This window comes from Saccharothrix sp. NRRL B-16348 (assembly GCF_001280085.1).
GTDB lineage: Bacteria > Actinomycetota > Actinomycetes > Mycobacteriales > Pseudonocardiaceae > Actinosynnema.
Map to the genome: position 1 here is coordinate 113,885 of NZ_LGED01000200.1, position 57,671 is coordinate 171,555.

Here is a 57,671-nt window from a genome sequence, read left to right on the forward strand (position 1 = left end):
CGCATTAGTCATCCTCGACCCGCCGAGATCGGTGTTCCGGCGCAAGCGCTTCCTGCTGCCGTTCGGCATATCGGCGGGCATCGCGCTCGTCGGCGCCTTCGTGCTGTTCGCCAACGGCGTCGCGGCGCTGCCGTTCCAGGGCATCACGATCGTCCGGGCCATGATGGCCTCCAAGGTCGAGTTCTTCTCCGACAACGAGGTCCGTCGCATCCTGATGGCCAACGGCATCCAGGTGCACCTGACCGACTCCGGCGGCTCGCAGGAGATACCCAGGACCGAAGAGGCCGCGGCCTACGACTTCGTCATGCCCTCGGGCCAGGTGACGGCCCGGCAGATCCACGACAAGGTGGGCGGCACGCCGTTCTACCCCTTCACCACGCCGCTGGTCATCGCCGCGTTCCGCGACTACGCGGAAGCGCTGGACGGCCAGGACGTGGCGGACCCGCAGCCGGGGAAGGACAAGCTCTACTACACGCTGAAGATGCCCGAGTTCGTCGGCCTCACCCTGGACGGCGCGACCTGGAACGAGCTCCCGGGCGGTGACCTGACGAACGCCAACCGGATCATCGCCCAGTCGCCGGACCCGTGCCGGGCGTACTCGGGCGCCGCCTACCTCGCGCTGGTCGCGTTCGCCGCCAACAACCGGAACGTGCCGACCGCGGCCGACGCCAAGGCGGTCGGCGCGCGGATCAAGCCGCTGTTCGAGGTCGAGGGCCAGTTCGGCGCGGGCATCGGCCGCACGTTCTTCGGGCCGGACGGGCGCACGTTCGCCCCCGTGGGCGTCATCTACGAACACCAGTACCTGGCGTACCAGATTCGCACCAAGGAGCGGACCGGGGCGGTCGACCCCGACCGGGTGCTGCTCTACCCCGACGCCCACCACCACGCGGAGCCGTGGCTGATCGCGTTCAGCGAGGCGGGGGAGAAGGTCGGCCGGCTGTTGCAGGAGAACACCGACCTGCAGCGGCGCGCGTTGGAGCTCGGCTTCCGCCTCGGCCGGGCGGGCAGCGCCTCGGTGGGCACCGTGCTGACCGAACGCGGTATCGACGTGCCGGACCCGGGCGCGGGCGACACGGAGGCGTTCCTGCCCAAGTCCGAGGACCTGACGACGATGATCGCGGAGGTCAGCCGCTGCCCGGGTGGGGTGCCGCTGTGAAGGCCGCCCTGGCCGCGTCGCTGGTGGTCTCGGCGGTCCTGTCCGGGTGCACGCCCGGCACGCCCGAACCGGTCGCGTTGACCGTGCTGGCCAGTTCGGAGCTGGCGGACCTCGCGCCCGTGCTGGACGACCTGCGCCGTGACACCGGGGTGGAGCTGAAGCTCGACCGGCGAGGCACGGTGCGGGCGAGCGACGACCTGGTCGCGGGCGTGGACCACGACCTGGCCTGGCTGTCCACGAACCGGTACCTGAGGCTGAAGGCCGCGGACCTGCCGCTGTCCACCAGCACGATGCTCTCGCCGCTGGTGCTCGGCGTGCAGGCGGGCAAGGCGGACGCGCTGCGGGACGCGTCGTGGGCCGACGTGGCGAGCCGTGCGGCGGCGGGTGAGTTGCGGTTCGGGATGGCCGACCCGAGGGTGTCCGGCAGCGGGATGGCGGCGTTGATCGGGGTGGCGACGGCCGCCGCCGGCACCGGTGCGGCGCTGCGGGCCGAGGACGTCACCTGCGACAAGCTCCAGGGTTTCCTCACCGGACGGGTGTTCGGCGCGCCCGGCGCGGCGGAGGTCGGTGACGAGTACGTGAAGCGGCAGGACGAGGTGGACGCCGTCGTCGCGTACGAGTCGACGGTGCTGTCGCTGAACGCGTCCGGGCAGCTGCGGGAGCCGTTGGAGGTCGTGTACCCGAGGGACGGCATCGTGCTGTCCGACTACCCGTTGATGCTGCTCAAGCCGGACAAGCGGGCCGCGTACGACCGGGTGGTGGCGTGGCTGCGCTCGCCGTCGGCTCAGCGGGTGATCATGGAACGCACGTTCCGCCGACCGTTCGACCCGCAGGTGGAGCGCACGGAGAAGCTGCGTGAGCCGATCGGCACCGCGCTGTACTTCCCGGGCACGCAGGAGGTTGTGGACACCCTGCTCGCCGCCTACGACCGGGCCGGTCAAGCGGGCCGGGTGGTGTTCGTGCTCGACCACTCCACGTCCATGGCGGGCGCGCGGATCGCCGGGCTGCGCGAGGCGTTCGCGACGTTGAGCCGGGCGGGCGGGTTCGACCGGTTCCGGGTGGGGGAGACGGTCGTGCTGGTGCGGTTCGCGGGCACGGTGCTGGAGGAGCGCTCCGTCGTCATCGGGAGTGCCGCGGACCTGGAAGGGCTGGCGACCGCCTTGACGACGGCGGAGCTGTCGGACAGCGGAACCGCGATCTGGTCGGCGCTGGACCACGCCTACCGGGTCGTCGGCGACGGCACGGTGGTGCTGATGACCGACGGCGAGAACAACGCGGGGATGAGCGCGGACGAGTTCCTGACCGCGTGGCCGGACCCGCCGGCGCGCACGTACGCGATCCGGTTCGGCGAGGCCGACCCGGTGGAACTGGACCGGGTGGCGCGGGCGACGGGCGGGCGCGTGGTGGACGCCGGCTCGGGATCGCTGCTGGAGGCGGTGAAGGAGATCCGTGGCTGTCGATAGAACGCTGTGGTGGTCGGTGTGGTGGCCGTGGGCGGTGCTGTGGATCGTGACCGCGCTGGCGATCGTCGTGGCCGTCGGCGTCGGTCTGTGGGCGTGGCGGGCGCGGCACCGGTTCACGCCGTCGCGCGAGGTGCCCGGGTTGACGATCTACCTGCACGAGAAGTCCGTGATGGACCTCTACCAGGTCGGCCGGTACGGCGACGCGATGACCAAGGAGGTCGTGGACCGGGTCGGCGTCACCAAGGACGGCAAGATCGCGTTGAAGGGCCTCGACCTGGGGGTGGAGGGCGTGCGGACGTCCGGCCGCGAGGTGGTGAAGACCTACATCGAGCAGTACGAGCCGATCGCGGTCGTCGGCGTGCTGCTGGACGCGCTGGAGGCGGCGGCCGGTGTCGTGCACGTCGACCTGCGCGACCTGTCCGTGCTGCGGAACACGGCGTTGGAGCAGCACCTGGAGCAGCACTCGGGGACGCCCGACGTCGTGCGGCTGCGGCGGATCGACTCGTACGTGTCGGTGAAGGGCGTGTTCCGGGTGGCGTCCGACGGCGACGGCACGACGGTGTTCCTGGCGCCGTTCGGCGACCCGGACGACCCCGAGGCCGGGCCGCAGGTGCGGGTCGAGTGCTACAACGCGGGGCTGCGCGACGACGTGGTGCCCGAAGGCGGCTTCCAGGCGCGGTGCCTCGGCAAGGTGCAGGCGTGGAAGGCGGACGACCGGCAGCTGGTCATCCGGCCGATCGCGATGTTCCAGTGAGGGGGCGTGCGATGCTTGCCCCATGGCATCGGTACCGGAGCGGCTGATCGACGCCGCGACGCGGTTGTTCGCCGCCAAGGGCTTCGACCGGGTCGCGGTGCAGGACATCGTGGACCTGGCGGGGGTCACCAAGGGCGCGATGTACCACTACTTCGGGTCCAAGGACGATCTGCTGCACGAGATCTACGGCAGCCTGCTGCGGATGCAGACGGAGCGGCTGGAGCACTTCGCCGCCGGGTCCGCGCCGGTGGCCGAGCGGCTGCACGCGGCGGCGGTCGACGTCGTGGTCACGTCGGTGGACAACTTCGACCAGGCGCGCGTGTACTTCCGGTCGGCCGACCACCTGGCCGAGGACAAGCGGCGGGAGATGCGGGCGGAACGGCGGCGCTACCACGAGCGGTTCCGGTCGCTGGTGGAGGAAGGGCAGGCCACCGGCGTGTTCCGCACGGACGTGCCCGCGGACCTGACCGTGCACTACTTCTTCGGCACCGTGCACCACCTCGGCCAGTGGTACAGCGCGGACGGGCCGTTGTCGGCGAAGCAGGTCGGTCGGCACTTCGCGGACCTGCTGCTCGCGTCGTTGCGTCCCGTTCCGGAGGGTTCTTCGTGAAGTCGCACCTGCACCGCTACCTCCGGACGGCGCGCGAGGCGCTGCTGTGGAAGCTGGACGGCCTGTCGCCCTACGACGTGCGCCGCCCGCTCACGCCGACCGGCACGAACCTGCTGGGCCTGGTCAAGCACCTGGCCGCGATGGAGGTCGCCTACTTCGCCGACACGTTCGGCCGCCCGTTCGGCGAGCAGTTGGAGTGGATGGCCGAGGACGCCGAGCCCAACGCGGACATGTGGGCCACGGCCGACGAGTCCACCGAGGACATCGTCGGGCTCTACCGGCGGGCCTGCGACCACGCGGACGCGACGATCGACGCGCTGGACCTGGAGTCGGCCGGCGAGGTGCCGTGGTGGTCGCCGGAGCGGCGGAAGGTCACCCTGCACCTGATCCTGATCCACATGATCGCGGAGACCAACCGGCACGCGGGCCACGCCGACATCGTCCGCGAGCTGGTCGACGGCGCGGCCGGCCTGCGCGCGGACAACGACAACCTGCCCTCGGTGGACTGGCAGACCTACCACGCGAAGCTGGAGCGCACCGCCCGCGAGGCGCGGGACTGATCGTTCGCGCCACATCTCGGCGAAAGCGCACGTGGCGGCCGTCAGCGGCGGCTAGAGAGTCCCCATGCAGATGTTCTTGCGCGCGGTCACGGCCCTGTCGGCCGTGGTGACCGCGGCCTGTGCCGTGATCGTGGCGGTCGTCGTGGTGTCGGGGAACGCGACCGTGCAGGTGGACAACCTGCGGACGTTCGACCGCATGGAGCTGTCCTCCGAGGTGTTCGACCTGGGGCGCGCCCGCCACCCCGGCTGGCGGGTCAGCGGCTGGAGCGGCGGCCCGGACAACGCGCCCTGCCCGGGGTACGTGGCCATCAGGGAAGGCACGACGTTCACCTGCACGTTCGAGGACGAGGGCAAGAAGTGGACCGTGCGGGGGCACGTCAAGGACAGCTACGGCGGTGAGCTGGAGGTCGACGAGCCCCAACTCGTCACGTCCTGACCCGGACGAAGACGACGGGCACGGCACTCGTCGGGGGAGTGCCGTGCCCGTCGGGTCTGTCGGTTCGTCGCAGGTCAGGCGGCCGGGACGAGCAGGACCACAGTCTCCGCCACGCACCCGGGCTTCGGGTTGCCCTCGATCTCGACGGTCACCTTCACCACCGCCTGCTTGCCCTGCGCCACGTCGGTGATCTCCGCCAGCTCGGCGCCCGCGCGCACCCGCGAGCCGACGGTCACCGGGCTCGGGAAGCGCACCTTGTTCAACCCGTAGTTCACGCCCATGGCCAGCCCCTGGACCGTGTAGATGTCCCGCACCAGCAACGGGATCAGGGACAGCGTCAGGTAGCCGTGCGCGACCGGCGCGCCGAACGGGCCCGCGGCGGCCTTCTCCAGGTCCACGTGGATCCACTGGTGGTCGCCGGTGGCGTCGGCGAACAGGTTGATCTCGGCCTGGGTGATCTCGTGCCACTCGCCGTGGCCGAGGTGCTCGCCCTTGGCGGCCGCCAGTTCCTCCAGATCAGCGAATACCCGCATCGTCAGTCCTTCGGTCCGCCGGCGACGTAGATGACCTGACCGGACACGAACCCGGCGCCCTCGCTGACCAGGAACGACGCCGTGTGCGCGATGTCCTCGGGCGTGCCGACGCGCTGCACGGGGATCGCCGCCGCCGCGCCCTTCTTGAAGTCCTCGAAGTCGATGCCGACCCGGGCCGCCGTCGCGGCGGTCATGTCGGTCGCGATGAACCCCGGCGCGATCGCGTTCACCGTCACGTTGAACTTGCCGAGCTCGATCGCCAACGTCTTGGTGAACCCCTGCAGGCCCGCCTTGGCCGCCGCGTAGTTCGCCTGGCCCCGGTTGCCCAGGGCCGACGTGCTCGACAGGTTGACGATCCGGCCCCACTTGGCCGCCGTCTGGAACTTCTGCACCGCCCGGCTCATCAGGAACGAGCCGCGCAGGTGGACGTTGATCACCGCGTCCCAGTCGTCGTCGGTCATCTTGAACAGCAGGTTGTCCCGCAGGATGCCCGCGTTGTTGACCAGGACGGTCGGCGCGCCCAGCTCGTCGGCGACCCGCTGCACGGCCGCTTCCACCGCCGCGCTGTCGCTGACGTCGACACCCACCGCGATCGCGGTGCCGCCGGAGGCCTTGATCTTCTCCACGGCCTCGGCGCAGCTCTCCTCGTTGAGGTCGAGCAGCGCGACGGCCATGCCGTCCTGCGCGAGCCGCGTGGCTACGGCGGCGCCGATGCCGCGTGCGGCACCGGTGACGATGGCCACCCGTGCGTCCGTCTCGGCCACGGTCAGTCCTCCTTGATCTGCGGGCCTAAGCAACCGCTTAGTAACCTACCGGCGACGTCGCCTTGACGCCAGGGCGTGTCAGGAGAACCATACCGACTGGTCGGAATGTCAGCCAGAGGAGGCGCGGTGGAGTTCTCGGGCAAGGTCGCACTGGTCACCGGAGCCGCGAACGGCATCGGGGCGGGGGTGGCACGCCGACTGGCCGCCGCCGGCGCGTCCGTCGTCGTCGCCGACGTGGACGACGCGCGGGGCGAAGCCGTGGCCGACGAGGTGGGCGGCGTGTACGTCCACTGCGACGTGCGCGACCCCGCGCACAACGAGGCCGCGGTCGCGACCGCCGTGACGCGGTTCGGCGGGCTCGACATCGCCGTGCTCAACGCGGGCATCGCCACCGGCTTCGGGCTGGGCGACGACTTCGACGTCGAGCGGTACCGCACCGTTATGGGCATCAACCTCGACGGTGTCGTGTTCGGCGTGCACGCGGCGCTTCCCGAGCTCAAGAAGCGCGGCGGGCACGTCGTCGCCACCGCGAGCATGGCGGGCCTGATGGCCATGCCCATGGACCCCCTGTACGGCGCCAACAAGGCCGCCGTCGTCGGCCTGGTGCGCGGCCTGGCCCCCGGCGCCGCCGCCGACGGCGTCACCGTCAACGCGGTGTGCCCGTCGTTCGCCGACACCGCGATCATCACCGGCTTCAAGTCCGCCCTCGAATCGGCGGGGATGCCGGTGCTGAGCGTGGACGACGTGGTCGACGCGTTCGTCTCCGTGTTGCGCGACGGCAAACCGGGTGAATGCTGGTTCGTGCAGGCCGGCCGTCCCAGCGCGCCGTTCACGTTCCCCAACCCGCCCGGCCCGCGCACCGCCACCGGCGAACGCGTGCGGCTCGACCACGACCCGATCGCCAAGGAGAACTGACCACCGTGCGCGCCATCCAGATCACCGAGTTCGGCGGACCCGAGGTCCTCAACGAGGTCGAGCTGCCCGACCCCGTCCCGGGCGACGGCGAACTGCTCGTCGACGTCAGCCGCGCGGGCCTCAACTACGCCGACACCCACCAGTCCGAGAACTCCTACCTGTCGAAGATGGAGCTGCCGCTGGTGCCCGGCGGCGAGGTCGTCGGCACGGCGGGCGACCGGCGCGTGGTCGGCCTCACCAACTTCGGCGGGTACGCGCAGAAGGCCGTGGTGCCCGAGGCGACCGCGTTCGACGTGCCAGACGGGGTGGACGACCTGACCGCGTTGAGCCTGGTCGTGCAGGGTGCGACGGCCTGGCTGCTGCTGCGCCGCAGCGCCCACCTGGAGCCGGGGGAGAGCGTCGTCGTCCACGCCGCCGCCGGCGGGGTCGGGTCGCTGGCCGTGCAGCTGGCGAAGAAGTGGGGCGCGGGACGCGTCATCGCCACCGCGAGCACCGAGGACAAGCGCCAGGTCGCGCTCGACCTGGGCGCCGACGTCGCCGTGGACTCGACCGCCGAGAACATGACCGAGGTGCTGCGCGAGGCCAACGGCGGACGTCGAGTCGACATCGTGCTCGACATGACCGGTGGCGCCGTGACCGACCAGAGCATCGCCGCACTGGCCCCGTTCGGCCGGCTGGCGTTCTACGGCATGGCGAGCCGCGAACAACCGACCCCCGTCGCGCCGGGCAAGCTGCTGGTCAAGTCGGCCGCGATCGCCGGCATGTGGCTGCCGCACGCGTTCAAGCTGCCCGGGCGGGTCGTGCACCGGGCCATGGGCGAGCTGTTCGACCTGGTCCTGGCGGGCGACCTGCGTGCCGTGCCGGGCGGCGAGTACGGGCTATCCGAGGTGCGCCGGGCGCACGAGGACCTGCGTGCCCGCCGCACCACCGGAAAACTGGTGCTGGACCCGTCACGCTGACACTTTCGCGGAGCCCTCACCGTTCCTCCGGTGAGGGCTCCGTCGCGTGAGTCGATCAGTTGAGGGTGAACGCTTCGGCCAGCCGGCGCAGCTCCGGAATCCTGGTGCCGAGCATCCAGAAGAACTTCTCCGCCGCGTCGGGCGTCAGTGCGACAGTCGCCGCCGTGCCGAAGCTGACTTCGTAGTCGCCGTCGGCGGTGATGGATTCCTTGAATTCCGCCTCACTGGTGATCCTGAGGTACGACGTCTGCTCGATCGCGTCTGCGGGTTGTGCCATCTGCGGACAACTCTCTTTCTGTCACGTGGTATCGCTACTGCGGCTCGCACGGCGGAGCCACAGGAATCGGCTTCGGCAGTCGTGGCAGTTGCAGCGGACGCATCGGTGAAAGCGCACGAGCACCACTGCGAGCGCCGTTCCACCGATCGATATCAGTGTTGCCCACCACATCGTCCCTCTCCAACCGTGCGATCGCGATGTTCGCCTGGCCCGCGGCCCATCCGATTCCCGCGAGCGACTCCGTTCCTATCGGCTTCGCTGGGCGGACGCCGTGATCGACGCGTCTGGCGGTGTCTGGTCGGGGGTCTGATGGTGTCTGGTCTCGCACAGCTGCGAACGGGTCTGGTATGAGGTGCGCTACCGTCTGGTATCGCTCGAAGTAAGGGGCAGGCTGTGGCACAAGGTCTCGACGTGGTGGGCACACGGCTGAGGGCCGCCAGGGAGTACGCCGGGTTCTCCCTCACCCGCATGGCGCAAGCCACCAACTACTCGAAGTCGTACTTGGGGCTGGTCGAGACCGGTGTCAATCCGGTTACGCTGGAAGTGGTAGCGGCGTACGAACGAGCATTAGGGGTCGGCGTGTATCGAGCGGACATCAACCACCCGAGACTGCGGAAGATCGAAAGCCCCGAACACCTGCAGCACATTCAGCAGGCCGTGGAGAGCGGCGATCCGGACATCTTCGCCCAGGGGCCGACGTCCAGTTCCATCGACGCGGCCGTGGCTCCCGTGCTGGGGTCGAATGCGATCGGGCACTTCCGGCGGTGGGCCGTCAGCGGAGAGACGTCGACGCTGCGGGCCAACGCGGTCAGCATTCTGGGTTTCCTGCCGGGCAGGGAGAACGCCGACATCGTGGTCAGCGTGCTGGAGAACGACGATGTCGTGCGGCGGCTGTGCCTGGCGTCGGAGGTGTCCCGGCTGACCCAGTGCGCCTGGGATGTCGCCCTCGCGGTCGCGGACGACCCTGCCGGCGCGCCGGAACCCCGGCGGCTCGCGACCAAGTTGGCCAAGGAAGCTGTCGACCCGAAGGACACCGAGGCGCGCTGGTGCGCGGGTTACCTTCTCCAGCGCATGGCGGTCGTTCTCGGCCCGGAAAGCTGAGGGGTCGCGCCTACCCGCCCGCCGTCGTCGTGTGATGTCGGCGTCCGCGCGCGATCGCAGCCGGACCCGTCACGCTGAGGAATGGGTGCCGTCGCTCGCGCTCGGGCGGCGGCACCCGTCCCGGTGGTTCAGTCGCTCAGCTCGGCCAACGCGGCCTTGACCTTCGCGAGCTCGGCCTCCAGCTCCTCCATCCGCGTGCGGTGCTGGGCGCGGGCCGTCTCGATGACCTCGTCGATGCCGCCGGCGATGTCGTCGTGCAGCTCCTTGGCCGCCCGCGACACCGCCGCGGCCGAGATGGCCAGGCCCTGCACGACCCGCTTGGTGCCGTGCACCAGGTCGGCCTGCCACTCGCCGTCGGCGGTCCCGGTGACGGTCAGCGTCAGCTCGACCGTGCGGGTCTTCTTGGCCGTCGACTTGGGCCGCTTCACGGGCTTGGCCTCGGCCTCCACGGGCTGTTCTGCCTGCGCCACGGGTGCGACCTCCTGCTGCACGGGTGCGGCGGGCGCCTCGGCGTCCACCGTCTCTTCCTGCTCCACGAGCGTGTCCGCCTGCACGTTCTCGTTTCCTCTCTGCGCATCCGGCTCGACCCAGCGTGATCATAGAACATGTGTTCGATGGTGGGTCGATTGCCCCGCACAGCGTAGGGTGTCGGCCTTGTGAGCGGTTGGACGGACTTCCCCGCTCGCCGGTTCTTGGACCGGTTGAGCGACGAACTCGGTGTTGCGGCGGTGCTGGCGCCTGGCGTCCTGGCGCCCGGGGTGCTGGCGGCGATCGACCAGCACGGTGCGGCGGTGCGCGACATCCTCGCGTTCGGCGTGCCGGCGGCGGCGGTGGCGGGCGCCGTGCTGCTCGCCGGGTACGCCAAGGGCGTGCTGGACGAGGCGAAGGCGCAGGGCTGGGCACCGCGCGCGATCGTGGACTGGGCGAACGCCGACTGGCTGACGCTGAGACTGGTCGCCGTCTGCCACCTCGCCCGGCGCGACGAGCCTGCGCTCGAGGCTTAGCCCGCTCCGCTGACGGGCTCGGGGCAAAAGTAGAGCAGGGGCCCCCTTGACGAGGACCCCTGCCCAGCGTTCCGCCGTGGCGGAAGTCAGCGCTGCTCGCCCGGCGGGAACTGGCCGGGGTGCGGCTGGACCGGCCGCGTCGGCTGCGCCGGGCCCGGTCCCGGCGCCATCGCCCCGCCGGTCGGCGGCGTCGGCATGCTCGCCGCGTGCGCCGGGGTCTCGGTCATCCGCGTGGTCTGCTCGGCCGGCGACACGCCCTGAGCCGTCCGCTGCACGTCCTCACGGCCGCGCTGGTAGGCCTCCGCCTGCGCCTTGGCCTGCGGGGCCTCGGCCTCGGCCTTCGTCAGCCACCCCTCCCAGCGCTGCTGCATGGGCCGGATCAGGCCACCGCCGACGCCGACGACCGCGATACCGCCGATCGTGGCCAGGATGGTGATCAGGATCGGGGTGGTGACGGTGGTGGCGACGCCGATCTGGTTCAGCGCCGCGATCACGCCGAGCGCGATGATGAACCACGAGGCGATCTTGCCGAGCGTCGGCCCGTAGGACAGCCCGCCGAGCGCGCGCGAGGTGATGTCCTGGACGGCACGCGCGATGGCGGCGGCCACGACGATGATCACGATCGCGACGATCGCCCTCGGCAGCCAGGCCACGATCTCGTTCAGCAGGTTGCTCACCGGGTTCGACCCGAAGATCCCGAACGCGATCTGCAGCGCGATCAGCAGCACCGCGTAGTACACGATCTGCGCGACCAGCCCCGAGGCGTCGAACTTGGACCGCGCCATCGCGTCGCTGAGCCCGCCACGCTGCACGGCGCGGTCGAAGTGCAGGCGGCCCAGCAGCTTCTTCACCGCCGCGCGCAGCACCCGGGCGACGATCCACCCGATGAGCAGCACGACGAGGAAACCGACGAGTTTGGGCAGGAAGGTCACCACGTTGCGCAGGGCGTCACCGGTTGCGTCACCGATGCCTTGAGCCTGCACCGTCTGCGCGGCGAGCAGGGCTTTCATCGTCTCGACCTCCTCGGACGACCGGTTCGTCTCAAGCAACCGGTTACCCGAGGTGGCCAGGTCAAACCTCGCGTCCTCCGACCGGGTGAGGTCGGCGCGACGTCCGGTGATCGGCGCAGCCCGGAACGCCCTGATCAGACCTCGGGCGGCAGCCGGACCGCCCGGTCCACCTCCACGTGCGAGACGCCGGGCACGGCACCGAGCAGGTCGCCCACTCCAGGGGCGACCGACCCGGTGACCATGCCCAAGCCCTCCAGCACCTGCTCGACCACCATCCCGGCGTCACGCAGCGCCGACACGACGGTGGGCAGGTTCGCCACGCTGTCGTCGGCGACCGAGACCACGACCTTGTCCACGGGCGCCTCCGTCGGTGCTCCGGCTCCTCCGGCGTGCTAGGGAGCTTGCACCAATCCTGCACCCACGTCCGTGGAAGGCAAGCCCAGCCGACGACCGGACTGCGCCAGCCTCGCCCACAGCTCCCACCCACGCGCGTTGTGCTTCTCCGCGATGAGCGCGGCGACGCCCGCGACGTGCGGCGTGGCCATGCTCGTGCCCTGGATGCGCTTGTGCATGCCCAGACCGCCGTCCTCCTTGTTCCAGCTGGAGTAGATGTCGACACCGGGGCCGACGATGTCGACCTGGCCGATGGTGTCGACCGTCCCGCAGGAGAAGAACGCGATCGCGCGCTTCACGTCCACCGCGCCGACGGCGAGGATCGACGGGCAGTTGGCCGGGTGCCCGACCGGCGCGATCGTGCCCGGCCGGTTGCTCTCGTTGCCCGCCGCCGCGATGATCAACGTGCCCTTCCCCAACGCGCGCGTGGCGGCCTGCTCGAAGATCTGCGAGTGCGGCGTGCCCGGTCGCACCCTCGCGCCCAGCGACATCGACACGACCGCGCAGCCGTTGGCGATGGCCCACTCGATGCCCGCCAGGATGCCGCTGTCGGTGCCGCTGCCCTGGTTCGACAGCACCTTGCCCGCGTAGATCTCGGCCTCGTGCGCGACCCCGTACCCGGGAACGCCGCCGTTGGCGGTGCGCGGACCCGTGGCGGAACCGATGCAGTGCGTGCCGTGGCCGTGCGCGTCGTCCACCGTCTCACCGGTGATGAACGACTGCGTGATCACGGTGCGGCCCGCGAAGTCCGGGTGCGCGACCGTGAAGCCGGTGTCGAGCACGGCGACCCGCACGCCCTTGCCGGTGGCCGAGCTGATGTTCGCGCCCACGGCCTGCAGGCCCCAGGTGAACACGGACTCGTCCACGGCGGGGGCCGCGGCCTCGTCGGTGCCCGTGTCGGGCGGCGCGGTGTAGGCGTGCACGACCCGTTCGGCCTCGACGACGGAGATCGGGCCCGGCGCCTCGGCGGCCCGGGTCAGCTGCTGTACCTGGTCCGGCGTCGCGTTGACCACGGCGATGCCGAGGTCTTGGAAGATGACGCCATCGGCCGCGGCGACCTCCGCCCTGGTGGCGGAGTCCGCGGTGCTCGCGGCGCTGATCCCGGCGACCCGGTTCATCTCCCGCGCGCCGGCCGCGACCGACCGCTCGTCGAGGAGCACGAGGTAGCGGCCAGTGGTCTCAGCGTCCGTTGGTTGTGACATGACGACCCCCTTCGGGGTTGGACGGCAGTCAGGTGTAACCCCGGATCACGCTAGGGCTCAATCGGCCGGAAGAGTTGGCCGCGAGCACGAACGTGTTCGTATGCCGTAGTGGAGCCGTCGGGACGCGCAGAGATACAGGTCAGGCCGTTGCCGGAGCAGGACCACGCTTTCGGGTGAACTTCTTGGCCAACGGCTCCACCACGCGTGCCGCGACCGGTCCCAGCACGGCCATCAGCAGCACGTAGGCCGTCGCCAGCGCCGCCAGCTGCTCGTCCACCGCGCCGGACGCCACCGTGAGCGACGCGATCACGATCGAGAACTCGCCGCGCGCCACCAGCGCCGCGCCCGCCCGCGCCCGGCCCATCCGCCCGATGCCCTGCCGCCGCGCGGCCCACCACCCGGTGGCCACCTTCGTCAGCGTCGTCACCACGGCCAGCGCCACCGCGAGCGCCAGCACCGGCGGTATCGACGCCGGATCGGTGTTCAGGCCGAACACCACGAAGAACATCGCCGCGAACAGGTCGCGCAGCGGCTCCAGCATCCGGGTGGCGTTCTCCGCCGTCGACCCCGAGATCGCGATGCCGAGCAGGAACGCGCCCACCGCCGCCGACACCTGCAGCTCCGACGCCACACCGGCGACCAGCAGCGCCGCGCCGAGCACCTTGAGCAGGAACACCTCCGGGTCGGGGCTGTCCACCAGCGCCGACACGTACCGGCCGAACTTCAGCGCGATCACCAGCACCACGGTGATCGCGGCCAGCGAGATGCCCACCGCGGTCAGCCCGCCGACGAAGCTCACGCCCGCCAGCACGGCGGTCAGGATCGGCAGGTACACCGCCATCGCCAGGTCCTCGAACACCAGCACCGACAGCACCACCGGGGTCTCCCGGTTGCCCAGCCGGCCGAGGTCGCCGAGCACCTTCGCGATGATCCCGGACGACGAGATGTAGGTGACGCCGCCCATCGCCAGCGCGCCGAGCGGCCCCCAGCCCAGGATCAGCGCCGCGATCACGCCGGGCGTCGCGTTCAGCACGATGTCCATGAGCCCGGCCGTCCACGACCGCTTGAGCCCCGTCACGAGCTCGGCGGCCGAGTACTCCAGGCCGAGCAGGAGCAGCAGGAGGATGACGCCGATCTCGCTGGAGAGGTGCGTGAAGTCCTCGATGCCGTGCAACGGCACCAGGCCGCCCTGCCCGAAGGCCAGGCCGCCGATCAGGTAGAGCGGGATCGGGGAGATGCCGATCCGCCACGCCATCTTGCCGAGCAGGCCCAGCCCGAAGAAGACCGCGCCGAGTTGGATCAGTGCGAGTGCGGTGCTGTGCAAGGTGTTCAGCCACCGCCCAGCAACTCGGCCGCGGCGCCGAGGCCGTCCGCCGTGCCGACCACGACGACGAGGTCGCCGCCCGCGAAGACGAAGTCCGGGCGCGGCGACGGGTGCACCGAGCCCGCGCGCACGACGGCCACGATGGACGCGCCGGTGCGGGTGCGCAGCTCCGTCTCGGCCAGCGGGCTGCCGTCGAACCGGGAGCCGGGCACGATCGGGAACTGCTTGGTGGAGATGCCCGCGACCTCGCGCTGCTGCTCCTGCAGGTGCGCGACCAGCTGCGGCGAGCCGAGCAGCCCGGCCAGCGTGCTCGCCTCCGCGGGCGTGAGCGCTATGGACGCGGTGCAGTCGTCCGGGTCGTCGAGGGACGACACGATCAGCTCGAACTTGCCGTCACGGTGGGTGATCACCCCGATCCGGCGGCCCGCGCGGATCATGAAGTCCTGACGGGTGCCGATCCCCGGAAGCGGCGTCACCTCGACGTTCACACCATGTGATCCTAGTCGGATGACAGGACCGGTTCGCTCGATCGGGCGAGGGTGGGTGGTGCGCGACCGCGTGCCCGGTCCGGACGTGGACGAGTTCGCCGAGCCGGAGCGCATCGTGACCGCCCTGGCCCGCGCCCGTCCCGGCACGCTGCTCGCGGTGCAGCACCCGCACCGCACGCCCGCCGCGCTGGCCGCCGGGTCGAGCCTGCTCGACGCCCTGCCGCACGCCGTCGCCGAACTCGCCCACCTGCGCCGCAACGCCTACCGCGAGGTGCGGGACGTGGTCGCGCCGTACCGGGTGGACGGCCCGGACGGCACCGCGCACGGCCTGCTGTGCATGGTCGACCCGGCCGCCGTCGGGCACACCGAGGACGTGTACCCGGACGTCGTCGCCGAACGCGCCCGCGTGCTCTCCGGCCTCGGCTGCGTGACCAGCGCGGCGATGCTGGTGCCGGTGGCCCGCGAGGTCCGGCTGACCGGGCTGGTGGCGGAGGTGGACGACGAGCCCGCCGTGTCCGTGGTCGACCCCGGCGGTCGGCGGCACTGGCTCTGGCTCGTCGGTCCGGGCGAACGGCAGGACGCGCTGCTGGAGGCCGCGGGCGAGCACCCGCTGATGGTGGCCGACGGCAACCACCGGGTGGCGGCCTCGGCCGGGCTGTCCGGACTGTTGGCGCTGGTCACGGCCGGTCCGGACCTGCGGATCGGGCCGATCCACCGTGCCGTGGCGGGCAGCGGGCTGTCGCTGGCGGACATGGCCGTCGCGTGGCGGTCGCTCGGGCTGGTGGTGACGCCGGTCGACGCGGCGACCCGCCCGTCACCCGGGGTGGTGGTCGCGGTGTCCGGGGCGTCCGCGGTGCGCGTCGAGCTGCCGTCGGCGGGCGTGGACCACGCGTTCGTCGAGGCCGTGCTGCTGGACAAGGCGCTCGGCCTGGACCCGGAGAGCCCCCACGTGCGACCGGTGACCGGCGACGTGCCCACCGAGGGCGTCGACGCCGTCCTGCTGATCGCCCCCGTGCCCCTGGCGGACGTGCTGGCCGTGCACGAGGCGGGCGGGCGGATGCCGCGCAAGAGCACCTACTTCACGCCGAAGCCGCGCAGCGGGCTGCTCCTCGCCGACCTGGACTGACGCCGGTGGGTCGACGGCGACGGGGCCGGTGGCGGCGACCGACCACCTGATGCGGGTGTGACGGGCCGCACCAGGCACAATTGGAGGTTGACGACCGTCGTCGCGTTGAGGAGGAATACCCCGTGGGACACGGTGAGCTGCGTGGCGTGGTGGCCCTCGACGGGCCGTCCGGCACCGGCAAGTCCTCCGCAGCGCGCCGGCTCGCGGCGACACTCGGCGCGCGTTACCTCGACACCGGCGCGATGTACCGGGCGGTGACGCTGGCCGTGCTGCGCGCCGGCGTCGACCTCGCCGACGCGGACCGGGTCGCCGAGGTCGCGGGCGCCGCGCTGCTCGTGCAGGGCACGGACCCCGACCGCTCGACCACGTTCCTCGACGGCGCGGACGTCGGCGCCGAGATCCGCGGCCCCGAGGTCACGGTCGCCGTGTCGCCGGTGTCGGCCGTGCCCGCGGTGCGCGAGCTGCTCGTCGCCGAGCAGCGCCGGATCATCGCGGAGGCGTTGGACGAGGCGGGCGGCATCGTGGTCGAAGGCCGGGACATCGGCACCGCCGTCGTGCCCGACGCGCCGCTCAAGGTCTACCTGACCGCCGACGCCGAGGCCCGCGCCCAGCGCCGCGCCAAGCAGGACAGCGCGTCCGGCCGCACGGCCACGCTGGACGCCACGCTCGCCGACGTGCAGCGCCGTGACGCCTACGACTCGTCACGCGCGGTGTCGCCGTTGCGCGCCGCCGAGGACGCGGTCGTGCTCGACACGACGTCGCTCGACCTGCCGGGCACGCTGGCCGCGCTGCTGGAACTGGTCGACGCGCACGGGCTGCTGGCCCAGCCGAGCGGACGGGTGCGCGGGTGACCCACCAGCTCCCCGAGGGGTCGGCGCCCTGGCTGCACGACGTCGGCCGGTGGATCGCGCGCGGACCGTTCCGGGCGTCGTTCCGGGTCCGGGCGCGCGGCGTCTCGCGGATCCCGCTCGAAGGGCCCGTGGTCGTCGTGGCCAACCACAGCTCGATGGCGGACGGGCCGATATTGTTCGGCGTCCTGCCCCGGCGTGTGGTGTTCTTGATCAAGCAGGAGATGTTCAAGGGCGTGGTGGGCACGCTGCTGCGCAAGATCGGCCAGCTGGCCGTGCGGCGCGGCGCGCCCGACCGTGCGCCGCTGCTCGCCGCGCAGAAGGTGCTGCGGGCCGGCGGCCTGGTGGGAGTGTTCCCCGAGGGCACCCGCGGCACGGGCGACGTGGCCGAGGCGCAGGCGGGCGCGGCGTGGCTCGCCCGCTCGACCGGCGCGGTCGTCGTGCCCGTGGCGTGCCGGGGCACCCTGCGCCCGGCCGGAACCCGACGGCGGTTCCGGCCCGAGGTGGACGTGCTCGTGGGTGAGCCGTTCGAGCTGCCGAGCGACAAGGGTCGCCAGGCGCTCGTGAAGGCCACCGAGCAGGTCCGCGACCGCTTGGCCACGCTGGTGGCCGAGCTCGACAGCCAGCGAGGAGAAGCAAGATGACGGACTTGGACGGCACCTGGGCGGACGAGTCCGACTGGACCGCGTTCGACGAGACGGTGGAGGGCGAGGAGGGCGGCGCGCCGCCGATGCCCGTGCTCGCCGTGGTCGGCCGGCCGAACGTGGGCAAGTCGACGCTCGTCAACCGCATCATCGGCCGGCGCGAGGCGGTCGTGCAGGACGTGCCCGGCGTGACCCGCGACCGGGTCGCCTACGACGCGCTGTGGAACGGCCGCAAGTTCACCGTGGTCGACACGGGCGGCTGGGAACCCGACGCGGTCGGCATGATGGCCGCCGTCGCCGCGCAGGCGGAACTGGCCATGGCCACCGCCGACGCGATCCTGTTCGTGGTCGACGCCACGGTCGGCGCGACCACCAACGACGAGGCCGCCGTCAAGCTGCTGCGCCGGTCCAAGCGGCCCGTGCTGCTGGTCGCGAACAAGGTCGACGACGAGCGGCTGATGGCCGAGGTCGCGTCGCTGTGGTCGCTCGGCCTCGGCGAGCCGATCCCGGTGTCCGGCCTGCACGGCCGCGGTTCCGGCGACATGCTCGACGCGATCCTCAAGGCCCTCCCCGAGACGCCCCGCGAGAACTACGAGGCCGTCCGCGGCGGCCCGCGCCGGGTCGCGCTGGTCGGCCGGCCGAACGTCGGCAAGTCGTCCCTGCTCAACCGCCTGACCGGGGAGAACCGGTCGGTCGTGCACGACGTCGCGGGCACCACCGTCGACCCGGTCGACTCGCTGGTCGAGCTGGACGACGAGATGTGGCGCTTCGTCGACACCGCCGGGCTGCGCAAGCGGGTCAACTTCGCGTCCGGCGCCGAGTACTACGCGTCGCTGCGCACCAAGGCCGCGATCGAGTCCGCCGAGGTCGCGATCGTGCTGCTGGACGCGTCCGAGCCGATCAGCGAGCAGGACCTGCGGGTGCTGACCATGGTCGTGGAGTCCGGGCGGGCGTGCGTGCTGGCGTTCAACAAGTGGGACCTCGTGGACGAGGACCGGCGCCACGCGATGGTGCGCGAGCTGGAACGCGGGCTGGTGCGGGTGCCGTGGGCCGAGAAGGTCAACATCTCGGCGTTGACGGGCCGTGCGGTGCGCAAGCTCGCGCCCGCGCTGCGGACCGCGTTGAAGTCCTGGGACACCCGGATCCCCACCGGGCAGCTGAACTCGTGGCTGACCGACCTGATCGCCGCCACCCCGCCGCCGGTGCGCAGCGGCAAGCAGCCGAAGGTGCTGTTCGCCACCCAGGCGAGCACCCGGCCGCCGACGTTCGTGCTGTTCACGACCGGTTTCCTGGAGGCCGGGTACCGGCGGTTCATCGAACGCAGGCTGCGCGAGGACTTCGACTTCAAGGGCAGCCCGGTGCGCATCTCGGTGCGAGTGCGGGAGAAGCGCACCAAGAAGTGATCGGCCGGACGGGGACCGTTCGTCGCGGCAGGTTGCTCCGGCAGGCCGAATGCGGTTGCCTGGCGTCGTGCCGGTGCGATTGGTCCTCGCCGACGACGAAGCGCTGCTCCGTCGAGGGCTGAAGGTCCTGCTCGAAGCGGACGGTCGGGTCGAGGTCGTGGCGGAAGCCGCGGACGGCGCCGGCCTCCTGGACGTCGTGCGCCGGTTCCGGCCGGACGTGGCGCTGGTCGACGTGCAGATGCCGGGCATGGACGGGCTGGCCGCGTTACGGGCGCTGCTCGCCTGGCCCGACCCGCCCGCGCTGGCCGTGCTGACGACGTTCGACCTGGACGACTACGTGGCCACGGCGCTGGAACTCGGCGCCCAGGGCTTCCTGCTCAAGGACGCCGAGCCGGCCGCCCTGGTGCGCGCCGTGCTCGACCTGGCCGCCGGGGGAGCCGTGCTGGACCCCCGGATCACCGCCCGGCTGCTGCCCCGGATGCGTGCCGCCAAGTTGCGGAAGCACCCGCAGTTGGACGGCTTGATCGCGCGTGAGCGGCAGGTGCTCGAACTGCTGGCGAGCGGGCAGCCGAACAGCGCCATCGCCGCGTCGCTCGGCCTCAGCGAAGCGACGGTGAAGAGCTACGTCTCCACCGTGCTGACGAAACTCGGCGTCGAGAACCGCGTGCAAGCCGCCCTCGTCGCGCACCAGGTGGGCACGTGGTGATCGTGCTGGAGTTCCTGGCCGTCGTGGTGCCCGCCGCGATGGTCCTGCTCGCCGACCACGTCCCGTACACGTGGTCGATCCCGACGGCGCTGGCGGCGTGCGCGCTGCTGCCGGTGCGCCGTTGGCAGCCGTCGGTCGTCGCGCTCGCCTGCCTGCCGGGCCTGGTAGGTGGTCTCGGCTGGCCCGCCACCGTCGTGGCCCTGTACCGCGTCGGCCGCAAGTCCACCGCGCCGGTGATGATCACGTGGGTGGCGGTGGCGACCGTGCTGCCGTCCACGCTGGTGGTCGTCAGCCAAGGCCTGAACCCCGGCGCCGCGCTCCTGACGTTCGCGTTCAGCCTCTTCATGGCCGGCGCACCCACCGCCCTAGGTGCCCTGATCACGACCAGGCGCGAGCTGACCGCCAGCCTCGCCGAGGCGTCCCGGGCCCGGATCGCCGAGGTGGAGGCTCGGGAGGACGGCGCGCGTGCGTCGGAACGTGCCCGGATCGCCCGTGAGATCCACGACGCCGTAGGTCATCACGCGACCCTCATCGCCGTCGAGTCGGCAGCCCTGGCCGCCACCACCGAGGACCCCGCGACCCGCGACACCGCGCTGCGCCTGCGTGCCCTGGCGAAGGAAGCGCTGGCCGAAATGCGCGCGGCACTAGGCCTCCTCAACACCGAACCGAGCCCCGGCTTCGACGGCATCCAATCCCTCGTCGACCGCGCAAGATCCGCCGGCCTCACCGTCCGCTACGAAGACCACAGCACCGGCCTTCCACCACCAGCCACCGGCCGCGCCGCCTACCGCGTGGTCCAAGAAGCATTGACCAACGTCACCAAACACGCCCCCTCAGCTCCAGTCCACGTGCGACTGTCCGAACAGGATGATCGGCTGCACGTGACCGTGATCAACGGCCCACCCCCAACCCTGCCGCCCCCGTCCGATCAAGGCGGCCACGGCCTGCACGGCCTGAAGGAGCGCGTAGCCCAGGCCGGCGGCACCCTGACCACCACGGCACGTGCCGACGGCGGCTTCGCGATCGAAGCGACCCTACCGACGGGTCCGTCGAAAGTTGACGCAGATGACTCGACTTTCGGCGGTAGTGCACGAAACCCGGCCAACGCATAGTAGGCCGCGAGGCGTCGAACCGGGGGAAACGGCGAGACCGAGGGGACCAGGGGCCCGCCAACCGCGGGCCCCTACCGTTTTCGCAGGTAGGACGCCTGATCCACCAACCCGGGGGGCCGCGTCGGGGGCCCGTTGCGAGTGCGCTAAGCTATCCGCGCACCCCACAACGGGATGCGGCCGGGACGTGGCGCAGCTTGGTAGCGCACTTGACTGGGGGTCAAGGGGTCGCAGGTTCAAATCCTGTCGTCCCGACGGCCAAGAGGGTCTTCGCAGGTCAGATACTGCGAGGGCCCTCTTTTTGTGATCTTGGTTCGTTCTTCGAGGTCGAGCACGTCGCTCAGCGACACCTTGACTCGGAGGAGTTCCGCGATGCCTCTGCTGGACCTGACCTGGACCTGACCAAGATCACCACCGGCCTGTCGAAGACCTGGGCCGGCTACCTCCGCGACTGGGACCGGACCCTGCGCTCGGCCGGTCACCCGGAGACCACCCGCTACAACTACCTCCTCGCCGCCACCCAGTTGGCCCGTTACCTGGAGGAGTACTCGCCCGACCCGGACGCCGACGACGCGGCCGACGACCCGTGCGAAGTGACCAAGGCCCACGTCGAGGCGTTCCAAGCCTGGATGATCGAGACCCGCTCGGGCGCCACCGCGCTGAACAAGCACAAGGGCCTGCAGCAGTTCTTCAAATGGCTGATGCTGGACGAGGAGGACATCGACCGTTCCCCGATGGAACGGGTAAAGCAACCGCAGGTGCGGAAGAAGCTCATCCCGGTCATTCGCGACGACGACACGAAGCGTGTTTTGGACACCTGCAAGGGCAAGGATTTCGTCCAGCTTCGTGACGAGGCGATCATCCGCCTCTACTACAACACCGGCGCCCGCTTGTCCGAGGTCGGCAACCTGACCTTGGACGACTTGGACATGGACACCGACTCGGTCCACTACCACGGCAAGGGCAACAAAGACCGCCGCGTCCGCTTCGGCCCGAAAACCGCCCGCGCCCTGAGCCGCTACCGGCCCGAAAACCGCCCGCGCCCTGAGCCGCTACCTCCGCTCCCGCGCCAAGCACAAAGCCGCCGACCTTCCGGACCTGTGGCTGGCCGAACGCGGCATCCGCCGCTTCGCCCCCAACGGCATCAAGATGATGCTCAAGCGCCGTGGCCTGGCCGCCGGTTTGACCGGCGTCCACGCCCACCGCTGGCGGCACAACTTCGCCCACGAGTGGAAGCGAGCGGGAGGCGACACGGGGGATCTGATGCTGCTGCTCGGATGGACCTCCGAGGACATGCCACGCCACTACGGAGCCAGCGCTGCGGCCGAGCGAGCCCAGGAGACCCAACTCCGGATGGGGATCGGTGAGCATGTCTGAGCGTTGGAGCAGCGCCGTGCGGGTCTGTAGGTTCGAATCCCTGGCAGGGCACACAGCAGATGGGAACAGCTCCGACCAGGGGTTACTCGAAGGGCCGTCTGGTCGTTGAGCACCGGATATCGCTCGATCGGAGTAGCGGACCCGTCACGGCTCAGCTTGTCGACGACAACGAGTCGGCAGGTGGTCGCACGTGATCAGGCGATTTCCTCGAGATCGAGTCTTGCCGGCACGGCGCATGCCGTTCGATGGCCGGCCCAGCGCGGCCTCCGGATCCACGTTCCGTATTAGTTCAGTGACGTTCCACCCGAAGATCCCGACCGGGGGTCCTACGACGAGGACCGCACCTACCACGGACGCCCGACACCCGACCTGCTCAACGCCGGGATGATCCACGTCGAGCTGAGCGAGTTCGGGCCGACCGAGCGCACGGGCAGCCAGCGCCTGTACGTGCTCCAAGACGATGACGGCCCCGACGATCCCGCAGTGTTCCACTGGGGGAATACCGGAACCGGGCCCCATCGTGCCGGCCGCGGGGTCCTCGCCGATGCCTTGGGCGTCAAACCTCAACAGTCCCTCGTCGGCGACTTCGCGGTCGACGTCGTCGCGCATCTGGTCGGACCATGGCGGCTGCGTCGTGGTCCGGTTCTCCGCTGGGTTCGGGGCTGGTGTGCCGAGCACGGCATGGAAGTGTTGCCGACTGTGGTGCGTGAGCTGCCGCCGGTGGAACCCCTCCCACTACGGCCCGCGCCCGATGTTGTTGAGGACGCATGTCATCGGGCGATCTTCGGCCCGAACAGCCGAGGCCCGCGACGCGGCTGACTCAGGAGGGGCAATCGTGGCTGGCAACGGACTGTCGGGGCTGGGGCGTACCGTGCTGCGGATCAGCGGTACCTCGGCACCACCAGGAGGCAACAGTGGCCGGTGATGGAATTGATCGTCGGGCGCTCGACCAGTTCGTCAACAACCTTCAGCGCGAGTTCGACAAGCGGCCCATCAGGATCGCGGTCGAGGCCGACATGCCGGAGTTGCCGCAGGTCGGCGGGGCGACGGTGAACAACTACAACGGTCCGGTGTTCAACGGCGACGTCTCCGGTGCCCAAATTGCCTGGAACAACGACACCGTCACCCAGAACCAGCAGCACACCAGTACCGTCGCTCCTGGTTACGAGGAGCTGGCCAGGTTTGTCACCGATCTGATGCGCCAGCTGCCCCAAGTGGGCTTGGACGAGCAGGACTTGGCGGATGCCGAGGCGGCTGGCAACGACCTGCTCACCGAGGTCACTCAGGCCGAACCGGAGAAGGGTCGCGTGCGTCGCGCGATCACCGCCCTGCGCGGGGTGCTCGCGCCGGTGGCGACCGGCGCCGTGACCGGTCTCGCGGCGGGGGCCCAGGACTTCGCTCAGACCGCGATCACCGGCCTGACAGGCATCGTTTGACCAGGCATGACAGAGGGGCACACTCTGTTCTGGAGGGTATGCCCCTTCGTCATGTCACGGACCTGCTGGCGGCTGTGGCGCGACATTCGTCATGCTCGGACGCCGAGCCGAGTCCATGTCCGTCCTGACTCCACCGGACTGCACCACCTGCTGAGCGCGAAACGGGCGCACACTGAGGGTGTGGACAAACAGGTGGTTCACGACGACATGGAACGCGCACTCGCCACGTTCCACTCGCTCCTTGATCAGGTGAGCGACGCCGACCTGGGCCGCGAATCCCACAGCACCCGGTGGAACAACCGCCAACTGCTGTTCCACATGCTCCTCGGCTTCCTCATCATCCGTGCGCTGGCCACCCTCATACGCCTGTTCGATCGACTCCCCGTCCGAGTCGGCCGCGGTTTCGCCCGCCTGCTCAACGCCGGGACCAGGCCGTTCGACGTGGTGAACTACCTCGGATCCTGGTTGGGCGGTGCCGCTCTCGGTCGCCGCCAGATGACAGCACTCTTCGACCGCGTCATCGCCGCACTGCACCGCCGCCTCGACCGCGAAACCGACGTGGAACTGGCCCGGGGCATGCACTACCCGACTCGCTGGGACCCGTTCTTCCAGGACTACATGACCCTCGCCGACCTCTACCGCTACCCGGTACGGCATTTCGACTTCCACCACCGCCAACTCACCCTCAAAGACCGAGGATGAAGGGTGTTCGGACATTCCCTCATGTAGAGCTGTGGTGGGCGACGTAGAGACTGCCGAGTGCTCAGGGTCGGCAACTCGCGTTGTGCTCGGCTGATCGACGTGAACAGGACAGAAGGCCGCTGCGGCAATCCACCTCCGTCGACTGCCTGCTGGATCTTCGCGGTCAGTCCACCGCGGACCGGGCCGGATCCATCCGTCGACGCTTCCCTGCGGTGCTTCGCGGGACTACAACGCGCCGATCTCACCACACGGTGTGTGGCCGCCGGGCCGTTCGCGATCCGGTGCCTCGTCCAAGCGTACGTGTTCGACAGCCTGATAGTCGATGGCCCTGACATCATCCGCATCGGCTCCAGCCTTGAGTACCACCGCCTCGGCTGGTGTAACCCCCTTCTGAATAACGCTCTTTCTCTCGAAGCAGGTCGCGAAGACCTTGGTGGCTCTGTCCATCTTGAACAGAACTTTGTCGGTCCGGGTGCCGCAGCTTCGTCGAGTCGGTTCGGCGGTCAGCGGATGTGTGGACGGTTCGGTGGAACTTCTCGCCCTCGACCAGATCTCGCAGTTTCTGGAAAGCACTTGGACGTCCAGCTTGTGTCGATGACACGGTGCACGGTGCACGGTGGACTTCGGGTTGACGCTCCGCTGAAACCCTTGCTGGGTCGTGTGGTCCGTGTCCTGACCACTGCGGGGATCCAGGAGGTCCTCGGCATCGGCGCCGGCGCGACGGCGAGCCGGCTTGCGGAGCCGATCAGAGTCCGAACGCGCCGCCTTCGACGAGGATCAGCAGTCCGATTCCGATCAGCACAACGGGGAGCACGATGTGGTTCCAACGCGCCAAGGCACGGGCGATCACCGGCCGGGTGGCGAAGAACCGGCCGACCGCGCACCAGACCGCGACCAAGGCGAGAAAAACCACGACGAATACGACCAGACCGCCGGTTCCAGCAGTGGTGAAGACCGGCACGTAGACGCCGATGTTGTCGCCACCGTTGGCGAAGGTGACCGCTGCGACGGCCAGTGCCGTCGGCCCGTCACCCGTGCCGGGGGTCTCATCGTCGGCGTCGCGGCGTTCGTACCAGGCTCGCCAGGCCGCACGGAGACCAAGCAGGAGCGGCGGCAACCCCAGATAAGGGATCATGGTGTCCGGAAGCAGTCCCGCGCCGAGAGCGCCGACGACCGAGGCGGCCAGGATCGCCGCGAATCCCAGGTACTGCCCGGCCACCACCCGTGCCGCGCCGCCGCGCTGCCCGGCGGCCTGACCGAAGTAGACCGCCAGGATCACGATGTCATCGACGTTGGTGACCGCGAACATGCCGACGGCCTGACCGACCAGCCCAAACTCCAACCCGAGTCCTCTCGACATCGCACTCCGTCGTCGCACACGGTACGGAGCGAGGCGGGATCGCCCGGCATAGACCCACGCCGGGCGTCCGGTCTGCCAGGGTGTGGAAAGCGCCTCCGGCGACAACACTCGTGCGAGCAAGTCCTGGTCGCTGACAACCTGCGCGACCTCATCGATCGGAGGTGGCCCGTTGACTGTGCGGCCCGAGCCGGACAGCGCCTCGGTGACGAGGTGCTGGTGCTGCGGGGTCGGGTTCCCGGAGCCGGAACTGGTCCGGCTCGGGGAGCATCCCGAGGTGGGTGTGTGTCTGCGTTGTGCCCGGTGGTTGTGGCGGCGGGCCGTGCGGCGGCGTGATGAACTGCGGCCTTCGGTGGCCGGGAGGCTGCGGGGTTGTGTCCACGTCGTCCGCGAGGCGGTGATCCGACGGGGATGGCACGAGCGTGGTGCGCTGGGGGTGTTCCTGCGTTGGCTCGACCGGTACCTGCCGTAGCCGCCCAGTGCGCGAAGGCGGATCAGGTGGGACGGGTTTCCGATGCCGGCCGTAGGAGGGCGCCGAATTCGGTGATGCCGCTTGCCAGGGCTTGTGCTTGGTTGAGCACGGTCGTGGTGATCTCGGGATGGGCGTCGGCCCAGTCGCGTGCCGCCTGAGCGTTGGTGAAGAAGTTGATGTATCCGCAGGTGCGGTCGGCCGAGGGGCAGCAGGCGTCGTCGGTGGCGCCGGCGAGTACGACGGCGGTGTCGGGGCTCCAGGTCGCGTGGTCGTGGTCGACCCGGATGGTGATCGTGGTGTCGCTGTCGGGCTCGGTGGATGTGATGACGACCGGGTGGTCGAGCATGGCGGACATGCCGAGTGCGTCGACGGCGCACATGGCGTAGGTCGTCGGGCCGTCCGGCCAGGTCACGGCGTGGCATGTCGGCGCGGGTGAGAACGGGTAGGCGGCGCGGATCCGGCCCTGGTCGTCGACGGCCAGCAGGTCGCACCCGGTCAGTTCACGCAGCGCGGGTTCGAGGTCGATGCCGTGGTCGTGGCAGTAGTCCTCCAGGTCTTGTGGTCCGGGTGGTCTGCCGGTGTCGGCGAAGGCGGCGAGGATTCCGTGGTGGAGCTGACGGGCAGGGGCAGCGAGGCCGACGGCGGCGCTGCCCTTGTTCAACCTCAGGTCTGTCGGTTCGGTCATCGCGGTTCTCCACAGTGGTGATGGGGCCCTGCTTCGGGTCAGGATGCGCAGCAGGACAACTTGGTCACGTCGCGGGTGAAGGTCTGGGCGGCGAGCTTGATGCCTTCGGCCATCGTGAGGTAGGGGCACCACATGTCGGCCATCTGCGTGACGGTCATGTGGTTGGCCAGGGCGTAGACGGCGGTGGAGATCACGTCTCCGGCGCCGTCGGCGAGTACGTGGGCACCGAGCAGTCGCCCGGTGTGGCGTTCGGCGACGAGTTTGATCAGGCCCCGGGTGTTCCGGTCAACCAGGGCGCGCGGTACGTGTTCCAGTGGCAGTACCCGGCACTCGCACACGTGACCTTGTTCGATGGCTTGGGCTTCGGTGAGGCCGGCTGCCGCGATCTGCGGGCTGGTGAAGGTCACCCGTGGTAGGTGGTGGTAGTCCAGTGTGCGGCGGGCGCCGTCGAGGGCGTTGTCGGCTACCAGGGTGCCGTGGGCCGCGGCGACGTAGACGTACTGCGGGTGCCCGGTGACGTCCCCGGCGGCCCAGATCCGCGGGTTCTGTGTGCGGAGGTTTTCGTCGACCGGCACCTCGCCTCGCGGGCCGTGTTCGACGCCGACGTCGGCCAGTCCGAGTCCGTCGGTGACCGGGCGGCGGCCGGTGGCCACCAGCACCGCCTGCGCCGGGATCTCGTCGTCGGTGGTGCCGGCTGTGCGGTGACCGGCGATGACGAGGTCGTCCTCGCGTCGGACCGAGCTCACCGTACTTCCAGTCTGCACGGCGATGCCCTCGTCAGCGAGCACGCGTTCGATGCCGGCGGAGATTTCCGGCTCCTCGCCGGGTGCCAGCCGGTCTTCCTGCTCGACGACGGTCACACGGGTGCCGAGGCGGGCGAACAACTGTGCCTGTTCCAGTCCGACGTGGTTGCCGCCGATGACCAGGAGGGATCGCGGCAGCGTGGTCAACTCCATCGCCGTGGTCGAGGTCAGGTAGCCGACCGCTGTCAACCCGGTGATCGGGGGCGTCCACGGGGTCGAGCCGGTGGCGACGAGGTAGTGCTCCGCGTCCACTCGCGTCCGGCCGCCCGCGGCGAGGTCGACGTCCACTGCGGGGCCGTCGACGAAGCGGGCGCTGCCGGTCAGGATCTCCCAGCCGAGGTCGGCCGCGAGGTCGACGTACTTGGCGGTCCGCATCGTGTCCACTAGGGCGCGTTTGGCTTCGGTCACGCTGGCCATGTCCACCTCGCCGGCGGTGGTGCGGATCCCGGGGAAGTGCTGGCGCAGCGCGATGTGTCGTGCCTTAGCCGCGGCCAGCAGTGCCTTGGACGGCACGCAGCCGGTGTTGACGCAGGTGCCGCCGACCGTGCCGCGCTCGATCATGATCACGGTCCGGCCTTTGCGGCGAGCCGCGATCGCCGCCGCGAAGGCGGCACCACCCGAGCCGATCACCGCGAGGTCATACCTCATCGGGGCCTCCCACTGCCGGAGCCGTGTCGCATCCGCTTAAGCGGATGCGATGAGAGTAGCGCGAAGCATCCGCCTGGGCGGATACTTCTGTGCGTGACGGGGCACGGGAGTGTGGAGACGGTCAACTGCGCGGGCGGGGCGGACTGCTGCGCCGGTCCGCTCGGTCTGCTGCCGGAGGTCACGGACGGGGCCGCGGTGCTGGCGAAGTTCTTCCGAGCGCTCGGTGATCCGGCCCGGCTGCGACTGCTGGAGTTCCTGGTGGCCGGTGAACGGTCGGTCGGCGAATGCGTCCGGCACATCGGTCTGGCCCAGGGTCGGGTGTCGACACATCTGGCGTGTCTGGCCGACTGCGGTTACGTCGAGGTCCGCAGACAGGGCCGCTTCTCGTATTACCGGGTCGCCGATTCCCGGGTGGTCGACCTGGTGAACCTGGCCCGGGTGCTGGCGGCGGACAACGCCGCCGTGCTGGCCGCGTGCCGGCACATCGACGCCGATGCGGTCACCGCCGACTCGGTCGTGCCTGAGTCGCGATAGTCCGTCGCCGTCACCCTGATGCCGTAGTCGCACTCTCGGAATTCGTACGCTGTGTGACCGGAACGCCTATTCGCAACGTCGGAAACCGTACCCGTCTGCGGGGTTTGTCGTTGATTGAGTCTGGCGCAGACTGCGCTACTGGGGTGCTCCGTTAGGCGCATCGTGAGCGGATTTCTTTGGGGGGATGCCTTAGGTCTGTCAGTTGACGCTGCGGCAATCGCCACGCGAGAGCGCATGTCGCCGGAATGTGAGCTTTATACATCTTGTCGGGCGCACGCTTGATGCGCTGCGACATGGAATGAGAAGGACGAGGACGAACTGATGAGTCATCCCGAGCTGGCCACCGCCTTGACCGATCTGCTGTCGCTCGACTTGCCGCCGGTGGCGCTGTCGAAGGTGCAGGAGCGTCCGGAGGGGGTCGTCGACACCGGCCGTCCGGTGCCGTCCAGCTGCGCGTTGTGGCGGGTGGCGGAGAAGGGCGTGTTCTACGCCGAGGCCGCGGAGCACTTCAACTGTCCGGTGGGGTCCATGGTGATGGGCTTCGAGATGCCGGAGGAGGTCAACGCCGAGCTGGGTGGGCTGGTGCAGTCGATGTGCGACGCCCAGTACCTGGAGATGTCGGAGGTGGCGAAGATCCCGTCGGTGAGCAAGGCGGGCACGGGCGTGGTCTACGGGCCGTTGGCCGACCTGCCGGTCGAGCCGGACGTGGTGCTGCTGTGGCTCACGCCGGCGCAGGCGATGATCTACAACGAGGCGTCCGGCGCTGCGAACTGGACCGCGGAGGCGGGTCAGGTGTCCGGGCGTCCGGCGTGCTCGGCGTTGGCGCTGGCGATGGACACCGAGCAGCCGCGCATGGCGCTGGGCTGCATCGGCATGCGGACGTTCACTGGCATCGCGGCCGACCGGATGCTGGCCGTGCTGCCGGGTGCCAAGGTCGGCGAGTTCGTCGAGGCGCTGAAGGTCACCGTGCAGGCCAACGCCGGCATGAAGGAGTTCTACGAGGGCAAGCTGGCCCAGTTCGCGTGACGGTCTGACGCCGCGCGGTCCCCTGACACCTGGCTCTTGACCAGTCGGCGGTGCTGGGGGATTGCGCGGTCCGCCACTCCGGGCCTACTCTCGGTCACATCGACAAAGTTCGATCCGCTGAGGATCGACGGTATTCGATGTGGGGTGGGCGGTCGTGACGGTGCCTGGGCGACTCATCGAGCTGGAGATCGTCGAGACGCGATCCTCGGGCGCGCCGCATTGCAGCGTTCCGCTGACCACGCCGCGGTTGTCCCCCGACCAGGCGCACGACCTGTCGGTGGTGTTCAAGGCCCTGGCGCACCCGACCCGGGTGCAGTTGATGAACCTGCTGGTGTCCAGTCCTTTCGCGGCCTGCGTCTACGACATCCAGGTCGCCATGGGCATGCCGCAGTCCACGATCAGTCACCACCTCAAGCAGCTCGTCGGCGCCGGTCTCCTGCACCGCCAACAGCGCGGCAGTTGGGCCTACTACTCGGTTGACCGCGACGCGATGCGCCGGTTGGGCACGGTGATCGACCTCGGCGACGCGCCGCCACAGCCCTTGTCGCCGCAGGCGCAGACCGATCCGCCGGCCGAACCGGTCCAGGCCCTGTGATGCCACCGTCCACCCGACCTGCCGCGTCACCCGACACTGCCGGCGGGCTCCTGTTCGGCGACGAAGCCGCGCGGTGGCTGGGAGGCCGGGCCGAGCAGCTGCTACCCGCGCAGGCGCGTCCCGCTGCCGTGCGCCGGACCTGGCTTGTTCTCGCGGTGGTGCTGCTGACCCTGGCCGGTGTCGCCGTGGCCATCAGGATGGTGCTGTGATGGCCGTTGCCGCGCGACTCGGACGGCGCAGGGTGCCGGTGGTGTTGCAGGCAAGCCGCGCAGAGTGCGGCGTCGCGTGCCTGACCATGGTGCTCAACCACCACGGTCACACGATCTCGCCGCAGGAGGTGCGGCGGTTGTGCCCGGTCGGCCGTGACGGGATCAGCGCGGGCGTCATGGTCCGAGCCGCCAAGCAGCTGGGTCTGCGGGCCGGCGGCTACCCGGCGGTCCCGGCCGTCTTCGACCAGGTGCCGCTGCCGGTGATCGCGCACTGGGAGGACGACCACTTCGTCGTCGTGGAACGCATCTCCGACCGCGGCGTCGACCTGGTGGACCCCCGGCTCGGACGGCGGCGGCTGTCGCCCGCGGAGTTCGCCGCCGGGCTGGGCAAGGTCGTGCTCAGCGTCCGACCCGCCGATGGCACGAAGCCCGGCGGCCAACGCGCCGAACCGTTCTGGCGCCGCTACCTGCGGTCGCTGCTCGCGCTGCCCGGCATCCGCGGGCTGCTGGCGCAGGTGCTGCTGGTGAGCCTGGTCGCGCAGGCGCTCGTGGTCGCGATGCCGCTGGCCACCAAGCTCGTAATCGACGAGACGGCCACCCTGCGCGGCTCGTCGCTGATGACCCTGCTCGGCCTGGGCGTGCTGGTCGTGGCCGTCGCGCAACTGGTCACCGGCCTGCTGCGGGCGGCGTTGCTCGTCGGGTTGCAGGGCAGGCTCGACACCCAGGCCCTGCTCGGGTTCAGCGCGCACCTGCTGCGGCTGCCGATGCGGTTCTTCGAACAACGCAGCACCGGCGACCTGGTGACCCGGTTCGGCAGCATCGCCATGCTGCGCGAGCTCATGACCGGGCAGACCCTGGGCTCGCTGCTCGACGCCGTGCTCGTGCTGACCTACCTCGGCCTGTTGTTCTTCGTCGACCTGACCGTCGCGCTCGCGGTGCTGGCCGTCGCCGTCGCCGTGGTCGTGCTGCTGTGGAGCACGACCCGGGTGGTGCGCGAACGCATGGCGCTGGACCTGGCCACGCAGTCCGAAGCCCAGGGCTACCTGGTGGAGATGCTCGAAGGCATGAGCACCGTCAAGGCCGCTGCGGCCGAGGGCCGCGCCATGGGCAGGCTGTCGACCCTGGTGTCCACCTGGACGTCGGTCACCCTGCGCCGCGGCTACCTCGCCTCCACCATCGACGCGGTCACCTCGACGTTGCGCTTCGTGACACCGCTGCTGGTGCTGTGGCTGTGCCTGACCCGGGTGCTCGACGGCACCCTGTCACCCGGCACCATGCTCGCGGTCACCTGGCTGGCCGCCGCGATCCTCACCCCGCTGGCCTCGGTCGCGGTCAACGGCCAACGCCTGCAACTGGCCGGCGCGCAGCTACAACGCCTCGCCGACGTGCTCGACACCGCCGCCGAGCCGCGACCCGAGCCCTCCGCAGACGCAGCGCCGCTGCGGTTACGGGGTGCGATCGAACTCGACCGGGTCGGCTTCGGTTACGACCCCTACAGCCCCGCGGTCCTGCACGACGTCACCGTCACCATCCACCCCGGTCAACGCGTCGCCGTGGTCGGCTCCACCGGCTCGGGCAAGACCACTTTCGGCATGCTCCTGCTCGGCCTCTACACGCCCACGGCGGGCACCATCCGCTTCGACGGCCACGACACCGGCATACTCGACCCGCGCACACTACGCGGCCAGATCGGCGTGGTCTTGCAGGAGCCGTTCGTGTTCAGCGGCACCATCCGCGACAACATCACCCTGCACGACCCGGCGATCACCGACGAGGAGATCGCGCGGGCCGCGCGACTGGCCGGGCTGCACGACGAGATCACCGGCATGCCCCAGGGCTACGCCACCCGCCTGGCCCAACGCGGCACCGGGCTGTCCGGCGGCCAACGCCAACGACTCGCCCTGGCCCGCGCCCTCGTACGCCGACCCGCCGTGCTGCTGCTCGACGAGGCCACCAGCCACCTCGACGCCGTCACCGAGGCCCAAGTCCACCGCAACCTCGCCGACCAGCGCTGCACCCAGATCGTCATCGCCCACCGGCTCAGCACCGTCCGCGACGCCGACAAGATCCTCGTCCTGCACGACGGACGTCTGGTCGAAACCGGCACCCACGACGAACTGCTCACCCGTGACGGGCACTACACCGCGCTGGTCACCGCACAACTCGACCAGCCCACGACCGCACCACAAGTGCCCACACCAGCCAACTCCGCGACAGCGGAGACCACCCACGGCAACGGAAGGAGGTGAACCCACCATGGAGGAGATCCTGGAGCTGACCGACACCGAGCTCGACACGGTCGTCGGCGGCCAGGGCGACGTCAGCACGTGCGCCGCCACCCCGGACGGCGTCTGCGTGTGCAGCGCCACCGTGTAACCCCGACCAACCACTGCAGGTGGTCGAGGCACAACCGGTGGTGAGCGGGCCAGCTTGACCCTAGCCCGCTCACCACCGGCCCTCACAGGGCCGACCACATCGACCCCGCGCTCATCCTTGCAGCCACACGCGCCGATCGCAGCCACCCGACAGCCACAGGTTCGCGACGAGCCCTCCGCGGACATCGACCACGGCTCGGAGCTGACCACCGCACCGTTCCAGCACGAATCACGTTCCGACGGTGTCAGGACCGGTCGGCACCGCGATGACGTCGGGATGGGCGTCGGCCCGTCGGGCCTGGTCGCGGAGAGCGACTACGCCGCGCTGGACGAGGAGCGGCTGGCACGGGGGCAGCGGATCGCGCCGGAGGGCAACGCCCACCAGTCGGAGCTGTCGCCGAACCGGAAGTTCATGATCGGCACCGACGAGGACTTCAGCCCGTACCGCGTCACGGCGAGGATCGACTCCGGCCCGTACGCCGGTCAGGAGTACAACGCCACGTCCGCGGCCTACACCAAGCCGATCGACGACACCACGACGATCAGCGGCGGCAGCACGTACGTCGGGCAGGCGTGCGCGGCGCTCCCGCCCGGCACCGGCACGGCCCTGGTCGAACGCGGCGTGTGCACGTTCCAGGCGAAGCTGGACAACATCATGGCCGCCGGCTACACGGCGGGGATCGTGTTCCAGAACGTCCGGTCGGACTGCCTGGGCGGGTCCACGATGGCCGCGGAAGGTCCCATCCCGTACGTGTTCGTCGACCGGTACGCGGGCCTGCGGCTGCTGGGCGTGCCCGGTGTGACGGAGGCGAACGCGTGCACCACGCCGACGCCCGCGGCCGGCGGCGAGTCGACCACGATCCAGTCCGTCTTCGACGGGTGGGATTACGTGCGCCTGTTCGGCACCGACATACCCAGGTCCGGGACCGGCTCGATCCGGCAGTTCGACACCTACACGGTGCCCGAGGCGCAGGACCCGGCCTACGCGCGCGGGTTCGGTGACCTGTCGGTCCACGAGGTGGCCATGGACCCGGAGAACAACAAGCTCGCCTACCTGTCGTACTACGCCGCCGGGCTGCGGGTCGTGGAGTACGGGCGCGACGGCATCCGGGAGGTGGGCGCCTTCATCGACGAGGGAGGCAACAACTTCTGGGGCGTCGAGGTCTGGCGGGACGAGACGGGGGAGCAGTACGTGCTCGCCGGCGACCGCGACTTCGGCCTCTACGTCTTCCACTACGACGGCCGATCAGGGGTCCGTCGGGACACCTTGACGACCTATACCCCTAGGGGGTTAACGTATCGACGATTCCGAGTCAGGTCTGTGGGGGTGCGGACGTGAGTGTCGACGGGTTCGTCGCGAGCGGGTACGAGAAGGTCAGCCAGGTCTTCACGGATCTGGTCGACGAAGGCCGGGAGACCGGTGCCAGCTTGTCGGTGTGGGCTGGTGGGCGCGAGGTCGTCCACTTGAACGGTGGCTGGCTGGATGTGGCGCGGAGTCGTCCCTGGCGTGGTGACACGCTGGTCACCACGTACTCGACGTCCAAGCCGTTCGCCGCGCTCACGGCTCTTGCCGCGGTCGCCAATGGCGCGCTGTCACTGGATGAACCGGTAGCGACCTACTGGACGGAGTACGCGACCGGTGGCAAGGAGGGCACGACGCTGCGGCAGATCCTGACCCACAGGGCGGGTCTGCCGGCGTTCCCGCGGTCAGCCGGCGAAGTCGACCTCTTGGACGACATAGGGCTGCGGCGGGTGCTCGCGGAGGCCACGGCGGAATCCGCGCCTGGATCGGTCCTCGCCGAGCACGCGCTGACGTACGGTCACCTGATCGACGGTGTACTCCGTGCGGCCACGGGCCGGTCGCTGGGGGAGATCTACGCCGACGTGATCCGCCCAGTGCTGGACATCGACGCCTGGTTCGGCGTTCCGGAGCGTCACCTGGACCGCGTGGCCGAGCTCGAACTGGGCGTCGACGGCAGCGCCGACGACCTCGTGGCTGAGGTCGCATCCTCCTACGAACGGGCGCTCGCCATACCCGCGGGTGCGCTGGACCCGGCTCGGCTGAACTCGCCGGACTGGCACCAAGCGGTGTTCGGCGCGAGTGGCCTGCACGCCTCGGCGACGGCATTGGCGAAGTTCTACGCAAGCCTCACGGCCGAGGACGGACCGGTCCGTCGGCTGCTGGGGGCGGAACTGCACGCCGAGTACCTGACGTCCCAGGTGTGCGGTTACGACGAGGTCGTCGGCACGACGGTCAACTGGACGCTGGGCTTGTTCCGCACGGACTCGTTCATCGGCCTGGGTGGATTCGGCGGGTCGGCTGCCTGGTGGTCGCTGCGCAACGACCACGCGGTGGGTTACGTGACCCGCCGTCTCCACGATCACTCCCGGATCGCCGAGATCGCCGCAGTGCTGGGTGACGACATCAACCTCCAGGTCACTTGCCGCTGAGCGAGTCGCCGGTCTACGTCGACTCAGCTCACGCCTCATGCGCCGACCAAGACGGTTCGACGCCGCGCCCTGGTGCAGGCGACGTAAAGCATCCGGTCGATCTCCTCGGTGTGGAGAAGACCCGTGCGGAGTCGCGCATGCTCCGTCTCGGACAACGCCACACCCACGGTGTCCCACTCTCCACCTTTGGCCTGGTGCGTCGTGAGTCCGAGCACCGGCTGATCATCGCGGGCCAGCCGTGTGGCGAGGGCGGCCAAGCGTCCGGTGTGGGCAGGGTGAGCACGCCGCAGCGGACGTGGAGAGACGTCCTTGATGATGTCCGCCAACTCTGCGTACGCGCTGTTGACGGACGCGGCCCCGGTTGCGAGCAGGTCGAGGACTCGTTGGAGCTCACCGTGCAGCTGGTCCGGGATCGCAGGATCCGTAATGGCCAAGGCGAGAAGCGCGTCGGCCAGGTAGGTGGCCGGCTGGCCGAGTACGGTGCTGGTCATGTGATTCAGGAGGAGGGTGGCGGCGGCCTCCTCGGCGCCACCTTTGAACGACTGGAACGCAAGTGGCAGGATCTGATCGCTTGTGGTCCACAGTTGCTTCCACATGACGGCCAAGACGACGTCCACGTCGTTCGCGACAATGGCCTGGCCGATCGTGTCCAGGGTGACGCCGTGTCCGGCTCGAAGGTCCTCTGCGAGCTTCCGCTGGGACGGGGCACGCCATCGGAAGGATTGGGTCAGCGCAAGGGTGCGAGTGCCCGTGCGGTCCAGGAGTTCGGGGATCGCTTCAGGGCGTGCGCCGCGAAAGACGTAGAGGGCTTGCCACGGATCCCCGACCAAGGTGATCGACAAGTCGGCTTGCACGGCCAACTCGATGATCTTGAGGTCGAGGTCGTTGGCATCGAAGACTTCATCGACGATCAACGCACGAGTCGTTTCTGCCAACCGCGCGCGGACTCGCTCTGCGATGTCGGTGTCCTCCAAAGCGGCGTCGAGCGCGTCCCGGACGTCCTGATGCGTACAGATGCCTTCCTCGAGACGGCTGTCGATCACTTCAAGCAGTACGCGCGAAGCCTTGTGGCGCAGCACGCCCACGAACTTGATCTCACCGGAGTCCACGACAACCTCGTATGACTCGTCGGTCCACTCGGCCCGGCCGAAAGCGGTCCAACTGTCGACAACGGTGAGTTCCGTGTGTCCGGTCGGCCAACGCAGCAGCCCGCTGTCCAGCAGATCGCGCAACAGGTCGTTCATGATCGTATCCAGCGTCACGATGCGATGCGGCCAGCCGAGGGAGGCCGGTCCCCAGATGCGCTTGACCCGTCGCTGCAGGTTCCAGGTGGCCGCACGGGTGAAGCTGACGGCGGTCACCGCCCGGTGATCGGTGCGTGCCTCGGGGGCGAATCGCAGCACTCCGAATCGCTGGGCGGCGACCGTCGTCTTGCCTGTACCGGGTCCCGCGTCGATGAACAGGCGCTTCTCCGTGCTGGCACCGGCGACGGCCTGCTGGCTGGTGAGGTCGGCCGCCCGCACGTCACTCGTCGCTGGTTCGCGCGTCACTCCGGTCCGTCCTCGACCACCGACTCACCCGGCGATTCCCCAGGCGCGTCGGCCGCGGCTGTGACCGGCGTCGGGTAGAGGAAGTCGAAGATCTCCGCGAAGTGCGAGGGCACCGCCAAGCTCACCGCGTTGGAATAGCGCTGGTCCGCGAGTCGGGCGGCCAAGGCCAGCGCGAACTCGCCCTTCCGGGGTGCTCCCGGCCCCTGCGGTGTCGCCGGCCGGCTCTTGGTGGCCTTGCGAGCGCTGCGGAACAGCTCGTGGATCACAGCGGTGTCCAATGGATCAGGTACGGCGAGGTCAAGTTCCCCGAGGGCGACCGCGATGTGGGCCTCATTGCCTTCGACGATCGATGGTTCAAGCGTCGGGTGGCTGTGCACCACTTTGACCACCAGCGGATCGTGGGCTTCGTCCGTCAGCCATGAGGGCGGTGTGGGTAGCTCGTCGAGGGGTTTGTCGCTGTCGCGCAGCACGGCCAATCGGTCGCACAGTTCGTGTCCGCGGGTCGCGAGCAGGCGTACCGCCCAGGGGCCCACCTTGGTGCCCATCGGCACGATGCTCAATGCGTCGACGAACGACTGCTTGTCGATGTCGGATCCCGCCCAGGCCCAGCCGAACTCGCGGACCAAGGCGGCGTCGGTGACTCCTTCGACCAGCAGCAGTCGTTCAGCGAAGAGGGCGGCCGAACGACTCGCGTCCAGGTGCAACCTGGTCTTGCGCAGTACTTCCGCGCGGTCCGGGATGTCGAGTTGCGCGATGCCCCGGCACACGCGACGTCCTCCTCGGTCACGCCGGAGGACGACGATGTCCTCGGGAGCGCACGAGGTGATGATGTCGGTGGCGTGGCTGGAGAGGATGATCTGCAGCTCGGGCCGCTGGCGGACGATCCGCTGCAGGTACCGCGCCAGGGAGTGCTGCAGCTGTGGGTGCAGGTGCGCTTCGGGCTCTTCGATCAGCACCGTGACGTGCAGAGGACGAGACGGAAAGAACGAGTCCTCTTCGCTTTCACGCTCCGCCTGGGCCTGGAGCAGCCGGGCCTCCGCCTCGGCGGCCACCTGCGACTCCGACGGTGACGAGGCCGGTTCGGTGGCGGTGCCCTCCGGGGTGGTCGCCGTCTCGGTGGGGGCGGTTGGAGCTTCGGCCTCTCTCGCGGCGCGCTGCTGGTCTGGGATCGCCGCCAGCGTGACGGCGATGTGGAGCAGGTTGACGTACCCGAGCCCCGAGACTTCGAGCGGTCGGGCGTGCTCACGTCCTTCGAGTACCGCGAGCATCAACTCCAGGACCCTGGCCAAGTAGGTGTCGTCGATGACTTGACCGCGCACGTAAGGCCAGTTGCGGGCCACACCGGCGGACAACGACTGGAGATGGTCCGCGATCCGCTGTTCCACGGCCTGGATGAGTCCGTCGTCGGTGAGCTGTTCGAGCAGGTGCGACGCTCGCGCTCGTAATCCGCCCAGGTCGCGACCTTTACCCGTGTTCTGCTGCTGTGCGCGAAGCAGTTCGACGAGGATTCGCGCCTCGCGACGCGCGAGCTCGTCGACCGGATTGCGTCCAGCCGGCAGGTACACGAGCCGGAACGAGTCGGCCAGATCGCTGTGCACGAGCCACTCTGTCGACACCCTGCCCAGATCGCGCCGCAACCCACGGGTCCAGCCCACCGCGGTCGCTCCCGGAGTGGGCCTCCCTCCGTGAGCCTGCATCGACCGGCCGAGCGGGCTCTCGTCCGCGAGTTCGGGCGCGAAGGTCCACTCGACCTCCACCGACCTCTCACCGTTGCCCAGCGTGGCGGCGCTGGGTCCGGCCAGGCGTGGGAAGACCTTCGGATGGGCAAGTTGCAATGCCTCGGCGACGGTGGTCTTGCCCGCACCGTTGGCGCCTACCAGGACGGAGAACCGACCGGGCAGTCGAACCTCCAAGTCGTGCTCGGCGCTGGCGCGCAAGCCTCGCACCATCAACTTGCTGAGGTACACCCTGAGATCGCCTCCACGCATCACGCCGACCGCACCTGATCATCCACAGGTCAGCAGGGACGTCGGACTCGACCCGACCGTCGTTACAACCGACCCGGCAGCCGCGTGTAGCGGTCGCGGGTCGGTATGTCGGTGAACGCCGGAGACCTGCGGCATCGGCACTTAAACTGAACAGTGCTGTTTGACTTGTCGTCGCGTACGGTCGTACCGTAGCTCGACAGTGGTGTTCGACTTAACCGAGGGAGATCCGGTGTCGCAGCCATCGGGCACGCAACACGGACATGGGCACGGCCACGGGCACGGGCACAGTGAGGCACCGGCGGATCCTCGTCGCTGGCGGCTGCTCGTGCTGCTGTGTCTCGCGCAGTTCATGGTGATCCTCGACGTCACCGTGGTGAATGTCGCCCTTCCGGTGATCGAGTCCGACCTGGATCTCGACCGGGCGGCCGTGCCGTGGGTGGTCACCGCGTACACGCTCACGTTCGGTGGGCTGTTGATGCTCGGTGGACGTCTGGCGGACCTCGTGGGGAAGCGCCGTATCTTCCTCACCGGTTTGGTGATCTTCACATTGGCGTCCGTCGGATCCGGTCTCGCAATCTCCGGCACGATGCTGGTCGTGGCACGAGGGCTGCAGGGCGTAGGAGCGGCGATGCTCTCGCCCGCTGCTCTGTCCATCATCACGACGACCTTCGCGGGTGCCGACCGCAACCGTGCGCTGGGTGTGTGGGCGGCTATCGGTGGCGCGGGTGCCGCGATCGGGGTACTGCTCGGAGGCGTGCTGTCCGCGGGTCCGGGCTGGGAGTGGGCCTTCTTCATCAACGTCCCCGTCGGCGTCGCCGTGTTCCTCGCCCTTCCGGCGTCCAAGGTGGACGGTCGTGCACACGACGGTTCGCGGCCCGACATCGCAGGTGCTGTGCTGATCACGGCGGCGGGCGGCCTCATCATCTACGCGTTGATCAATGCCGGAGGTGCCGGCTGGGGAGCGGTATCCACGTTGGTCCCGCTGGGCGTCGGCATCCTGGCCGCTGCCTTGTTCGTCGTGGTTGAGCGCAAGGTGGCCGCACCGCTCGTCCCCTTGGTCCTGCTGCGGCGGCGTCCGGTGATCGCGGGCAACCTGGTAATGGTGGCCGCCGCGGGCCTGCTCATCGCCAGCTTCTTCCTCGCGTCGCTCTACGCACAGCACGTCCTGCGCATGGGACCGCTCGAGACCGGCCTGCTGTTCCTGCCGGTCGCCATCGTCATCACGATCGGGGCGCACCTCGGTGCACGCATGATCACCGCGTCCGGGTGGCGGCCGGTGGCCGGGATCGGGTTCGCGGTCGCAGCGGTCGGGTTCTTCCTCTTGTCGCGCGTGCCCGCGGACGGGTCGGCGTGGGTGCACCTGCTCCCCGGTTTCGCGATCGCCGGCGCCGGTTTGGCGACTACCTTCGTCACCGCGACCACGAGTGCGATGACCGCCGTCGAGCACAGCATGGCAGGCGTCGTATCGGGACTGGTCAACACAGGGCACGAGATCGGCGCAGCCCTCGGTGTCGCGTTCGTGGCCGCGATTGCGGGCGCGGGCGTCGAGGGCGCTGTCGAGGCCTCGGCCCAGGTGCAAGGATTCGGCTCGGCGTTCCTCGCCGCCGGCATTGCGGCCCTGGTCGCCGCAGGGCTGTCGGTGGTCCTCCTACCGGCGGGGAAGCCTGACCCCTCGCACGGTCCCATGATGGCCCACTAGCGCGGGAGTCGACGCGGCCCTGCCTTGGACGTCTGTCTGACAGGGCCACGTCGGCTGGAATCTCGCAGGTGGAGCGCGAAGCGTGGTCAGGAGATGTTGGCGGTGAGGCGGAGTTCCTCGCGCAGCCGTGGATCAGCCGACGCCTGCTTGACGAAGTGCATCACTGCGGCTTCGCCGTGCTGGTGGAGGACACCTCTTACCGCCAAGGCCGCCTCGTCCTCGGCGGCCGGGGAATAGACGAAGCTGCGGCCTGTCCGCTTGCGGATCGCGGCACCCTTGTCGGTCAGCCGCTTGAGCACTGTCAGAACGGTCGTGTACGCCAACGGCATGTCGCGCTGCTCGTTGATGCGTAAGAGGACATCCCTGACATATAAGGGACGTTCCGTCGACCAGAGTACTTCCAGGATCTTGGTTTCCAGGTCTCCGCGCATGTCCACCTCCTCCGTCGCAGACGGCGCGGTCGACTGCTGCACGCCGTCCTCCGGCCCCAGTCCGGGGTGTACTACTGGGTGAACATACCCCAGGGGGGTCGGGTGTACGACTTGGTGAGTGGAACGAGCCGAACCGACTACCTACAGTAGTAGGTGATGAGGATTCGCGTACCGGCTGTGCCACTTCCGGCGGTATACGGACACCTTCTGCGACCACATGACCGTGGCCGGCTGATCATTCCCTGGCGCTGACCAGGAGGTTCGCCTCCGGCGCTGCGGCGAGACCGGTGCGCAGTGCGCGCAGGCGGTTGGTGAGGTGGCTGAACTGATCGGGCGCGAGCGCCTGGTCGCCGTCGCACAGTGCGGCCGCGCCTTCGTGGTGGACGTCGACCAGGATGCCGTCGGCGCCCGCGGCAGCTGCTGCCAGGGCGAGTGGCTCCACGAGTTCACGGCGTCCGCTGGCATGACTGGGGTCGACGACGACCGGCAGGTGACTCAGGTGCTTGACCAGGGCTACGGCACTGATGTCCAGGGTGAAGCGCGTGGCGCCCTCGAAGGTGCGGATGCCGCGTTCGCAGAGCACGACGTCGGCGTTGCCCTCATTCAGCACGTACTCCGCCGCGTGGAGCCACTCGTCGACCGTGCAGCCGAAGCCGCGCTTCAGCAGCACCGGCCTGCCCGCGAGCGCCACCTCCTTGAGCAGGCTGAAGTTCTGCGCGTTGCGGGTTCCGACCTGGAGGATGTCGGCGACTTCGGCTGTCCTCTGCACATGCGCGACATCGGTGACCTCGGTGACCACCGGGAGGCCGGTGGCCTCCGCGGCCGCGGCCAACAGGGAGAGCCCGCGCTCGCCGAGGCCCTGAAACGAGTACGGCGACGTCCGTGGTTTGAAGACCCCACCTCGCAGCACCGTCGCGCCGCTTCTCGCCACTTCGTGTGCGATCGTCGCCAGCTGGTCCGGGCTCTCGACCGCACATGGACCCGCCATCACGACGAACTCTCCGGGGGAGAACGACACGGTGCGGTTGATCCTCACCGTGGTGGGCGCCCCCGTGCTGGACGCGCTGACCAGCGGGGGAGTGGCCGTCACGTCCTCGACGTGTTCGACGGCCGGGTTGGCCGCGAGGAACGCCGCCAGCTCCGCTGTCGGCGCTGTGTTCGGCACGTACACCACCGTGCGGTTGTGCAGGGTCCGGCGGTTCGGGTGGTAGCCCCGTCTGTGCAGCGCGTTCACGAGTTCCTCGTGGTTCTCGCTTGTCGTGCCGAGGTGAAATCGCGCGAGTAACACGACCACGTCCTTCGGTTTCGGTCATCGCGATGTTCCGGGTCGTCCCGCAGGTCGCGCCGGAGAAATGACCGGGGACCGCGTCCAGTGTGCTGGGCGATGGTTAGCGGGGCAACCCGCCGTTTGGTTGAAGATGGCTTTCTACAAAACGGTAGTCGCGGCCCTCCTCTACGTCTTCGTAGTAATTGCTTGCGAGAATGTCGATGCCTTGACGTGCTTTACGAACGGTGATTACGGTCAATGGCACCTGAACTCGAGGGGGTTTTCGGTGCACCGATATCGTCGACGCGATGTCCCAGGGTCCTTCGATCCACTGCGTCTGGCCGGGGCGCTCGCCCGTTCCGGGCTGTTCGACGACTACCTCGTCTACGAGCGCGGCGGCGAGTGGTGGTTCGCGGGTGACGTCCTCGGTATGGTGTCGCTCGACCGCCACAACGTGACCGCCCGTTCGGCCGATGGGCGGGAGTCGGTCAGCGGGTGGAGGGACAGGCCGCTCGACGCGGTGCGCGACGCGCTGGAGAGTCTCGACGTCGAGCACTGGAACGCCTTCGGGTGGACCGCGTTCGAGTTCGCCTACCTCGGCACGGACCTCGCTGACACCCTCGGCGCACGACACGTGATGGAGTTGGTCGTCCCCCGCGTCGAGGTCCGGCTGGGTGCCGAGCAGGTCTCGATCCGTGCCGACACCGATGCGCGTCTCAGTGCGATCGTCGACCTGGTCACCGGCCCGGTCGAGACGCTGCCCACCGGGCACAGCGCCGCGGTGGACGTCAGGTCTGTGGGACGTGCCGGCTACCAGGAACGGGTCGGTCGAGCCGTCGACGACATCCAGCGCGGCCGATTGCAGAAGGTGATCCTGTCACGCACGGTGCCGATCGACTTCCCGGTCGACGTGGTCGCGACCTACCTGCGGGGCAGGAGCAGCAACAACCCCGCGCGGTCCTTCCTGCTGTGCCAAGGCGGCAGGCGGGCGATGGGATTCAGTCCCGAAACCGTGTTGGAAGCGGACTCCGACGGCGCCGTGAGCACCCAGCCGCTCGCGGGCACCCGAGCACTCGACGGCACGCCGGAGGCAGACACCGCGCGGCGGGAGGAACTGCTCGGCGACCCGAAGGAGATCTACGAGCACGCGATCTCGGTCAAGATCGCCGTGGAGGAACTGACGCCGTTGTGCCGACCCGGCTCCGTCGTGGTCTCGGACTTCATGACGGTCAAACGGCGCGGGAGCGTCCAGCACCTGGGCTCACGAGTCGACGGGCGGTTGATGCCGACCCTGACCGCCTGGGACGCCTTCCAGACGCTGTTCCCCGGTGTCACGGCCTCCGGCATCCCGAAGCTCGCTGCCTATGAGCGGATCGTCGACCTCGAAGAGCAGCCGCGTGAGCTCTACGCGGGCTCGGTGCTGATGGTGAGCCATGACGGATCGATGGATGCCTGCCTGGTGCTGCGATCCCTGTTCGAGCAGGACGACCGGGCGTGGTTGCGCGCAGGCGCGGGCATCGTCGCGCAGAGCACGCCGATGCGGGAGTTCGAGGAGACGTGCGAGAAGCTGGGCAGCGTCGCACCGTACGTCGTCGCACGCAGCCCGCAGCCGGAGTCCTGACATGCGGCGGTGGGGGCGCGAACTCGCGCCCCCACCGCGGTCAGCTCTCCGACACCTGCAGTCGCAAGGCCTTCTTGTCGATCTTCCCGACTCCGGTCCGAGGCAGGGTGTCGACCACGCGGACCAGGTCCGGCGCCTTGTAGGCGGCGACCCCTCGTTCGCTCAGGAAGGCGGCCAGTGTCCGCACATCCGGTGCCTTGCCCTCCTTGGGCACGATGAACGCGCAGGTCCGCTCACCCATGATCGGGTCGGGTGCCGCCACGACCGCGGCCTCACGGATCCCGGAGTGAGCGGCCAGGTGCTCCTCCACCTCCTCTGCCGAGACCTTGTCGCCACCGCGGTTGATGACGTCCTTGACCCGGCCCTCGACCACCAGGTGACCCGTTGCCGTCAGCCGGACGAGGTCGCCGGTGCGGTAGAAGCCGTCGTCGGTGAACGCGCTCTTGTTGTGTTCATCCGCGCGGTAGTAGCCGCGGAGGGTGTACGGCCCCCTGGTGAGCAGGTGCCCGATCGCTCCCTGCTCGACGTCCTTGTCCTCGTCATCGACCACGTGAATCTCGTCCGCCGGTGACAGCGGCCGTCCCTGGGTCGACAGGATGACGTCCTCGGCGGCGTCCAGTTCGGTGTAGTTGAGCAGCCCTTCGGCCATGCCGAAGACCTGCTGGAGTCGGCAGCCCAACGCCGGTTCCACCCGGCGGGCCACCTCCACGGGCAGCTTCGCCCCACCGACCTGCAGGAGCCGCAGGCTGGTGAGGTCGTGTTCGAGCCACTCGACGGCCTCCGTCCACACCGCCGCGAGCGGCGGCACGAGCGCGGTCATCGTCACCTTCTCCCGCTCGATCAGGGCGAAGGCCGATTCGGGCGACGGGTTGTTGGTCAGCACCACCCGACCGCCCGTGGCCAGCACGCCGAGCACCCCGGGACAGGCCAGCGGGAAGTTGTGGGCGACCGGCAAGGCGACCAGGTAGCGGGTGTCCTGGTCGAGACCGCAGAGTTCCGCGCTGGCAGTGGCGTTGTAGATGTAGTCGGAATGGGTTCGAGGGATCAGCTTGGGCAGGCCGGTCGTGCCCCCCGAGAGCAGGAAGAGCGCGACGTCGAACGGATCCGGCCGGGGAAGGTCGACCGGATCGGCGTCGACGTCGGCGAACGCGGTGTACTCGGAAGAGACGCCGCTGACCAGGACGGTTCTCACCGTCGGACAGGACTGCTGCACCACGCGGGCCAGAGCCACGTAGTCGAAGCCCTGGAACTGGTCCGGCACCAGGTACGCGACCGCGTCGGACATCCGGCACAGGTGGACGATCTCCGTCGACCGGTGCGCGGGCAGGGCGAACACCGGCAGCGCGCCGAGGCGGAACAGCGCGAGGCTCGCCACGATGAACTCGACCGTGGTCGGCAGGTGCACCACGACGCGATCTCCGGCGTTGATCCCCTGCTCGCGCAGTCCTGCCGCGAACCGGTCCACGCGGTGGTCCAGTGCGCGGTAGGAAACCCGCCTGTCGTCCTCGACCACCGCGATCTCCGGACCGAAGCTGTCGGCACTGCGCCTGAGCAGGTCCCCCAGCGTCATGTCCGGCCAGTACCCCGCGCTTTTGTACCGCTGCGCGAACTCCTGCGGCCACGGCGTGCATCCCGTGAGCATGAGTCACTCCTCTGAAAGGGTCGGCTGATCCGGGTGACTACAAAACCGTAGTAAAACGTGAGTTGCTCGACTGATTATATGCAGCCGATCACTACGGTCCTGTAGTATTTCCGGCATTCCACGGAATGGCCGAAGACGTCGCGGCCGATGCGTGGTAGGAAGTTGGCATGGCTGATGCGCTGAACTCAACCGGATCGAGTGCCCGGCTGAGCCTGAAAGCGTCCGTGGCCGGACTTCTCGGCACGTCGGAGGATTCGCTCGACGAGAACGTCGATCTCATTTCCGAGGGTCTGGACTCCATTCGGATGATGAAGGTCGTCGGCACCCTGCGCAAAGCGGGTGTGCCGGTGAGCTTCGCCGAACTGGCCGAGCGGCCCACGCTGGGGCACTGGATGGAGCTTGTCGACCGCCACGCGGCCGCACCGACCGCGGCGCCGCAAGCCACTTCGGCGACCGCGGCCGACGACACCACGCCGTTCGACCTCACTCCCGTCCAGCACGCTTACTGGGTCGGCAGGCGTGAGGAGATGGCACTGGGCGGGGTCGGCTGTCACGCGTACTTCGAATTCGACGGACGCCTGGTGGACCCCGACCGCCTCGACGACGCCGTCCGCAAGGTCATCGCCCGACACGGCATGCTGCGCGCCCGGTTCCTGTCCGACGGCAGGCAGCAGATCACGTCCTCGGCCGATTGGCGTGGACTCACCGTGCACGACCTCCGGTCGACGGAGCAGGTCGAGGAGCGTTTGCGCGAGATCCGGGCGGGCCTGTGCCACCGCCGGATGGACGTCGAGCACGGGCAGGTGTTCGACGTCCAGCTCGCGCTGCTGCCCGGCGATCGCACCCGCATCCACCTCGATGTCGATCTGCTGGTGGCCGATGTGGCGAGCATCCAGGTCATCCTCCGGGACCTGGCGATCGCCTACAGCCGACCGGAAGATCTCCCCGGTAGCCCGCAGTACTCCTTCGCCGACTACCTGCGAGACTTGGCGGCGACCCGTGCCGAGCCCAGGCGGCGAGCGCAGGACCACTGGCGGGCACGTCTGGCCGAGATGCCCACCGGAGGACCTCAGCTCCCGCTGGCCCGCGACCCGGGGCAGGTGGAAGCGCCTCGGTTCTCGCGCCGAACCTTCACCTTGTCGCGGGACTCGTGGGCGACCGTGAAGGGCAGAGCCGCGGCGGCAGGGGTCACTCCGGCAATGGTCCTGGCGACGGCGTTCGCCGAGACGTTGGCAGCGTGGAGCGCTCAACGCAGGTTCCTGCTCAACGTCCCGCTGTTCGACCGTCAGCACCTGCACGATGACGTGCCGGAGATGGTCGCGGACTTCACGAACCTGTTGCTGTTGGAAGCCGACATGACGGCGGTGGCTCCGTTCGCTGATCGGGTTCGTGCCCTGCAAGGCAGGTTCCGCGCCGATGTCGCGTTCGCGGAGTACTCCGCGGTCGAAGTGCTGCGCGACATGAGCCGCGGGCTGGACGGCGAGCAGGTGGCCGCACCGGTGGTCTTCGCCAGCAACATCGGCGGTGAGTTCGTCGGTCCGGAGTTCACCGATGTGCTGGGGCGCTTCGAGTGGATGCTCTCGCAGACCCCGCAGGTGTGGCTGGACCACCAGCTGTACGAGATCGACGGCGATCTGCTGCTCGCTTGGGACGTGGTGGACGAACTCTTCCCTCCCGGGCTGGTGGACGACATGTTCGACGCCTACCGCGGGTTGCTGCACTGGCTGGCGGACTTCGGCACCGACTGGTCGAGTCCTGTCCCGATGCTCGTGCCACAACGCCAGCTGGCCGCGCGGGCCGCCGTCAACTCCACGGCCGCGCCGATCCCGGACAGCCTGCTCCACGAGCCGTTCGTCACCGTCGCCCGCGCCGAGCCCGACCGGGTAGCGCTCATCCTCGCGGACGGTGAGCAGGTGTCCTACGGAGACCTGCTGCACCGCGCAGGTGCCGTGGCCCACGCCGTTCGCGCCGCCGGAACGACTCCTGGTGACTTGGTCGCGGTGGTCCTGGAGAAGGGATGGCCGCAGATCGCCGCGGTGCTCGGCACGCTGATGGCCGGCTGTGCCTACGTCCCGGTCGACGGCAACCAGCCTGCCGTCCGGCGCGACCAGATGCTCAATGACGCGGGTGTCGCGGTCGTGCTCACGGACTCGGCCGGTGAGAGTGGAGCCTGGCCTGCAGGACTCCGGGCAATCGCCGTGGACGCGCTCACCCCCGCCGAGCCGCCCGTCGGAGACGCCGCCTCGCCGGACGACCTGGCCTATGTGATCTTCACGTCGGGTTCGACGGGCAGGCCGAAGGGCGTGATGATCAGCCATCGCGCCGCCCGCAACACCATCGAGGACATCGACCGGCGGTTTGCCATCGGCCGCCACGACCGGGTGCTGGGCCTGGCGAACCTCGGGTTCGACCTCTCGGTCTACGACATCTTCGGAACCCTGGCCCTGGGTGGCACCCTCGTGCTGCCGAGCCCCGCGCGCCGCGGCGACCCGTCACACTGGGCGCACTTGGTCGCCACCGCCGGTGTCACGGTGTGGAACTCGGTTCCAGCGCAACTGCAGATGCTCAACGACTTCATCGAGGGACCGGCACCCGAACTGGCGAGCCTGAGGTTGGCGATGCTGTCCGGCGACTGGATCCCGGTCGGGCTGCCGGACGAGATCCGGGCGAAGATCCCCGGCCTCACGCTGATCAGCCTCGGCGGTGCGACCGAGGCCGCGATCTGGTCGATCTACTACCCGATCGACCATGTGCCCACCGAGTGGACGAGCATCCCCTACGGCAAGCCGCTGGCGAACCAGAGCTTCTACGTGCTCGACGACGCGATGCGGCCTGTGCCCGACCTAGTGGCCGGTGAGCTCTACATCGGCGGTGCCGGCGTGGCGCTGGGCTACCTGGGCGATGAGGCCAAGACCGCTGAGCGGTTCGTCCGCCACCCGGAAACCGGCGAGCGCCTCTACCGCACCGGCGACCTCGGCCGGTACCTGCCGGACGGGAACATCGAGTTCCTCGGTCGCACCGACTTCCAGGTGAAGGTCAGGGGCCACCGGATCGAGCTGGCCGAGATCGAGGCAGCCCTGCAGTCCGTGCCCGGGGTCGCGAGTGCGGCCGTGATCGTGGACGGTGACCGCAACGACCGCCGATTGGTCGGCTTCGTCTCCGCCGCACGCCGTGCGCCGCTGCCGGAGTCCTCTGACGGCCGAGCGGAGCTCACCGAAGTGGTCCAGGACGCGACCTCCGGCATCGAGGACGAGACGGCTCGCATCGACGTCGCACGCTTCCGACGTCACCTCGACCGAGCCCAACTCCTCGCCATGGCGCACGCGCTGCGCGGGCACGGGTTGTTCCCCGACCCCGGCACAGTGCACACAGTGGAGGAAGTCCTCGACGGAGCCAAGGTCGCACCCCAGCACCACCGACTGGTTCGGCGCTGGCTCCGGGTCTTGGGCGAGGAGGGTGTGCTGCTGGCGGCCGACGGTCACTACCGCATGCCGCAACCGGTCACCGCCGAGGCCGTGGACGACGCGTGGCGGCAGGCCGACGAGGCTCGTCCGGCCTTGGTCGTGCCCGACGACCTCATGTGGTACCTGAAAGTCAGCATCGACCACCTCCCGGACCTGATGCACGGTGACGTCGAGCAGGTCCAACTGTTCTTCCCCGAGGGCAGGCTCGACTACGCGAAGGCGATGTACGAGGAGACCGCGATCGCGCGCTACCTCAACCAGGCGACGGTCGCCGCCATCGCAGAGCTCGCGCGGAATCACTCCGAGCCACGCCCGTTCCGCATCCTCGAAGTGGGCGCCGGAACCGCCGGCACCAGTCGAGATCTCATCCCGCTCCTCGACGGCTTGGACGTCGAGTACGTGTTCACCGACGTCACGGCCTTCTTCCTCACCGACGCTCGTGCGCGATTCGGCCACTTCCCCTGGATGGAGTTCGGCACCTACGACATCAACGAGGACTTCCGGTCGCAGGGACTCGCCGCCAACTCGTTCGACGTGGTGCTCTGCGCTCACATCCTGCACAACGCCCAGGACATCAGCCGGACGATGCGGCAGCTCCGTGAGCTGACTCGTCCCGGCGGTGCCGTCGCCGTCCTGGAGATGACGCACGAGCACCACGAAATGATGACCTGCATGGAGTTCATGGTCCGCAGTGACGGTGACTTCGACGATCGTCGCCGCGGCCGTGATGAGCTGTTCCTCGCCCGTTCGGGGTGGATGGAGGAGATCGAGGCCGCGGACGGTCGTTGTGAGGCGATCTTCCCGCCCGATGGTAGTCCCATGCGCTCGTTCGGCCAGGACTTCTTCCTCATCAGGGTCAAGGAGGATCGCGTCGATCTCGATGCCGACGAGGTGCTCGACGCCTTGGCCGAGCGGCTTCCGGAACACATGATCCCCTCGGAGCTGCAGATCGTCGACTCCCTGCCGTTGAGCGACAACGGGAAGGTCGACCGCAAGCGCCTCGCCGCGTGGACGATCCGAGTCGACGCGGCGGCAGACTCGGTGCGGGCCGAACCCCGAGAGGGGACCGAGCGGCAGCTGGCGGAGGTTTGGGCCGAAGGTCTCGGCAAAGCCGCCGTGAGTCGCGACCGCACGCTGGCCGAGCTGGGCGGCGACTCGTTGCTGACGGTGCGCATTGTCCGCCGAACCCGAGAACTTGTGCCCGCCGCGGCTGGTGTGGAGTTCCGGGACCTGCTCGGGCGCATGCTCCGGCAGCCGACGATCGCCGACCTCGCGGCCTGGTTGGAGGCGCGGTCTTGACGTGGTCGGCCGATGTGGGGACGGACGCCTGGATCCGCTGCTTCCGCCGACGGCGGCGCGCTGCTGTCCGACTGGTGTGCTTCCCCCACGCCAGTGGCTCGGCGGGTTACTTCCGCCCGTGGGCTGCGCTGCTGCCCCCTGACGTCGAATTGCGCGCGGTGCAGTACCCCGGGCGCGAGGACCGCATGGACGAGCCCATGCCGGAGACGTTGACCGCCATGGCGGTGCAGATCGCTGCCGCGCTCGCCGCGAGGGACCAGCGCGACCTCGTCCTTTTCGGGCACAGCATGGGTGCCGTGGTCGCCTACGAGGTCGCGGTGCGGCTCGCGGGTGGGCACGGCCCGGTGAACCGGCTCGTCGTGTCCGGCCAGCCGGCCCCGCACATGACGCGGGACGATCGGCGCAACGTCCTGGGCGACGACGAGCTGATCGAGGAGTTGGTCGACCTCGGCGGTGTCGAGCGGCAACTCCTTCGCGACGATGATGTGCGGCGCTTGCTGCTTCCCGTCGTCCGCGCCGATCTGCGGTTGATCGAGTCACACCGCTACACCGCGCACGATCGCCTGCCGATTCCCGTCTCGGCGTTCACCGGCACCTCCGACCCGGAGGTCACCGAGGAAGAAGCCGCGGGGTGGGAGCGGTACACACGCGCGGGATTCGACCTGCACAGGTTCGAGGGCGACCACTTCTACCTCACTGCCCAGCGCAGGCAAGTGGTCCAGAGGCTCTGTGCCGTTCTCGGCGTCGGTGCGGCTTCGGCCTGGCCGTCCACTCCCTGAACCGAGCATCATTCAATTCCTACAAGGCTGTAGTTTTATGCTGTCGTGTATTACGACAGCCTTGTAGGAATTGCCGAATCGGTTGCGGCCCTCAGAGTCGTCGTGTTAGGTTCCTCGCCATAAATTGGGAAGTGATTAATCGTCCACTGGTCGAATCCTGGGTCTACTCATGTCCGGATTCGAAGGGAAGTGGTTATCCTGGCGTCGACTGTCTTCACCGACTTTGACACGACATTGGCCGAGGCACTGGACGAAGTGCTCTTCGAAGTGCCCTACAGCAGTGCCGCCCAGTTCCACGAGTACTACGGCTCCGGTGCGCCGCCGCGCGGGCTCGGCATGGGCTGTGCCTGGCAGACCTTCGAGGTGTCGCGGCTCGTAGAGGTGCGCAGCGGCGTCAAGGCGACTTACTTGTTCTCCGGACGGCACGTCGCGGCGGTCTACCAGCAGCCGGATCGGATGACCGTGCTCGACCCCTACCTGCCGCACCGGCGGCCGATCGTCCTGCGGCGTGCCGATGTGGTGGACGGCGCGGTCACGGTGGAGGCGGACGCGTACCCGTTGCGCGTGACCGCGACCGGCGAACCGGCTCCGTCCAAGGTCCGGATCACCTGGACACCGTCCAATGGCACGGTGCACAGCGAATACAGCCGGTATCGGCCTCGGCTGGGACATTACGCCACCTTCCGGGCCTTCACCTTCAAGCCGGGTTCCGTGCTGCCGGCGTTCCCGCCACCGCGGGGCCTGGTCAAGCGGTTGTTGTTGCACGCGGAGCAGAACAACCTGTCGATCCGGGTCATCGACCGCGAAGAACTGTGGATGCGGGAACTCGTCCTGCCGTTCACCGGCCGTGACCGCGCGGATCTCGCGGACCCGCGACACCTGATCACCAAGGACAACCAGGGCAAGGTCAGCGAGGGCGGGACCGAAGGCTTCCTGCGGGACCTCGACGCCATTTGCCACATCGTCTCGAAAGATCCCGACGAATTGGTGGCGTACCTGCTCGACGCGGCACGGATCTACCAGGAGATCGCTCCTGCCGATCTCGAAGTCCCCGATTACCCGGTGGAGGACGAATGACCGCCGTGCCGACGACCCGCACCCGCTCTTACTTCCTCGCCGGGCTCATGCAGGGCGCTCGTCCCGGCGCCGAACTGGCCGACCAGGGCTACCGCGGTGCGCTGCGTGAGCTGATCACGCGGCGCGACCCGCAGGCCGTGGTCCACGACCCGATCGAGATCCTCACCGGTTGGTTCGCCAACGACGAGGCGGAGATCCGCGCAGCGCACGCCGCCCTCGCCGACCAGTCGGTCATCCACCGCGACACGCTGCCGGAGCCGGTGCTGCGGCTCATCGAAGGCTTCCACCACCTCACCGGCCTCGCTGCCGAGTCGGACGTGTGCGTGGCCTGGCTCCCGGGCCGGGAGCCCAGCATGGGCACCGCGGCCGAGATGCAGCGCGCTTACCTGGCGGGCCGGACGGTCGTGGCCATCACCGAGATGCGCCAGACCTTGGCGATCCTCGCCTGCTCGACCGTGATCGTCCCGAACCTCGAGGCGTTCGCCGACTGGCTGGAGATGGGCGGCGAATCGTTGTGACGCCGGTGCGCGCCGTCGACAAGCCGCGCGAGGCGTGCGGGGTCGCGGGGGCGTGGGGCGGACCGGACCAGGATGCCCCCGACCTGGTCCGGAACATGCTGCTCGCGCTCCAGCACCGCGGGCAGGAGGCGACGGGCATCGCGCTGTCCACGCCGGGCGGGCTGGTGCTGCAGGCGGGGAACGACCAGGTCGCGGTGGTGTTCCCGGAGGGTCGTCCGGTCGGCAGGTCGACGGGCGCAATCGGTCATGTGCGGTACGGAACGGTACGAGCCGGATCCGATCGCCCACAGCCCGTCCTGGCCGGTCCGGCCGGTAGCCGACTCGCCTTGGCGCACAACGGGACGCTCGTGGACGCCGCAGACGTGGCGGAAGAGCACGGTGTGGTCGCCGGTTCGGACGTGACGGACAGTGAGACCCTCGCCGACCTCCTCGCGACGGTCATGACCCGCCACGACATCGACCTGTCCACCGCGTTGCACCGGGTGCTGCCACGACTGACCGGCGCCTATTCGCTGGTCCTGACCGACGGTGACAAGCTCTACGGCGTCCGGGATCCGCACGGATTCCGGCCGTTGTGCCTCGGTCGGCTGGACGGGACGTGGCTGCTGGCATCGGAAACGGCCGCGATCCGCGCGGTCGGTGGTCGTGTGGTCCGCGAGCTCGAACCGGGCGAGGTCGTCGAACTCGACGGTCTCCGGCTGCGCAGCAGCAGGGTCGACGTGGTGGAGGCCCGGCAAGCCCGGTGCCTCTTCGAGTACGTCTACTTCGCGCGTCCCGACTCCGAGTTCGGCGGACGAAGTGTGTACACGGTCCGCCACTTGGCAGGCCGGACGCTCGCCGAGGAAGCTCCGCCACCGCCGACTGGTGCACCGCAGGAGCTGGTCGTCGTCGGGGTTCCGGAAACGGCGCGGGTCGCCGCCGACGGCTACGCGGCCCAAGCCGGGCTGCCTGTGGTTCAAGGGTTGATCCCTCGCGCGGGCGCGAGCCGGACGTTCATCGAGCCCAACCAGGGCGCTCGGGCACGCGCGGTGCGGACGAAGCTGGCCGCGGTGCCTGCCGCCGTCGAGGGCCGGGACGTGATCGTGGTCGACGATTCGGTGGTGCGGGGGACCACGCTGCGAGCGATCGTCGCGCTGCTCCGTGAAGCGGGCGCCCGTTCGGTGCACGTGCGGGTGGCCTCACCGGCCTACCGGTTCCCGTGCTGCTACGGCATCGACACCGGCCGGCCGGAGGAGCTCCTCGCGGGCACAACCCCAGACGAGGACATGACCGCGGCCCTGGGCTGCGACAGCCTGTCCTTCCTGACTCTCAAAGGACTCCTGGCCGCGGTAGCCGGTGACCGGGACACCGTGTGCGCCGCGTGCCTGACCGGTCGTTACCCCACCGCCGTGCCGCGTTCGTGGCCCGTCCCGCATCCTCCTGCCGCCGTCGGAACGACTCAGGGACTGTGACTGACCCATGACCAAGACGAGCAATCACCTGGAAAGCCGCGGCGGGCGTCGATTCGCCCGCAACTACGAGAGCCTGGCCGCCGAAGCCGAGCGCCGTTGGATCGGACCCCTCCGGGGTCGCATGCTCAACCGGCTTCGCGGACACGTCCTGGAGGTCGGCGCCGGAGCGGGCGCGAACCTGCCCTTCTACTCCGAGGACCTCGATCTCGTCGCCGTTGAACCGTCGAGCACGATGCGCGCGCAGTTCGTGCGGAACGCCGAGAAAGCCGGTCGGCAGGTCAAGGTCGTCGACGCGACGGCCGAGCGGCTCCCCTTCGACGACGACAGCTTCGACGCCGTCGTCTGCACGCTCGTGCTGTGCAGCATCGCCGACCTGGACGAGGCGCTGGACGAGATCAGGCGGGTCCTCAAGCCGGGCGGCGAGTTGGTCTTCCTCGAACACGTCCGCGCGTCCGGCCGAGTCGCGGGTGCGTTGCAGGACCTGGTCACGCCGATGGTGCGCCGCATCGCCTTCGGGTGCAGGCCGAACAGCCGCAGCGTCGACGCCATGGCTCGCCACGGGTTCCTGGTCGAGATCGTCGACCGGCTGCCGAGGCCCTGGCCGAGGTACCCGACGAACTCGCCGTACCTCATCGGCATCGCCCGTCCCGCGCCTTCGGACAGGTGATGGACATGGATTCGGTGGCCCTCGGCCCGGCACAAGCCCTCACGCAAGCCGCCGCGCTGCGTCCGGACGACACGGCGATGACCTTCGTCGACTACGCCACGGACCGCGCGGGTGTCACCAGTTCGTTCAGCTACCGGGAGCTGGACCAGGGCAGCGCCGCGGTCGCGGCGTCGATGCTGGAGACGGTCGACCGCGGTTCCCGCGTCGCGATCCTGTGTGGGCACGACGTTGACTACGTCATCGCCTTCCTGGGCTGCCTTCGCGCGGGCATGATCGCCGTTCCGCTGTTCGCCCCCGAGCCGTTCCGCCCGCAGGACCGGCTGGTGAACGTGCTCGCCGACTGCGATCCCGAGATCGTGCTCACCGGCACCGGCCACCTGGAGACCGTGCAGAAGCTGCTCACGGACCTCCCCGGGCTGCCCAAGGAGGTCTTGCCGGTCGACGTGCTGCGAACCGTCGGCATCCCGGCCCAAGGACCCTTGCCCGCCCTGCCGGACGGTGATGTCGTCGCGTACCTGCAGTACACCTCCGGGTCGACCAGGAAGCCGGCCGGTGTCCAGGTCCTGCATCGCAACCTGACCGTCGGCGCGCACCAGCTGGCCGCTGCGGTGGAAATCGGCCCGTCCTCACGCCTGGTCAGCTGGCTGCCGTTCTTCCACGACATGGGCCTGATGTTCTCCCTGGCCGTGTCGCTGGCCACCACGACGCCGGTGACGTGCTTCTCCCCGCTGGCGTTCATCCAGCAGCCGCGCCGCTGGCTGGAGCTGCTCACCACGCAGCGGGCCACCCACACGATGTCGCCCAACTTCGGGCTCGACCTCTGCGTGGACCGGGTCAAGGGCCCTCGCCGCGAGGGCCTCGACCTGTCCGCCCTGCGAGTGCTGGGCAACGGCTCCGAGCACGTCCGCCCGGACACCCTCGCGCGCTTCACCGAAGCGTTCGAGCCGTTCGGTTTCCGGCACTCGGCCCACTGCCCGGGGTACGGCTTGGCCGAAGCCACTCTGGTGGTCACCGCCGACGAGGTCGGGAAGGAACCGGTCGTGGGAGTGTTCGACCGCGCCGAGTTGTCCCGCGGCCGTGTCAGCGTGGTCGAGGACGATGACCCGAACGGCCAGCGGCTCGTCTCGGCGGGTCGTCCTGTGCAGCAGGAGGTCCGGATCGTCACACCGGAGACGGGTACGGACGCTCCCGCGACGGGCGTGGGCGAGATCTGGGTGCGAGGCGCCAATGTGTGCGCTGGGTACTGGCTGCAGCCCGAGCGGTCGCTGGAGACGTTCGTCGGGAGCGATGACCGGGACGGCTGGCTCCGGACGGGAGACCTCGGATTTTCGCTCGACGGCCGGCTGTACGTGGCCGGGCGGCTGCGTGACCTGATCATCGTCGACGGCCGCAACCACCACCCGGCTGACATCGAGATGACCGTGGAAGAGGCGTCCGACGGCCTGCGCGCGGGTCGGGTGGCCGCGTTCGCCTGCGAGGTCGATGAGAGGGAAGCCCTCGTCGTCGTGGCCGAGCTGGCGGCCCCGGCATCCACCCTGGACTTCGACGCCGTCCGCAGGACCGTGCGAGCGGCGGTGTCCGAACGGCACGAGGTCCGGGTCCACGACATCGTGCTCGTGCGCAAGGGCGCCGTGCCGGTGACGTCCAGCGGCAAGTTGCGCCGCCAAGAGTGCAAGTCCCGCTACCAGCGCGGTGAATACCAGGGGGCGGCATGACGTCGATCCGGCAGTGGCTCGTCGAGCGCGTCGCGGCGCACGCCGGCGTCCCGGCGGCCGAGGTTGATCCGGACCGGCCCTTCCTGGAGTACGGCATCAGTTCGCGGGACGCGGTGTCGATGGCGGGCGAGCTGGAAGAGCTCCTCGACCGCCCGGTCGACCCGACCGCGCTGTGGCAACAGCCAACGGTGCGCAAGCTCGCCGAGGCCTTGGCCGGTGAGCAGAACGCCGCTCCCACCGCCGTCGCGCCCCGGGAGGCCAAGTCGACCGGTGCCGCGGTGGTCGGGATCGGCTGCAGGCTCCCGGGCGGGCTCGACTCGGCCACGGACCTCTGGCAGTTCCTCATGGCCGGGGGCGACGCCGTGACCGAGGTGCCGGACGACCGCTGGGCGGACTACCGGGTGCGGTCGACCGCGCACGCGGCGGCCGTCGACGGTGCGTCGCGTGCGGGAGGGTTCCTGTCCGATGTGCACGGCTTTGACGCGGAGTTCTTCGGGATCTCGCCGCGCGAGGCCGCCGAGATGGACCCACAGCAGCGCATGCTGCTCGAAGTGGCCTGGCAGGCGTTCGAGCACGCCGGCATCCCGCCGGACGCGTTGGCGGGCGAACGGGTAGGTGTCTTCGTCGGAGCGAGCACCGACGACCACGGTCGCCGACAGCTCGCGGACCTGCCCGCCATCACCGGGTGGACCGGCACAGGATCGGCGCTGAGCGTGCTGGCCAATCGGCTGTCCTACCTGCTGGACCTCCGGGGTCCCAGCCTCACCGTGGACACGGCGTGCTCGTCCTCGCTGGTGGCCGTGCACATGGCACGGCGCAGCCTGGAGGCGGGGGAGTGTGATCTCGCCCTCGTCGCCGGGGTGAACCTGATGCTGTCCCCGGCCGTCACCATCAACTTCGACCGCGCGCAGGTCATGGCTCCGGGCGGGCGGTGCAGACCGTTCGACGCGGACGCCGACGGATACGTGCGCAGTGAAGGCTGTGTCGCCGTCGTCCTGAAGCGGTTGCCCGATGCCCGAGCGGACGACGACCGCGTGCTCGCGGTCGT

At 69.5% G+C, this 57,671-nt stretch carries 55 protein-coding genes, 1 tRNA gene and 1 pseudogene (2 of these 57 running past the window's edge); 39 read left to right on the forward strand and 18 right to left on the reverse strand.

Features of this window, described 5'->3' with window-relative positions; translation table 11 throughout:
• The 6 genes from ADK67_RS21510 to ADK67_RS21535 form a co-directional block, all read left to right on the forward strand.
• On the forward strand, nt 1-1,156 hold the 3' portion of the coding sequence (locus ADK67_RS21510) for a hypothetical protein (protein WP_157620701.1). It extends 23 nt beyond the left edge of the window; the window shows 1,156 of its 1,179 coding nt (coding positions 24-1,179); the start codon falls outside the window, past its left edge; its stop codon occupies nt 1,154-1,156.
• Complete coding sequence (locus tag ADK67_RS21515) at nt 1,153-2,619, forward strand: vWA domain-containing protein (RefSeq protein WP_053718259.1); 1,467 nt, start codon at nt 1,153-1,155, stop codon at nt 2,617-2,619. Before ADK67_RS21510 ends, ADK67_RS21515 begins: the two co-directional genes overlap by 4 nt.
• On the forward strand, nt 2,606-3,373 hold the full coding sequence (locus tag ADK67_RS21520) for a hypothetical protein (RefSeq protein ID WP_053718260.1): 768 nt from the start codon (nt 2,606-2,608) through the stop codon (nt 3,371-3,373). Before ADK67_RS21515 ends, ADK67_RS21520 begins: the two co-directional genes overlap by 14 nt.
• A gap of 22 nt (nt 3,374-3,395) precedes the next feature.
• Nucleotides 3,396-3,983 carry a TetR/AcrR family transcriptional regulator gene (locus tag ADK67_RS21525; protein WP_053718261.1) on the forward strand — a complete coding sequence of 196 codons (588 nt, stop codon included), beginning with the start codon at nt 3,396-3,398 and terminating at the stop codon, nt 3,981-3,983.
• Nucleotides 3,980-4,543 (forward strand): DinB family protein, encoded by a 564-nt coding sequence (locus tag ADK67_RS21530; RefSeq protein WP_053718262.1) that lies wholly within the window; start codon nt 3,980-3,982, stop codon nt 4,541-4,543. Before ADK67_RS21525 ends, ADK67_RS21530 begins: the two co-directional genes overlap by 4 nt.
• Before the next feature lie 64 nt (nt 4,544-4,607).
• Nucleotides 4,608-4,979: a DUF4333 domain-containing protein gene (locus tag ADK67_RS21535; RefSeq protein WP_053718263.1), complete on the forward strand. Its 372-nt coding sequence runs from the start codon at nt 4,608-4,610 to the stop codon at nt 4,977-4,979.
• A gap of 74 nt (nt 4,980-5,053) precedes the next feature.
• Here the strand turns inward: ADK67_RS21535 and ADK67_RS21540 are convergent, their stop codons facing one another.
• Nucleotides 5,054-5,512: a MaoC family dehydratase gene (locus tag ADK67_RS21540; RefSeq protein WP_053718264.1), complete on the reverse strand. Its 459-nt coding sequence runs from the start codon at nt 5,510-5,512 to the stop codon at nt 5,054-5,056.
• Nucleotides 5,513-5,514: 2 nt separating this feature from the next.
• Nucleotides 5,515-6,276, reverse strand: a complete 762-nt coding sequence (gene fabG / locus ADK67_RS21545; RefSeq protein WP_053718265.1) for a 3-oxoacyl-ACP reductase FabG — start codon at nt 6,274-6,276, stop codon at nt 5,515-5,517.
• Nucleotides 6,277-6,402: 126 nt separating this feature from the next.
• Between fabG and ADK67_RS21550 the strand changes: the two genes are divergently transcribed.
• Nucleotides 6,403-7,191 (forward strand): SDR family oxidoreductase, encoded by a 789-nt coding sequence (locus ADK67_RS21550; protein ID WP_231648297.1) that lies wholly within the window; start codon nt 6,403-6,405, stop codon nt 7,189-7,191.
• A 5-nt stretch (nt 7,192-7,196) separates the two neighbouring features.
• A complete protein-coding gene (locus ADK67_RS21555) occupies nt 7,197-8,150 on the forward strand; it encodes a quinone oxidoreductase family protein (protein WP_053718267.1) in 954 nt (317 codons plus the stop codon).
• A gap of 55 nt (nt 8,151-8,205) precedes the next feature.
• On the opposite strand, the gene ADK67_RS21560 is transcribed toward ADK67_RS21555, so the two are convergent.
• Nucleotides 8,206-8,427: a hypothetical protein gene (locus tag ADK67_RS21560; RefSeq protein ID WP_053718268.1), complete on the reverse strand. Its 222-nt coding sequence runs from the start codon at nt 8,425-8,427 to the stop codon at nt 8,206-8,208.
• Nucleotides 8,428-8,820: 393 nt separating this feature from the next.
• Here ADK67_RS21560 and ADK67_RS21565 point away from each other — a divergent pair, with 393 nt between their 5' ends.
• Nucleotides 8,821-9,528 carry a helix-turn-helix domain-containing protein gene (locus ADK67_RS21565; protein WP_063797672.1) on the forward strand — a complete coding sequence of 236 codons (708 nt, stop codon included), beginning with the start codon at nt 8,821-8,823 and terminating at the stop codon, nt 9,526-9,528.
• Nucleotides 9,529-9,656: 128 nt separating this feature from the next.
• Here the strand turns inward: ADK67_RS21565 and ADK67_RS21570 are convergent, their stop codons facing one another.
• Nucleotides 9,657-10,082: a DUF6319 family protein gene (locus ADK67_RS21570; protein WP_053718269.1), complete on the reverse strand. Its 426-nt coding sequence runs from the start codon at nt 10,080-10,082 to the stop codon at nt 9,657-9,659.
• A 102-nt stretch (nt 10,083-10,184) separates the two neighbouring features.
• On the opposite strand from ADK67_RS21570, the gene ADK67_RS21575 reads away from it, so the two are divergent.
• Nucleotides 10,185-10,532: a DUF6401 family natural product biosynthesis protein gene (locus ADK67_RS21575; protein ID WP_053718270.1), complete on the forward strand. Its 348-nt coding sequence runs from the start codon at nt 10,185-10,187 to the stop codon at nt 10,530-10,532.
• Between the two features lie 86 nt (nt 10,533-10,618).
• Here the strand turns inward: ADK67_RS21575 and ADK67_RS21580 are convergent, their stop codons facing one another.
• From ADK67_RS21580 to ADK67_RS21600, 5 genes are all read right to left on the reverse strand, one after another.
• Nucleotides 10,619-11,542, reverse strand: coding sequence for a mechanosensitive ion channel family protein (locus ADK67_RS21580; protein ID WP_082403677.1), 924 nt, complete (start codon nt 11,540-11,542; stop codon nt 10,619-10,621).
• A gap of 134 nt (nt 11,543-11,676) precedes the next feature.
• Nucleotides 11,677-11,898, reverse strand: a complete 222-nt coding sequence (locus ADK67_RS21585; protein ID WP_053718271.1) for a hypothetical protein — start codon at nt 11,896-11,898, stop codon at nt 11,677-11,679.
• Between the two features lie 36 nt (nt 11,899-11,934).
• Nucleotides 11,935-13,137: a S8 family serine peptidase gene (locus ADK67_RS21590; RefSeq protein ID WP_053718272.1), complete on the reverse strand. Its 1,203-nt coding sequence runs from the start codon at nt 13,135-13,137 to the stop codon at nt 11,935-11,937.
• 139 nt (nt 13,138-13,276) lie between these two features.
• The gene (locus ADK67_RS21595) at nt 13,277-14,461 is read right to left on the reverse strand and encodes a cation:proton antiporter (RefSeq protein WP_053718273.1); all 1,185 of its coding nucleotides are present in this window, start codon (nt 14,459-14,461) and stop codon (nt 13,277-13,279) included.
• A gap of 5 nt (nt 14,462-14,466) precedes the next feature.
• Nucleotides 14,467-14,949 (reverse strand): cation:proton antiporter regulatory subunit, encoded by a 483-nt coding sequence (locus ADK67_RS21600; RefSeq protein ID WP_053718274.1) that lies wholly within the window; start codon nt 14,947-14,949, stop codon nt 14,467-14,469.
• Between the two features lie 19 nt (nt 14,950-14,968).
• Here ADK67_RS21600 and ADK67_RS21605 point away from each other — a divergent pair, with 19 nt between their 5' ends.
• From ADK67_RS21605 to ADK67_RS21650, 12 genes and pseudogenes are all read left to right on the forward strand, one after another.
• Complete coding sequence (locus tag ADK67_RS21605; RefSeq protein WP_053718275.1) at nt 14,969-16,075, forward strand: DUF1015 family protein; 1,107 nt, start codon at nt 14,969-14,971, stop codon at nt 16,073-16,075.
• A 122-nt stretch (nt 16,076-16,197) separates the two neighbouring features.
• Nucleotides 16,198-16,926 (forward strand): (d)CMP kinase, encoded by a 729-nt coding sequence (gene cmk, locus ADK67_RS21610; RefSeq protein WP_053718276.1) that lies wholly within the window; start codon nt 16,198-16,200, stop codon nt 16,924-16,926.
• Entirely contained in the window at nt 16,923-17,567 is a 645-nt protein-coding gene (locus ADK67_RS21615; protein WP_053718277.1) for a lysophospholipid acyltransferase family protein, read from the forward strand. The genes cmk and ADK67_RS21615 overlap by 4 nt, the downstream gene beginning before the upstream one ends.
• On the forward strand, nt 17,564-18,970 hold the full coding sequence (gene der / locus ADK67_RS21620; RefSeq protein ID WP_053718278.1) for a ribosome biogenesis GTPase Der: 1,407 nt from the start codon (nt 17,564-17,566) through the stop codon (nt 18,968-18,970). Before ADK67_RS21615 ends, der begins: the two co-directional genes overlap by 4 nt.
• A 49-nt stretch (nt 18,971-19,019) precedes the next feature.
• Complete coding sequence (locus tag ADK67_RS21625; RefSeq protein WP_053718279.1) at nt 19,020-19,676, forward strand: response regulator; 657 nt, start codon at nt 19,020-19,022, stop codon at nt 19,674-19,676.
• Complete coding sequence (locus tag ADK67_RS21630) at nt 19,670-20,788, forward strand: sensor histidine kinase (RefSeq protein ID WP_231648298.1); 1,119 nt, start codon at nt 19,670-19,672, stop codon at nt 20,786-20,788. The genes ADK67_RS21625 and ADK67_RS21630 overlap by 7 nt, the downstream gene beginning before the upstream one ends.
• Nucleotides 20,789-20,966: 178 nt before the next feature.
• Nucleotides 20,967-21,040: transfer RNA gene (locus ADK67_RS21635), tRNA-Pro, on the forward strand.
• Nucleotides 20,995-21,726, forward strand: a pseudogene (locus tag ADK67_RS54725) (tyrosine-type recombinase/integrase); the annotation flags it as partial. The gene ADK67_RS21635 and the pseudogene ADK67_RS54725, both read left to right, overlap by 46 nt.
• 103 nt (nt 21,727-21,829) lie before the next feature.
• Nucleotides 21,830-22,162 carry a tyrosine-type recombinase/integrase gene (locus ADK67_RS54730; protein ID WP_269436019.1) on the forward strand — a complete coding sequence of 111 codons (333 nt, stop codon included), beginning with the start codon at nt 21,830-21,832 and terminating at the stop codon, nt 22,160-22,162.
• A 384-nt stretch (nt 22,163-22,546) separates the two neighbouring features.
• On the forward strand, nt 22,547-22,981 hold the full coding sequence (locus tag ADK67_RS55390; protein ID WP_442974177.1) for a DUF6166 domain-containing protein: 435 nt from the start codon (nt 22,547-22,549) through the stop codon (nt 22,979-22,981).
• A gap of 95 nt (nt 22,982-23,076) precedes the next feature.
• Complete coding sequence (locus ADK67_RS21645; RefSeq protein ID WP_231648299.1) at nt 23,077-23,598, forward strand: hypothetical protein; 522 nt, start codon at nt 23,077-23,079, stop codon at nt 23,596-23,598.
• 51 nt (nt 23,599-23,649) lie between these two features.
• Nucleotides 23,650-24,300 (forward strand): DinB family protein, encoded by a 651-nt coding sequence (locus tag ADK67_RS21650; protein WP_331459332.1) that lies wholly within the window; start codon nt 23,650-23,652, stop codon nt 24,298-24,300.
• 225 nt (nt 24,301-24,525) lie between these two features.
• On the opposite strand, the gene ADK67_RS51090 is transcribed toward ADK67_RS21650, so the two are convergent.
• The 4 genes from ADK67_RS51090 to merA all read right to left on the reverse strand — a co-directional run bounded on the left by ADK67_RS51090 (nt 24,526) and on the right by merA (nt 28,265).
• A complete protein-coding gene (locus ADK67_RS51090; protein ID WP_157620705.1) occupies nt 24,526-24,747 on the reverse strand; it encodes a hypothetical protein in 222 nt (73 codons plus the stop codon).
• Nucleotides 24,748-25,045: 298 nt separating this feature from the next.
• Complete coding sequence (locus ADK67_RS21655; protein ID WP_053718281.1) at nt 25,046-25,642, reverse strand: cadmium resistance transporter; 597 nt, start codon at nt 25,640-25,642, stop codon at nt 25,046-25,048.
• 509 nt (nt 25,643-26,151) lie between these two features.
• Nucleotides 26,152-26,814 (reverse strand): alkylmercury lyase family protein, encoded by a 663-nt coding sequence (locus ADK67_RS21660; RefSeq protein WP_053718282.1) that lies wholly within the window; start codon nt 26,812-26,814, stop codon nt 26,152-26,154.
• Between the two features lie 38 nt (nt 26,815-26,852).
• Nucleotides 26,853-28,265 carry a mercury(II) reductase gene (merA, locus tag ADK67_RS21665; RefSeq protein ID WP_053718283.1) on the reverse strand — a complete coding sequence of 471 codons (1,413 nt, stop codon included), beginning with the start codon at nt 28,263-28,265 and terminating at the stop codon, nt 26,853-26,855.
• Between the two features lie 93 nt (nt 28,266-28,358).
• Here merA and ADK67_RS21670 point away from each other — a divergent pair, with 93 nt between their 5' ends.
• From ADK67_RS21670 to ADK67_RS21700, 7 genes are all read left to right on the forward strand, one after another.
• On the forward strand, nt 28,359-28,799 hold the full coding sequence (locus tag ADK67_RS21670) for an ArsR/SmtB family transcription factor (RefSeq protein ID WP_231648300.1): 441 nt from the start codon (nt 28,359-28,361) through the stop codon (nt 28,797-28,799).
• 321 nt (nt 28,800-29,120) lie between these two features.
• Complete coding sequence (locus tag ADK67_RS21675; protein WP_053718284.1) at nt 29,121-29,825, forward strand: DUF169 domain-containing protein; 705 nt, start codon at nt 29,121-29,123, stop codon at nt 29,823-29,825.
• 154 nt (nt 29,826-29,979) lie between these two features.
• Nucleotides 29,980-30,420 (forward strand): ArsR/SmtB family transcription factor, encoded by a 441-nt coding sequence (locus tag ADK67_RS21680; RefSeq protein ID WP_157620707.1) that lies wholly within the window; start codon nt 29,980-29,982, stop codon nt 30,418-30,420.
• Nucleotides 30,420-30,629 carry a hypothetical protein gene (locus tag ADK67_RS21685; RefSeq protein WP_157620709.1) on the forward strand — a complete coding sequence of 70 codons (210 nt, stop codon included), beginning with the start codon at nt 30,420-30,422 and terminating at the stop codon, nt 30,627-30,629. Before ADK67_RS21680 ends, ADK67_RS21685 begins: the two co-directional genes overlap by 1 nt.
• A gap of 41 nt (nt 30,630-30,670) precedes the next feature.
• A complete protein-coding gene (locus ADK67_RS21690) occupies nt 30,671-32,878 on the forward strand; it encodes a peptidase domain-containing ABC transporter (RefSeq protein ID WP_197289556.1) in 2,208 nt (735 codons plus the stop codon).
• Nucleotides 32,879-33,281: 403 nt separating this feature from the next.
• Nucleotides 33,282-34,343, forward strand: coding sequence for a PA domain-containing protein (locus ADK67_RS21695; RefSeq protein ID WP_157620715.1), 1,062 nt, complete (start codon nt 33,282-33,284; stop codon nt 34,341-34,343).
• Entirely contained in the window at nt 34,340-35,455 is a 1,116-nt protein-coding gene (locus ADK67_RS21700) for a serine hydrolase domain-containing protein (RefSeq protein ID WP_053718289.1), read from the forward strand. Before ADK67_RS21695 ends, ADK67_RS21700 begins: the two co-directional genes overlap by 4 nt.
• Nucleotides 35,456-35,490: 35 nt before the next feature.
• On the opposite strand, the gene ADK67_RS21705 is transcribed toward ADK67_RS21700, so the two are convergent.
• Together ADK67_RS21705 and ADK67_RS21710 are read right to left on the reverse strand one after the other, a co-directional pair.
• Nucleotides 35,491-37,005, reverse strand: a complete 1,515-nt coding sequence (locus tag ADK67_RS21705) for a UvrD-helicase domain-containing protein (protein WP_082403661.1) — start codon at nt 37,003-37,005, stop codon at nt 35,491-35,493.
• Nucleotides 37,002-38,972, reverse strand: a complete 1,971-nt coding sequence (locus tag ADK67_RS21710; protein WP_053718291.1) for an ATP-dependent nuclease — start codon at nt 38,970-38,972, stop codon at nt 37,002-37,004. Before ADK67_RS21710 ends, ADK67_RS21705 begins: the two co-directional genes overlap by 4 nt.
• A gap of 220 nt (nt 38,973-39,192) precedes the next feature.
• Between ADK67_RS21710 and ADK67_RS21715 the strand changes: the two genes are divergently transcribed.
• Nucleotides 39,193-40,692 (forward strand): MFS transporter, encoded by a 1,500-nt coding sequence (locus tag ADK67_RS21715; protein ID WP_231648301.1) that lies wholly within the window; start codon nt 39,193-39,195, stop codon nt 40,690-40,692.
• A gap of 86 nt (nt 40,693-40,778) precedes the next feature.
• Here ADK67_RS21715 and ADK67_RS21720 read toward each other — a convergent pair whose 3' ends face one another.
• Together ADK67_RS21720 and aroF are read right to left on the reverse strand one after the other, a co-directional pair.
• The gene (locus ADK67_RS21720; RefSeq protein WP_053718340.1) at nt 40,779-41,123 is read right to left on the reverse strand and encodes a BlaI/MecI/CopY family transcriptional regulator; all 345 of its coding nucleotides are present in this window, start codon (nt 41,121-41,123) and stop codon (nt 40,779-40,781) included.
• Between the two features lie 235 nt (nt 41,124-41,358).
• Nucleotides 41,359-42,417 carry a 3-deoxy-7-phosphoheptulonate synthase gene (gene aroF / locus ADK67_RS21725; RefSeq protein ID WP_331459333.1) on the reverse strand — a complete coding sequence of 353 codons (1,059 nt, stop codon included), beginning with the start codon at nt 42,415-42,417 and terminating at the stop codon, nt 41,359-41,361.
• A gap of 124 nt (nt 42,418-42,541) precedes the next feature.
• Here aroF and ADK67_RS21730 point away from each other — a divergent pair, with 124 nt between their 5' ends.
• Complete coding sequence (locus ADK67_RS21730) at nt 42,542-44,011, forward strand: salicylate synthase (protein ID WP_082403663.1); 1,470 nt, start codon at nt 42,542-42,544, stop codon at nt 44,009-44,011.
• 40 nt (nt 44,012-44,051) lie between these two features.
• Here the strand turns inward: ADK67_RS21730 and ADK67_RS21735 are convergent, their stop codons facing one another.
• Nucleotides 44,052-45,653, reverse strand: a complete 1,602-nt coding sequence (locus ADK67_RS21735) for a (2,3-dihydroxybenzoyl)adenylate synthase (protein WP_053718293.1) — start codon at nt 45,651-45,653, stop codon at nt 44,052-44,054.
• A gap of 224 nt (nt 45,654-45,877) precedes the next feature.
• On the opposite strand from ADK67_RS21735, the gene ADK67_RS21740 reads away from it, so the two are divergent.
• The 8 genes from ADK67_RS21740 to ADK67_RS21775 all read left to right on the forward strand — a co-directional run.
• Nucleotides 45,878-50,416, forward strand: coding sequence for a non-ribosomal peptide synthetase (locus tag ADK67_RS21740; RefSeq protein ID WP_197289557.1), 4,539 nt, complete (start codon nt 45,878-45,880; stop codon nt 50,414-50,416).
• Nucleotides 50,417-50,490: 74 nt separating this feature from the next.
• Nucleotides 50,491-51,195 (forward strand): thioesterase II family protein, encoded by a 705-nt coding sequence (locus tag ADK67_RS21745; RefSeq protein ID WP_197289558.1) that lies wholly within the window; start codon nt 50,491-50,493, stop codon nt 51,193-51,195.
• 255 nt (nt 51,196-51,450) lie between these two features.
• The gene (locus tag ADK67_RS21750) at nt 51,451-52,272 is read left to right on the forward strand and encodes a hypothetical protein (RefSeq protein WP_197289559.1); all 822 of its coding nucleotides are present in this window, start codon (nt 51,451-51,453) and stop codon (nt 52,270-52,272) included.
• Entirely contained in the window at nt 52,269-52,790 is a 522-nt protein-coding gene (locus ADK67_RS52670) for a hypothetical protein (RefSeq protein ID WP_053718297.1), read from the forward strand. The genes ADK67_RS21750 and ADK67_RS52670 overlap by 4 nt, the downstream gene beginning before the upstream one ends.
• Before the next feature lie 5 nt (nt 52,791-52,795).
• On the forward strand, nt 52,796-54,241 hold the full coding sequence (gene purF / locus ADK67_RS21760) for an amidophosphoribosyltransferase (RefSeq protein ID WP_197289560.1): 1,446 nt from the start codon (nt 52,796-52,798) through the stop codon (nt 54,239-54,241).
• 7 nt (nt 54,242-54,248) lie between these two features.
• Nucleotides 54,249-54,908, forward strand: coding sequence for a class I SAM-dependent methyltransferase (locus ADK67_RS21765; RefSeq protein WP_053718299.1), 660 nt, complete (start codon nt 54,249-54,251; stop codon nt 54,906-54,908).
• 5 nt (nt 54,909-54,913) lie between these two features.
• Complete coding sequence (locus tag ADK67_RS21770) at nt 54,914-56,623, forward strand: fatty acyl-AMP ligase (RefSeq protein WP_197289561.1); 1,710 nt, start codon at nt 54,914-54,916, stop codon at nt 56,621-56,623.
• Nucleotides 56,620-57,671, forward strand: the 5' portion of a protein-coding gene (locus ADK67_RS21775; protein WP_053718301.1) for a type I polyketide synthase. Its footprint extends 502 nt past the window's final position; only the first 1,052 of its 1,554 coding nucleotides appear in the window; it begins with the start codon at nt 56,620-56,622; the stop codon falls past the right edge of the window. Before ADK67_RS21770 ends, ADK67_RS21775 begins: the two co-directional genes overlap by 4 nt.

What these genes read in the sequence shown, in the direction of transcription:
- ADK67_RS51090 (WP_157620705.1), bottom strand. Translation starts at nt 24,747, where the DNA reads ATGGACAGAGCCACCAAGGTCTTCGCGACCTGCTTCGAGAGAAAGAGC.
- ADK67_RS21625 (WP_053718279.1), top strand. Translation starts at nt 19,020, where the DNA reads ATGCGGTTGCCTGGCGTCGTGCCGGTGCGATTGGTCCTCGCCGACGAC.
- ADK67_RS52670 (WP_053718297.1), top strand. Translation starts at nt 52,269, where the DNA reads ATGACCGCCGTGCCGACGACCCGCACCCGCTCTTACTTCCTCGCCGGG.
- ADK67_RS21580 (WP_082403677.1), bottom strand. Translation starts at nt 11,542, where the DNA reads ATGAAAGCCCTGCTCGCCGCGCAGACGGTGCAGGCTCAAGGCATCGGT.
- ADK67_RS21540 (WP_053718264.1), bottom strand. Translation starts at nt 5,512, where the DNA reads ATGCGGGTATTCGCTGATCTGGAGGAACTGGCGGCCGCCAAGGGCGAG.
- ADK67_RS21605 (WP_053718275.1), top strand. Translation starts at nt 14,969, where the DNA reads ATGACAGGACCGGTTCGCTCGATCGGGCGAGGGTGGGTGGTGCGCGAC.
- ADK67_RS21535 (WP_053718263.1), top strand. Translation starts at nt 4,608, where the DNA reads ATGCAGATGTTCTTGCGCGCGGTCACGGCCCTGTCGGCCGTGGTGACC.
- ADK67_RS21590 (WP_053718272.1), bottom strand. Translation starts at nt 13,137, where the DNA reads ATGTCACAACCAACGGACGCTGAGACCACTGGCCGCTACCTCGTGCTC.
- ADK67_RS55390 (WP_442974177.1), top strand. Translation starts at nt 22,547, where the DNA reads ATGATCCACGTCGAGCTGAGCGAGTTCGGGCCGACCGAGCGCACGGGC.
- ADK67_RS21675 (WP_053718284.1), top strand. Translation starts at nt 29,121, where the DNA reads ATGAGTCATCCCGAGCTGGCCACCGCCTTGACCGATCTGCTGTCGCTC.
- ADK67_RS21525 (WP_053718261.1), top strand. Translation starts at nt 3,396, where the DNA reads ATGGCATCGGTACCGGAGCGGCTGATCGACGCCGCGACGCGGTTGTTC.
- ADK67_RS21650 (WP_331459332.1), top strand. Translation starts at nt 23,650, where the DNA reads ATGTCACGGACCTGCTGGCGGCTGTGGCGCGACATTCGTCATGCTCGG.
- ADK67_RS21770 (WP_197289561.1), top strand. Translation starts at nt 54,914, where the DNA reads ATGGATTCGGTGGCCCTCGGCCCGGCACAAGCCCTCACGCAAGCCGCC.
- ADK67_RS21660 (WP_053718282.1), bottom strand. Translation starts at nt 26,814, where the DNA reads ATGACCGAACCGACAGACCTGAGGTTGAACAAGGGCAGCGCCGCCGTC.
- merA (WP_053718283.1), bottom strand. Translation starts at nt 28,265, where the DNA reads ATGAGGTATGACCTCGCGGTGATCGGCTCGGGTGGTGCCGCCTTCGCG.
- ADK67_RS21685 (WP_157620709.1), top strand. Translation starts at nt 30,420, where the DNA reads ATGCCACCGTCCACCCGACCTGCCGCGTCACCCGACACTGCCGGCGGG.
- ADK67_RS21730 (WP_082403663.1), top strand. Translation starts at nt 42,542, where the DNA reads ATGGCTTTCTACAAAACGGTAGTCGCGGCCCTCCTCTACGTCTTCGTA.
- ADK67_RS21695 (WP_157620715.1), top strand. Translation starts at nt 33,282, where the DNA reads ATGGGCGTCGGCCCGTCGGGCCTGGTCGCGGAGAGCGACTACGCCGCG.
- ADK67_RS21560 (WP_053718268.1), bottom strand. Translation starts at nt 8,427, where the DNA reads ATGGCACAACCCGCAGACGCGATCGAGCAGACGTCGTACCTCAGGATC.
- ADK67_RS21720 (WP_053718340.1), bottom strand. Translation starts at nt 41,123, where the DNA reads ATGCGCGGAGACCTGGAAACCAAGATCCTGGAAGTACTCTGGTCGACG.
- der (WP_053718278.1), top strand. Translation starts at nt 17,564, where the DNA reads ATGACGGACTTGGACGGCACCTGGGCGGACGAGTCCGACTGGACCGCG.
- ADK67_RS21765 (WP_053718299.1), top strand. Translation starts at nt 54,249, where the DNA reads ATGACCAAGACGAGCAATCACCTGGAAAGCCGCGGCGGGCGTCGATTC.
- ADK67_RS21735 (WP_053718293.1), bottom strand. Translation starts at nt 45,653, where the DNA reads ATGCTCACGGGATGCACGCCGTGGCCGCAGGAGTTCGCGCAGCGGTAC.